The 47,456-nt window shown below is 65.6% G+C and carries 32 protein-coding genes and 1 pseudogene; 21 read left to right on the forward strand and 12 right to left on the reverse strand.

The features are described 5' to 3' along the window. Nucleotides 1–358 (reverse strand): annotated as a pseudogene (locus tag VGH68_RS16050) (hypothetical protein); the annotation flags it as partial. A 307-nt stretch (nt 359–665) separates the two neighbouring features. Beyond that, nucleotides 666–1,910: a tyrosine-type recombinase/integrase gene (locus tag VGH68_RS16055; RefSeq protein WP_331604635.1), complete on the reverse strand. Its 1,245-nt coding sequence runs from the start codon at nt 1,908–1,910 to the stop codon at nt 666–668. Nucleotides 1,911–2,426: 516 nt separating this feature from the next. Between VGH68_RS16055 and katG the strand changes: the two genes are divergently transcribed. The 5 genes from katG (at nt 2,427) to phaZ (ending at nt 9,922) form a co-directional block, all read left to right on the forward strand. Continuing rightward, the gene (gene katG, locus VGH68_RS16060; protein ID WP_331604636.1) at nt 2,427–4,688 is read left to right on the forward strand and encodes a catalase/peroxidase HPI; all 2,262 of its coding nucleotides are present in this window, start codon (nt 2,427–2,429) and stop codon (nt 4,686–4,688) included. A gap of 397 nt (nt 4,689–5,085) precedes the next feature. Beyond that, entirely contained in the window at nt 5,086–6,729 is a 1,644-nt protein-coding gene (locus VGH68_RS16065; protein ID WP_331604637.1) for a fatty acid--CoA ligase, read from the forward strand. Between the two features lie 31 nt (nt 6,730–6,760). Further along, entirely contained in the window at nt 6,761–7,225 is a 465-nt protein-coding gene (locus VGH68_RS16070; protein ID WP_331604638.1) for a MaoC family dehydratase, read from the forward strand. Nucleotides 7,226–7,296: 71 nt separating this feature from the next. After that, the gene (locus tag VGH68_RS16075; protein ID WP_414696952.1) at nt 7,297–9,045 is read left to right on the forward strand and encodes an alpha/beta fold hydrolase; all 1,749 of its coding nucleotides are present in this window, start codon (nt 7,297–7,299) and stop codon (nt 9,043–9,045) included. A gap of 43 nt (nt 9,046–9,088) precedes the next feature. Further along, nucleotides 9,089–9,922: a poly(3-hydroxyalkanoate) depolymerase gene (phaZ, locus tag VGH68_RS16080; RefSeq protein ID WP_331604639.1), complete on the forward strand. Its 834-nt coding sequence runs from the start codon at nt 9,089–9,091 to the stop codon at nt 9,920–9,922. A 58-nt stretch (nt 9,923–9,980) separates the two neighbouring features. Here the strand turns inward: phaZ and VGH68_RS16085 are convergent, their stop codons facing one another. Beyond that, nucleotides 9,981–12,716, reverse strand: a complete 2,736-nt coding sequence (locus VGH68_RS16085; protein ID WP_331604640.1) for a LuxR C-terminal-related transcriptional regulator — start codon at nt 12,714–12,716, stop codon at nt 9,981–9,983. Nucleotides 12,717–13,078: 362 nt separating this feature from the next. Here VGH68_RS16085 and VGH68_RS16090 point away from each other — a divergent pair, with 362 nt between their 5' ends. The 10 genes from VGH68_RS16090 (at nt 13,079) to VGH68_RS16135 (ending at nt 24,947) form a co-directional block, all read left to right on the forward strand. Then, nucleotides 13,079–14,884 (forward strand): acyl-CoA dehydrogenase C-terminal domain-containing protein, encoded by a 1,806-nt coding sequence (locus tag VGH68_RS16090; RefSeq protein ID WP_331604641.1) that lies wholly within the window; start codon nt 13,079–13,081, stop codon nt 14,882–14,884. A gap of 254 nt (nt 14,885–15,138) precedes the next feature. Beyond that, nucleotides 15,139–15,609, forward strand: coding sequence for a universal stress protein (locus VGH68_RS16095; RefSeq protein WP_331604642.1), 471 nt, complete (start codon nt 15,139–15,141; stop codon nt 15,607–15,609). Nucleotides 15,610–15,966: 357 nt separating this feature from the next. Further along, a complete protein-coding gene (gene chrA, locus VGH68_RS16100) occupies nt 15,967–17,208 on the forward strand; it encodes a chromate efflux transporter (protein WP_331604643.1) in 1,242 nt (413 codons plus the stop codon). Nucleotides 17,209–17,409: 201 nt separating this feature from the next. After that, a complete protein-coding gene (locus VGH68_RS16105) occupies nt 17,410–18,819 on the forward strand; it encodes an MFS transporter (RefSeq protein WP_331604644.1) in 1,410 nt (469 codons plus the stop codon). A 10-nt stretch (nt 18,820–18,829) separates the two neighbouring features. Further along, nucleotides 18,830–19,408: a GAF domain-containing protein gene (locus VGH68_RS16110; protein WP_331604645.1), complete on the forward strand. Its 579-nt coding sequence runs from the start codon at nt 18,830–18,832 to the stop codon at nt 19,406–19,408. Between the two features lie 65 nt (nt 19,409–19,473). Next, entirely contained in the window at nt 19,474–20,748 is a 1,275-nt protein-coding gene (locus VGH68_RS16115; RefSeq protein WP_331604646.1) for an NAD(P)/FAD-dependent oxidoreductase, read from the forward strand. Between the two features lie 84 nt (nt 20,749–20,832). Next, nucleotides 20,833–21,735, forward strand: coding sequence for a dihydrodipicolinate synthase family protein (locus VGH68_RS16120; protein ID WP_331604647.1), 903 nt, complete (start codon nt 20,833–20,835; stop codon nt 21,733–21,735). Nucleotides 21,736–21,833: 98 nt separating this feature from the next. Continuing rightward, on the forward strand, nt 21,834–22,832 hold the full coding sequence (locus tag VGH68_RS16125; protein ID WP_331604648.1) for a 4-hydroxyproline epimerase: 999 nt from the start codon (nt 21,834–21,836) through the stop codon (nt 22,830–22,832). Nucleotides 22,833–22,899: 67 nt separating this feature from the next. Next, entirely contained in the window at nt 22,900–24,135 is a 1,236-nt protein-coding gene (locus VGH68_RS16130; protein ID WP_331604649.1) for an amidohydrolase family protein, read from the forward strand. A gap of 134 nt (nt 24,136–24,269) precedes the next feature. Then, nucleotides 24,270–24,947 carry a GntR family transcriptional regulator gene (locus VGH68_RS16135; RefSeq protein ID WP_331604650.1) on the forward strand — a complete coding sequence of 226 codons (678 nt, stop codon included), beginning with the start codon at nt 24,270–24,272 and terminating at the stop codon, nt 24,945–24,947. 81 nt (nt 24,948–25,028) lie between these two features. Here the strand turns inward: VGH68_RS16135 and VGH68_RS16140 are convergent, their stop codons facing one another. Continuing rightward, nucleotides 25,029–25,472, reverse strand: coding sequence for an aconitase X swivel domain-containing protein (locus VGH68_RS16140; RefSeq protein WP_331604651.1), 444 nt, complete (start codon nt 25,470–25,472; stop codon nt 25,029–25,031). A 10-nt stretch (nt 25,473–25,482) separates the two neighbouring features. Further along, nucleotides 25,483–26,748: an aconitase X catalytic domain-containing protein gene (locus VGH68_RS16145; RefSeq protein WP_331604652.1), complete on the reverse strand. Its 1,266-nt coding sequence runs from the start codon at nt 26,746–26,748 to the stop codon at nt 25,483–25,485. A 404-nt stretch (nt 26,749–27,152) separates the two neighbouring features. On the opposite strand from VGH68_RS16145, the gene VGH68_RS16150 reads away from it, so the two are divergent. Further along, on the forward strand, nt 27,153–28,319 hold the full coding sequence (locus tag VGH68_RS16150) for an AAA family ATPase (protein ID WP_331604653.1): 1,167 nt from the start codon (nt 27,153–27,155) through the stop codon (nt 28,317–28,319). A 443-nt stretch (nt 28,320–28,762) separates the two neighbouring features. Then, nucleotides 28,763–31,921: an acetoacetate--CoA ligase gene (locus VGH68_RS16155; RefSeq protein WP_331604654.1), complete on the forward strand. Its 3,159-nt coding sequence runs from the start codon at nt 28,763–28,765 to the stop codon at nt 31,919–31,921. 378 nt (nt 31,922–32,299) lie between these two features. Here the strand turns inward: VGH68_RS16155 and VGH68_RS16160 are convergent, their stop codons facing one another. Then, nucleotides 32,300–33,319 carry an alcohol dehydrogenase gene (locus VGH68_RS16160; protein WP_331604655.1) on the reverse strand — a complete coding sequence of 340 codons (1,020 nt, stop codon included), beginning with the start codon at nt 33,317–33,319 and terminating at the stop codon, nt 32,300–32,302. A 318-nt stretch (nt 33,320–33,637) separates the two neighbouring features. Then, entirely contained in the window at nt 33,638–34,075 is a 438-nt protein-coding gene (locus VGH68_RS16165; RefSeq protein WP_331604656.1) for a hypothetical protein, read from the reverse strand. A 295-nt stretch (nt 34,076–34,370) separates the two neighbouring features. On the opposite strand from VGH68_RS16165, the gene VGH68_RS16170 reads away from it, so the two are divergent. Then, on the forward strand, nt 34,371–35,723 hold the full coding sequence (locus VGH68_RS16170; protein ID WP_331604657.1) for an MFS transporter: 1,353 nt from the start codon (nt 34,371–34,373) through the stop codon (nt 35,721–35,723). On the opposite strand, the gene VGH68_RS16175 is transcribed toward VGH68_RS16170, so the two are convergent. Further along, entirely contained in the window at nt 35,720–38,254 is a 2,535-nt protein-coding gene (locus VGH68_RS16175; RefSeq protein WP_331604658.1) for a penicillin-binding protein 1A, read from the reverse strand. The two genes, VGH68_RS16170 and VGH68_RS16175, sit on opposite strands and share 4 nt — an antisense overlap. A gap of 204 nt (nt 38,255–38,458) precedes the next feature. On the opposite strand from VGH68_RS16175, the gene fabV reads away from it, so the two are divergent. Continuing rightward, nucleotides 38,459–39,655, forward strand: coding sequence for an enoyl-ACP reductase FabV (fabV, locus tag VGH68_RS16180; protein ID WP_331604660.1), 1,197 nt, complete (start codon nt 38,459–38,461; stop codon nt 39,653–39,655). 65 nt (nt 39,656–39,720) lie between these two features. Here the strand turns inward: fabV and VGH68_RS16185 are convergent, their stop codons facing one another. Both VGH68_RS16185 and VGH68_RS16190 read right to left on the reverse strand, forming a co-directional pair. Further along, complete coding sequence (locus VGH68_RS16185) at nt 39,721–40,083, reverse strand: hypothetical protein (RefSeq protein ID WP_331604661.1); 363 nt, start codon at nt 40,081–40,083, stop codon at nt 39,721–39,723. A gap of 211 nt (nt 40,084–40,294) precedes the next feature. After that, a complete protein-coding gene (locus tag VGH68_RS16190; RefSeq protein WP_331604662.1) occupies nt 40,295–40,918 on the reverse strand; it encodes a glutathione S-transferase in 624 nt (207 codons plus the stop codon). 190 nt (nt 40,919–41,108) lie between these two features. Here VGH68_RS16190 and tam point away from each other — a divergent pair, with 190 nt between their 5' ends. Further along, nucleotides 41,109–41,933 (forward strand): trans-aconitate 2-methyltransferase, encoded by an 825-nt coding sequence (gene tam, locus VGH68_RS16195; protein ID WP_331604663.1) that lies wholly within the window; start codon nt 41,109–41,111, stop codon nt 41,931–41,933. A 280-nt stretch (nt 41,934–42,213) separates the two neighbouring features. Continuing rightward, nucleotides 42,214–42,579 (forward strand): hypothetical protein, encoded by a 366-nt coding sequence (locus VGH68_RS16200; protein WP_331604664.1) that lies wholly within the window; start codon nt 42,214–42,216, stop codon nt 42,577–42,579. An 87-nt stretch (nt 42,580–42,666) separates the two neighbouring features. Here VGH68_RS16200 and VGH68_RS16205 read toward each other — a convergent pair whose 3' ends face one another. Beyond that, a complete protein-coding gene (locus VGH68_RS16205) occupies nt 42,667–44,034 on the reverse strand; it encodes an MFS transporter (protein ID WP_331604665.1) in 1,368 nt (455 codons plus the stop codon). A 220-nt stretch (nt 44,035–44,254) separates the two neighbouring features. After that, the coding region (locus VGH68_RS16210; RefSeq protein WP_331604666.1) for a molybdopterin dinucleotide binding domain-containing protein at nt 44,255–47,456 on the reverse strand (3,202 nt) is incomplete at its 5' end.

Consider the following 47,456-nt stretch of genomic DNA (forward strand, 5'->3'; position numbering starts at 1 on the left):
TGGCCATCACGCGATGCAATTCCTCGCGGCGATGCAACACGTCCGCGCGGTGGTCGCCATGCGCATAGAACTGACGATGCCGGACGCCATCGGGACCGTTGACCCAGACATACGTATCGCCACCGACGATCACCACATCGCGGTCGACCACGTTGGCGACATAGACATCGGTCGGCAACGGTTCATACGCGGGCTCGACGATCATCGGCGCAGGAGGCGGCGGCGTCAGCGCGCTCGCGATCACTTCATTCACCTTGTTCGGGTCGATGACGAGCTGGCCTTGCTCGTTGGTTGCGCAGCCGGCGAGAAAGGCCGCGCACGCGGCCGATGCCAGTAGCGCGTGGGTTATGGTTTTCAACTTCGGATCCCCGATCTGTATTGATTATTTGTCGAACGACGATTTCTTAACGACCGGTATTTTCCGTTCTTGATATGGGGATCGCCGATTCAGGGGTTTTTACAGTTACAGGGTATTACGAGACACCGATCGTTTGAATGACGAGTGAACGTTGATTTATGCCGTCCGGATCGATTGGCGATGAAAACGGTCAGCGTGACGCACGCGGCCGCAGGCGTCTGGCCACGCGCTCACCCGTTGCTTTATGCCTGATTCTATGGAGAAAACGACCATAAAATACGCGGCAAATCCTGCCTCGATACCGCGTTTAATTACCGTCCGGATTGCCGTCTTCCGGCTTCGCTTCGCCCCAGTTCATCCGATGCCGGTTAACGGTCTCCGCATGCCGCGAATCGTCTTCGGTGTGCAGATAAAGACTGGTGGTATTCAGCGATACATGGCCGAGGTTGTCGCGGATCGTGCGTAGATCGACGCCGCCGTCGGCCTGATGCGAGCCGGCGGTATGCCGCAGCCAGTGCGCGGACGCGCGCTCGAGCTCATCGGCGCGATCGGCGAATTCCGGACCGCGGGCGCGCAGCCACGTCGCCGCGCCGGCAAAGATACCCTTGATCGCGTCGTGGATCGCCGAGCGCGACAGGCAGCGGTTGCGCCCGGTGAACGGTATGACGAGCGGCGTTTCTTCCGCACGGGTCGGCAGCGCGGCAAGGCCGTTGAGCGTGCGATAGCTGCGCAGCTCCTCGATCAGTTCGATCGACACCGGCACGATCCGCTCCTTGTCGCCCTTGCCGAGCGTCTCAAGCCACCACTGGTCTTGGCCGTCGGTGCCGAGCCGTCTGAAGAACTGGCCCATCTGGCCGCCGGCAACCTCCGAAATCCGCATGCCCTGCAGATAGAACAGCGTGGTCAGCCAGCGGCAACGCGCGTAATACGCGCGCTGCGCGCCGGTGTCGCGGGGCAGTTGCTCGACGAACAGCTTCACTTCGTCCCACAGCGACGTCGACAGATAACGGGTGACGCGCGGCGCCGAGCGTTTCGCCCGTTGCCGCAGCAGCGCCATCGGATTGCCGCGCAGATAACCGGCGTTCACGAGCCACGTGAACATCGCGTTCAGAATGATCAGCGCCTGACGCTGGCTCGCGGCAGAAAGCGGCCCGTTGAACGGACGCCAGCGCTCGTCGCCGCGCGGATATTTACCGCCGGTCGCCGATACCCAGCGCGCGGCCGGCTGCGGATCGGCGATAAACGCCTTGAACAGCAGCAGATCCTCGTGCGTGAGCGACGACAGCGGCTTGCCGAGCTGCACGACCGCCCATAGCAGAAGCCGCTCGGCTTCCTTGCGGTAATTGTCGAAGGTGGTCCTGGTGTCCGCGTAATTCGACAACCACGCGCGCACCGCATCGAGATCGTTACGCGCGGACAGTTGCGAGTTCTCGGCGGCACCGCGATTGGTGCCGTCGCGGCCATCGAGCGTGGCCGGCACGACCAGCGCTTCGACGGGCTGGACAGTGGCGAGTTGAGCGTAAGAGGCGGCTTGCGGTGCGGCTTTGGACACGGTTCGGAACTCTCCTTCAAACGCCTCGAGGCTGGCGCGGAACACTATCACACGGTCGGCTTCGTCTGGCGCAAAACGATCGTGCGCGCATCGCCGGCATTATGATGGCGACACCCGCTCGGGCCGCCACGCGATGATCGCACGACGTGCAACACGGTGCGGCTGCACGACGGTATAGCAGCGAGCTATGACCGGCATTGCCGTAATCGAATTCTATTGAACTTTGCGCTCGCCTATATTGGAATGGCCTGTGCGCGCCAATTAAAGCAATGCGTGCATCAAGCGATGCATCAAGCGGTGCATCAACCAGCATATCAACCTGCCGGCTACACCGGCGGCCTTCCTCCCTCGACCCCTGATCCATGCAAGATGAATGACGACAACCGTAGTAACGGTAGATGAGCGCACTGCCGCGTTGGCCCGGCCAGCGGGCAGGTCTTTAGACCGTCAAGTTGCCATGGAAGGCTGACACCATGGCAAGCGCATAACGAAGACATCCTCCCAAGGAGAGAACGCATGTCAAATGAAGCAAAGTGCCCGTTCATTCATTCCGCCGGCGGCGGGACAACCAATCGTGACTGGTGGCCGAAAGCGCTGCGTCTGGATCTGCTGAGCCAGCATTCGAACCGCTCGAATCCGCTGGACGAGGAATTCAACTATGCGGAGGCATTCAAAAGCCTCGATTTCGCCGAGCTCAAGAAAGACCTCGCCGCGCTGATGACCGATTCACAGCCGTGGTGGCCCGCCGACTTCGGTCACTACGGGCCGCTCTTTATCCGCATGGCATGGCACAGCGCCGGCACCTATCGCATCGGCGACGGCCGTGGCGGCGCAGGGCGAGGCCAGCAGCGTTTCGCGCCGCTCAATAGCTGGCCCGATAACGTCAGCCTCGACAAGGCGCGGCGTCTGCTGTGGCCGATCAAGCAGAAATATGGCCAGAAGATTTCGTGGGCCGACCTGCTGGTGCTGACCGGCAACGTCGCACTGGAAACGATGGGCTTCAGGACCTTCGGTTTCGGCGGCGGCCGTGAGGACACCTGGGAGCCGGATCAGGACGTCTACTGGGGCAACGAAAAAACCTGGCTCGGCGGTGACGTGCGCTATGGCAAGGGCGCGGCAGGCAAGCAGGACGACGAAGGCGTGCTGGTCGCCGACGCGGAACTGCACGGCACCGAACTGAGCCGCACCGACACCGGCCGCAACCTCGAAAGTCCACTCGGCGCGGTACAGATGGGTCTGATCTACGTGAACCCGGAAGGCCCGGACGGCAACCCCGATCCGCTTGCCGCGGCGCTCGACATCCGCGAAACCTTCGCGCGCATGGCGATGAACGACGAGGAAACCGTCGCGCTGATCGCCGGCGGTCACACCTTTGGCAAGACCCACGGCGCGGGCCCGGCCGACAACGTCGGACCGGAACCCGAGGGCGCCGGCCTCGAGAACCAGGGGCTCGGCTGGAGCAACAGCTTCGGCACCGGTCGCGGTGGCGACACGATCACGAGCGGTCTGGAAGTCACGTGGACCGGCACGCCGACGCAGTGGGATATGAGCTTCTTCGAGAGCCTGTTCGGCCACGAATGGGAACTGACGAAGAGCCCCGCGGGCGCGAACCAGTGGGTCGCGAAAGATGCGCAAGCGACTTACCCGCACGCGCACGATCCGTCGAAGAAGGTGATGCCGGCGATGCTCACGACCGATCTGTCGCTGCGCTTCGACCCGGCCTACGAAAAGATTTCGCGCCGCTTTCTGGAAAACCCGGACCAATTCGCCGATGCGTTCGCGCGCGCCTGGTACAAGCTCACGCACCGCGACATGGGACCGCGTGCCCGTTACCTCGGCCCGGAAGTGCCGGCCGAACAACTGCCGTGGCAAGACCCGGTCCCCGCCGTCGATCATCCGCTCGTCGACGCTCAGGACATCGCCGCGCTCAAGCAGAAGATCCTCGCGTCGGGCCTGTCCGTGCCGCAACTGGTGACGACCGCGTGGGCGTCGGCATCGACCTTTCGTGGCTCGGACAAGCGCGGCGGCGCCAATGGTGCGCGCATCCGTCTCGCGCCGCAGAAGGACTGGGACGCGAACCAGCCGGTGGAGCTCGCGAAGGTGCTGCAGGTGCTGGAAGGCATCCAGAGCGAGTTCAACGGCGCGCAGTCGGGCGGCAAGAAGATTTCACTGGCCGATCTGATCGTGCTGGCCGGCGGTGCTGCGATCGAGCAGGCCGCGGCAGCCGCGGATCAGCAGGTGACGGTGCCGTTCGCGCCCGGTCGCACGGATGCTTCGCAGGAGCAGACCGAGGTCGAATCGGTCGCGATGCTCGAGCCGGCTGCCGATGGTTTCCGCAACTACCTGAAGGCTGGCTTGCAGGTGCCGGCGGAAGTGCTGCTGATCGACAAGGCACAACTGCTGACTCTGACGGTGCCCGAAATGACGGTGCTGCTCGGCGGGCTGCGCGTGCTGAACGTTCACAGCGGCAACGACGCGCATGGCGTGCTGACGGACAGGCCGGGAACGCTGACCAACGACTTCTTTCGCAACCTGCTCGACATGGGCACCGAATGGAAGCCGCTGTCGGCCGCCGCCGACGTGTTCGAAGGGCGCGCCGCGAAAACCGGCCAACGCAAGTGGACCGGCACGCGGGTCGATCTGGTGTTCGGCTCGAATTCCCAGCTGCGCTCGCTATGCGAAGTGTATGCAAGCAATGACGGGAAGCAGAAATTCGTGCGCGACTTCGTCGCCGCATGGGGCAAGGTGATGAACCTCGACCGCTTCGATCTCGCTTGAACCGTCGCAGCACGCAGCGGGCGGCGACGGTGCTTCGCACCGCTGCTTTTTTTTCACCGCACTTTACGACGTGGGGGCGGTGTGCGTAATGAAACCGAAGCGTAACGCGTAGTTCTTGACATAGTTGTTCTGCATGTGGGGCGATTGCCGCGAAACCGGTAATCGCCCCTTTTTTATCTCCGCCCGGCCCCGCGTCGCTGCGCCGCGCGCCGCGGCCCATCCTGAAACCCGCCCGCATCGCGGCATCCCCTGTTCAGGGGATGTTGCGTCGCGCCGAACCTGCCGATGATGGCGTCACTCGCGATACCAGAGCGCGACATGCTTCGACGAAGCCGTGTCAGCCGCGTTGTCAGCACCGCCGCCAGCACGATCCCTTGACCGACCCCAGGAGACCCAGATGCAGCACATCGACCACGATCCGACGCCATCCCCGTATGCGTACCCGCTGTTGATCAAGCAGTTGCTGCATACGCCGTTCGTGCAGGCCCTGGAGCAGGAAATCGTCTACCGCGGCGACGTGCGCCTCACCTATGCGACGCTGCGCGAGCGCATCGCGCGGCTCGCGAACGGGCTGGAACGGCTCGGCGTGCGGCATGGCACGACCGTCGCCGTAATGGATTGGGACAGTCATCGCTATCTGGAGTCGTACTTCGCGGTGCCGATGATGGGAGCCGTGTTGCAGACGGTCAACGTGCGGCTGTCGAACGCCGAGATCGCCTATACGATCAACCACGCCGGCGCGCAGGTGCTGTTCGTGCACAGCGACTTTCTGCCGGTGGTCGAAGCGATCAGGGATCAGCTCCATACGGTTCAGACCTTCGTGTGGATCGACGAACCAGGCAGTCAAGCGTACGAGCACACTATCCCGTTCGCGACCGAATACGAGGCGATGCTCGGCGAAAGCGCCGCCAGCTACGACTTCCCCGACTTCGACGAGAACACCCGCGCGACCACGTTCTACACGACCGGCACTACCGGTCTGCCGAAGGGCGTGTACTTCTCGCATCGCCAACTGGTGCTGCACACGATCACGTTGGCGGGCGCGTTGTCGAGCCCGGTGTCGGGACAGCGCTTTCATCGCGGCGACGTGTATATGCCGCTCACGCCGATGTTTCACGTACACGCATGGGGCATCCCGTATGTCGCGACGCTGCTCGGGGTAAAGCAGGTCTATCCGGGCCGCTACGAGCCCGAGCGGCTCGTGCAACTGATCCGCGACGAACGCGTGAGCTTTTCGCATTGCGTCAGCACGATCCTGCACATGCTGCTGTCGTGCGACGCCGCGAAGCACGCGGACCTCAGCCAGTGGAAAGTGATCATCGGCGGCGGCGCGTTGCCGCACGGTCTGGCGCGCGCGGCGCTCGATCGCGGCATCGACGTGTTTTCCGGCTACGGGATGTCGGAGACCTGCCCGATCCTGAGCCTCGCGCAGATTCCGCCGCATGCGCAGCCGCTCGATCTCGACGACGAAGTGCGCTGGCGCTGCAAGACCGGCTTTCCGGTGCCGCTCGTCGATCTGCGCATCGTCGACGAGAACATGCAGGAGGCCGCGCACGACGGCAAGGCCTACGGCGAGATCGTCGTGCGCGCACCGTGGCTCACGCAGGGCTATCTGAAGAATCCCGACGCGTCCGTGCAGCTGTGGGCGGGCGGCTACCTGCATACCCAGGACATCGCGAATATCGACGCGCACGGCAACGTGCAGATCACCGACCGCATCAAGGACGTGATCAAGTCGGGCGGCGAGTGGATTTCGTCGCTCGAAATCGAGAGCCTGATTTCGCTGCATCCGTGTGTCGCGGAAGTCGCGGTGATCGGCATCAAGGACGAAAAATGGGGAGAGCGTCCTGTCGCGCTGGTGGTCGCCAAAGCGGACACCGATGTCAGCGAGGACGAGCTCAGGCAGCACGTGATGGCTTTCAGCAGGACAGGGCAGATCTCGAAGTACGCGGTGCCGCAGATCGTCCGTTTCGTCGACGCGCTGCAGAAGACCAGCGTCGGCAAGACCAACAAGAAGTGGTTGCGCGAGCAGTTCGCCTGACCGGTCCCCAAGCCTCCACGGAGCAAGCACGATGAGCATCAACGAATACAGCATTGCGACGATCGATCAGTTCATCGGTCGCGAACTGGGCGTGTCGGACTGGGTCGTCGTCGATCAGCAGCGCATCGACGTATTCGCGGCCTGCACCGGCGACCGCCAATGGATTCATACGGACATCGAGCGCGCGAGCCGTGAGAGCCCGTTCGGCGGCACGATCGCGCACGGGTATCTGACGCTGTCGCTGCTGGCCGCGCTGTCGATCGAGATCGGCCTGATTCCCGCGGACGCATCGGCCGGGCTGAACTACGGGCTCGACAAGGTGCGCTTCATGACGCCGGTCAAGGCGGGCGCGCGCGTGCGCAATCGCGCGACGCTGGTGTCGGTGGAAAAGACGGGCGGCGGCCGGTTCATCCTGAAGACGATGAACGAGTTGCAGATCGACGGCGAGGACAAGCCCGCGCTGATCGCCGAGACATTGGCGATGCTGGTCGCGTGAACGCGTGCAACGAGTAACCGCAACCATCAGCGCAACGGCGCAACCGATACAGCAGTTCGAGGAGCGGCAACATGGCGGCAAACAAGCAAAGCATGAGCACGATCGCGAATACCGGCAGCACCGACAACGGCGGTGCACATCACAGCCCGCAACCGGACGAGACAGCGGCGGCATCCGCGCACGGCATGCCCGGGCCGAACCCGTTCGTCGGGCTGCGCGCACGCGACCTTGTCGCGACCGTGCAGCAGATCGGCGCGCAGGCGCTGCGTCAGCCCGCGTTGGTCGTCGAACAGGAGGCGGCGCTCGCGCGCGATATGCTCGCGGTGCTCAGCGGCAGTTCGGAATGCAAGCCGCCGCAGGGCGACAAGCGTTTCAATGACCCGGCGTGGCAGGACAATTCGTTCTATCGCACGGCGATGCAAGGCTATCTCGCGTGGCGCGACGCGCTGACCGGCTTTGTCGAGCGTTCCGCGCTCGATGCGAAGACGCGCGAGCGCGCGCAGTTCGTGATGTCGCTCTACACCGATGCGATGTCGCCGACGAATACGCTGCCCGGCAACCCGACGGCGTTGAAGAAGGCCATCGATTCGGGCGGCGCGAGCCTGCTCGGCGGGATGCGCAATCTCGTCATGGACCTGCTGCGCAACCGGGGCATGCCGGCCCAGGTCGACAAGAACGCATTCAAGGTCGGTGAGAACGTCGGCACGTCGCCCGGCGCGGTCGTGTTTCGCAACGAAGTGCTCGAACTGATCCAATACGCGCCGGCCACGGAACACGTTCATGCCCGGGCGCAACTGATCGTGCCGCCGCAGATCAACAAGTTCTACGTGTTCGACCTGTCCGGCGGCAAGAGCATCGTCGAGTACCTGGTGAACAACGAGTTTCAGGTATTCGTGGTGAGCTGGCGCAATCCGGGCACCGGGCACAGCCACTGGAATCTCGATACCTATGTCGCCGCGCTGATCGAAGCGATCGCGGCGGTGCGCGACATCACCGGCTGTGACGACGTCAACCTGCACGGCGCGTGCTCGGGCGCGATGACGATTGCGGCGTTGCTCGGCCATCTGGCGAGCCGGGGCGACAAAAGCGTGCACGCGGCGACGCTGATGGTCGCCGTGCTCGACAACACGGTCGACTCGCAGATTGGTCTGTTTGCGACGCCCGAGGCGATCGCGGCCGCGAAGCACAGCAGCACGGCCAAGGGGGTGCTCGCCGGCGAAGAGATGGGGCGCGTGTTCGCGTGGATGCGGCCCAACGACCTCGTGTGGAATTACTGGGTCAACAACTATCTGCTCGGCAACCCGCCGCCCGCGTTCGACGTCCTCTACTGGAACAACGATGCGACGCGCCTGCCCGCCGGCCTGCATGGCCAGCTGCTCGATATCTTCGCCGGCAATCTGTTCGGCAAGCCGCGCGCGCTGACCGTGCTGGGCACGCCGATCGACCTGTCGGAGGTGACCTGCGACAAGTACGTGGTCGGCGGCCTGACCGACCACATCACGCCGTGGAAAGGCGTGTACAACACCGCCCGCCGGTTCGGCGGCGATACCCGCTTCGTGCTGAGTTCGAGCGGCCATATCCAGAGCCTCGTCAATCCGCCGGGCAATCCGAAGGCGAAGTTCTTCGTCAACCCGCAACTGCCGGCCCAAGCCGATGCGTGGCTCGCCAATGCGCGCGAGCAACGCGATTCGTGGTGGGGCAACTGGCGCGCGTGGCTCGCCGGGCGCTCCGGCGAACGGCGCGCCGCGCCGGCTGGCGTCGGTAGCGAGCGACATCCGGCCGGCGCGAAGGCGCCCGGCACCTACGTGCTCGAAGCCTGAGTTTCTTCACCGCAGTTCAATTGGATCACCCGGAAAACAACTGATGCCAATCAACCCCCAGTCCGCTTGCCGTCTGCGAATCCAGACGATCGATCTGGACGGCCAGACCCTGCGCGTGGCCACGTCGCGCGGCAGCGACGCATCGCCGCCGCTGGTCGTCTTCAACGGCATCGGCGCGAACCTCGAACTGCTCGAGCCGTTCGTCGCCGCGCTCGATGACGTCAGCGTGGTCATCTTCGATGTGCCGGGCGTCGGCGAATCGCCCGCGCCGGTGCTGCCGTATCGCTTTTCGACGCTGTGTGCACTGACCGACAGGCTGCTGTCGCGGCTCGGCATCGACGGGCCGGTCGACGTACTCGGCCTCTCGTGGGGCGGCGCGCTGGCGCAGCAGTTCGCGCGTCTGTATCCGCGGCGCTGCCGACGGCTGATCCTCGCGGCGACCTCGCCCGGCGTGCTGATGGTGCCGGCGAAACTGTCGGTGCTCGCGAAGATGATCGGCCCGCGCCGCTACCTCGATCCGCTTTATCTGCAACACGTCGGGGCCGACCTCTACGGCGGTGCGTACCGGCGCGATCCGGCGTTGCTGGAGGAGCATGGCCGGCACATCCAGCCGCCGCGTGGCCGCGGCTATCTGTATCAACTACTGGCCGCGACCGGCTGGACGAGCTTGCCGTGGCTTGGCGCCTTGCGTCAGACGACGCTCGTCATGCACGGCGACGACGACCCGATCGTGCCGCTCGGCAACGCGAAGATTCTCGCCACCCGCATCCGCAATGCGACGCTGTATGTGATCGACGACGGTCATCTGTTTCTGATCGCGCGTGCGCAGGAAGTGGCGCCTGTGGTGCGCAGCTTCCTGCGCGATCAGCCGGCTTGAGTCGGTTCGCAAGCGGCGCTGACAAAGCGCGGCCGGCCGCGCGGCTGGCGCCGTCGCGCTAGCCTGGCGCCACCAGTCCGAGCACTTGCGCGCGCGCCACGGCCTGCGCGCGCTTGTCGACTTCCAGTTTGACGAAGATGTTCTTCACATGGGTCTTGACGGTTTCCGGCGCGATGCCGAGCGTACGCGCGATCTCCTTGTTGGATTGACCCTGCGCGATCAGTGCGACGATGCCGCGCTCGCGCGCGCTCAACGGCTCGCGTTCGGTGTCGCGCGCAGCCGTGGCGCCCGGTTCGTACATCGCTCGCCAGCCGTCCAGCAAACGATCGATATACGCGAGCACGTCTTTCGTCTGCGGGCTCGCGCGGGTGTGGTCGCGAACCGCTTGCAGCAACCGGCCGACTTCCGGCCCCTGATCGAGGATCGAGCGATAGATATCGCGGCTCGCGTTCAGCACCTCGCGACAGAGTTCGATCGCGCGCGCGTCGTCGTTCGCGCGCAGCCACACGAGCGCGAGCGTGGTGCGCAGGCGCAGCGCGAGATAGTCAGCGTGCCGGCTTTCGACGCTGCGCAGCGCCGGGTTCAACGCGCCGATCGCGTCCTCGGTGCGGTTCTGGGCCATCGCCAGCCACGCGACCGCGGTCGCGCGGAACGTCTCGATCTCGGGCGACGCCGGCTTCGCGGCGACGGCGCGCGCTTGCACCAGCCGGTCCAGTTGCTCGACGCAGGCCGCCGCTTCGGTGATGCGGTCTTCGCGCAGATAGAGCCGCGCGCGCTCGACCAGCACGCCCGCGCTCAAGCGGTCCCAGCGGCGCCCATAGCCGAGGCTCTGCGCCTGATCGAGCAGCGCGTGCGCATGACCCGTGTCGGCACGTGCGATCGCGATGCGCACCAGCACGCGGTACGCGAACAACGTGCTGTCGAGCAGCACGGCGAAATCGATCACCGGCATCAGATCGACCAGCAACGCCTCGGCCTCGTCGAGCCGTCCCTGCTCGTACCAGATGTGCGCGATCATCGGCGCGCAGAGCGCCACGGCAATGGACTTCGGACCGCAATGGCGTTCGGCGAGCTGGACCGACTCGGTGAAATAGCGTTCGGCGAGCACGAAGTGCATCTGCTGCAACTCCGCGTGACCGAGCATGCATAGCCGGTAGACCGACGCGAAGACGTTGCGCCGGTCTTCCTCGACCGAATACGGAATCCACGGTGTCGCGTACAGCGCGCCGAGGTTGCCGGCTTTCCAATGGCCGAAGCGCACGATATTGGACGCGATGTTGGTGGTCCAGATATCGGTCGACCGATGTTCGAGACACGCTTGCGCGAGCGTCAGCGCGCGCGGCGCATCGTCCTGAAGCCCCGCGACCACCGCGCGGATCGTCTGACATTCCCAGCGGATATTGCCGGCCACATCGGGCGCCGCCACGCCGGCGTCGCGCTCGATTTCGTCGAGCATCGCGAGTGCTTCGTCAAAGCGCATCGCGAGCGCCATCCCCCAGGCGATCGCGAGCGTGATCCTGGGTTGCCCGCGCATCAGCTCAGCCGGGAACTGCCGTTGCCAGCCGAGCAGTGTCAGCAGATCGCCCCCGGTGACGAGCGCCATCGCGCAACGGCCCATCAGCGAGATCGCGTGCGCGGTGTCGCCCGCGGCGATCGCATGTCTGACGGCATCCGTCCATTGCTGCTCGCCCGCGTACCACTGGCAGGCACGGCGATGCAGCTCCACCAGTTCGTCGCGATGGCGCGTTTCCAGCCGCCGGCGCAGGTACTCGCCCATCAGAGGGTGATAGCGGAACCAGACGCCTTCGAGATCGAGCGGTTCGAGCAGCAGCTGCCGCGCGGCGATGGTCTCCAGCATCGCGCGTGCGCCAGCGACGCCGGTGACGGCCTCGCATAGCGGCGCGCTCAGCCGCTCGAGTATCGACGTGCGCGACATGAAGCCGACCATCGCGGCCGGCAGATGTTCGAGCATGTCTTCGAGATACGCGGCGAACGGCAGGCAGGCGCCCGTCGGCGCGTGTGCGTCGAGCGCGGCGCGGCCGTCGTCGCGGCTGAGCAGCGATGCCGAAATACGCAGCGCCGCGGCCCACCCTTCGGTGCGCGCGAACAGCGATTTGACGCTCGCCGCGCGCAACCCGCCCGGACACTCGTGTTCGACGAAGCTGCGGGTTTCGTCCAGGTCGAAACGCAGCGCTGCCGCATCGACTTCGAGCAGATCGTTCTTCGCGCGCAAACGCGCGAGCGGCAGCGGCGGATCGGTGCGCGTGCAGATCACCACATGCACGTTCGACGACGCATGCTCGATGAAGTACGACATCGCGTCGTGGATCGCGCTCAGGCTGATCAGATGATAGTCGTCGATAAACAGATAGACGTCGTCGTCGGCTTCGACGAGCTCGTTGATCAGCGTCGCCACGACCACCTGCGCGGGCACTAGCGACGCCTCGCTGGTCAGGCTCAGCGCGGCCGCGCCGGCGCTGGGGCACGCATGGCGCACGGCCTGCGTCAGATGATGGAAAAAGCGCGCGGGTTCGTCGTCGCCGCTATCGAGCGACAGCCACGCGATGAACGCGCCGCTCGCGTTCAGCCGCCGGTCGATCCACGTGAGCGCGAGCGACGTCTTGCCGAAGCCGGCCGGCGCCTTGATCACGGTGAGCCGCCTGCTTTCCGCCTTCGCGGCAAGCGCGACGAGCCGTGGCCGATCGATCAGGCCAGCGGGCAGGCGTGGCCGCAGCGCCTTGGTGACGGGAAAGAGCGGGGGGTGGGTGGCGGGCACCGCGTCTGATTCGGGCATCGGCGGGTCCTCGGGTTGGGATGTCGGCTTGCGCTCGATGCGATCGCGGTCCCCCGTAAGGGGGATTCTGCGCGGTGCGGCGCTGGGACACCATGGCGATCAGCGTGACGATCGACGGGCTCGAGAAATGATACGCCCAACGCGCTCGCGGGAGCACGGCGTGCCCGCCGCGCCGTGCGTCGCGTGCAGATGCAGCGCGCGGCTCGCCAGTGGATCCCCGCATGCGCCACCGAGTAAGTAATCAACCGATCGAAGTGCTGGCCCCTGTCGAACGCGTCGTCGACGCCAACGTGCGCGTTCGCGTGCAAGCCGACGGCAGCGCCGAACCCGACAAACTTCAACCGAATGGAAGCAGGAACCCGATGAGCACTTACATTGCACCGCTGCGCGACATGCGCTTCGTGATGACGGAACTGGCTGGCCTCGATGCGCTATCGGCGCTGCCGGGCTTCGAGGACGCGACGCCCGAGCTCGCCGAGGCCGTACTGGACGAAGCGGCGAAGTTTGCGAGCGAAGTACTGGCGCCGCTGAACCAGTCCGGCGACCAGCAGGGCGCGCGTCTGAGCGGCGATGGCGCGGGCGTGCTCGCGGCGGATGGCTTCGCCGCCGCCTATCGTGCGTTCAGCGAAGGCGGCTGGAGCGGCCTGAGCGGCGACCCCGGGTTCGGCGGCCAGGGGCTGCCGGAGCTGCTGCATGCGGCGACCACCGAGATGTGGAACGCGTCGAACATGGCGTTCGCGCTGTGTCCGATGCTGACGGCGGGCGCGACCGAGGCGCTGCGGCAGCATGGCGCCGACGAACTGAAGTCGCGCTACCTGGCGAAGCTCGTCAGCGGGCAGTGGACCGGCACGATGAACCTTACCGAGCCGCAAGCGGGCTCCGACCTTGCCGCGGTGCGCACCAAGGCGATTGCCGAAGGCGACCACTATCGTCTGCACGGGCAGAAGATCTTCATCACGTGGGGCGACCACGATATGACGGACAACGTCATTCATCTGGTGCTCGCCCGGATGCCCGATGCGCCGGAAGGCGTGCATGGCATCTCGCTCTTCCTGGTGCCGAAGTTCCTGCTGAACGCCGACGGCTCGCCGGGACAACGCAACGATGTGCACTGCGTGTCGCTCGAACACAAGCTCGGCATTCACGCGAGCCCGACCTGCGTGATGAGCTTCGGCGAGCGCGACGGTGCGATCGGTTTTCTGGTGGGCCAGCCGAACAGGGGGCTCGCTCACATGTTCACGATGATGAACGAAGCGCGCCAGAAGGTCGGCATCCAGGGCCTCGCGATCGCGGAGCGCGCGTATCAGCAGGCACGCGATTACGCGAAGGAACGTGTCCAGGGACGGCTCGCCTCCGGCGCATCGGCGCAGGCGGTGGCGATCATCCATCACCCGGATGTGCGGCGCATGCTGCTGACGATGAAGTCGCAGGTCGAGGCGATGCGCGCGTTCGCGTATGTGATGGCCGCCGATATGGACCGCGCGCACCGCGATCCCGATGCGAGCGAGCGCGGATTTCGTCAGGCGCGAGTCGATCTGCTGATCCCTGTGTTGAAGGGATGGTGCACGGAACTGGGTGTCGACATTGCATCGCTTGGCGTGCAGGTGCACGGCGGCATGGGCTACATCGAGGAAACCGGCGCCTGCCAGTTTCTGCGCGACGCGCGGATTGCGCCGATCTACGAGGGCACCACCGGCGTCCAGGCCGCGGACCTCGTCGGGCGCAAGCTCGTGTCGGACCGCGGCGCGGCGATGACGGCGCTGCTCGCCGAGCTGCGCGAGCTCGCAGCGGCGCTGCAGCAGAACACGGATGAGCAGCTGGCGCCGATCGGCGCGGCGCTCGCGACGGCGGTTCAAGCGCTGGACGACGCGACCGGCTGGATGGTGGACGCGATCGCGGGCCAGCGGGAGGCCGCGCTCGCGAGTTCGGTCGACTATCTGATGCTCACCGGCTACGTATGCGGTGGCTGGCAGCTCGGACGGGCCGCACTGGTCGCGTCGAAAAGGGCGCAGGCGCAGGACGACGTGGAGTTTCACGGCGCCAAACTCGCCACCGCGCGCTTTTATGCGGACAAGGTGCTGCCGCGCGCGAATGCGCTGCTGCAGATGATCCGCAGCGGTGCGTCGGGTGCGGCGAGTGGGGCGGGGCTGAGCATCGAGCAGTTTTGATCGGGGCGGGGACGGCGGCTGTCGCGGCGGGGCGCTGCTGCGTGGTCTGGATTGGCTGCGCACGCTGGCTTTCACGTCCACGCGCAGCATGGCGCCGGGTCATCCGCGCATGGCCGGTCCGACAGCGAACATCGATTTCTGATCCTATGCTTTAAGCGATGCAATCCACCCGCTCGATCCTTTGCGCACCGGCAAGCCGGCTGGCGCGGCGGATCGACGAACCGGTCATGAACCCACGTTAGCGGAGAATCGCCGTGTACCAGAATATTCTCGTTGCGTTCGACGGCAGCAGTTCGTCGAAGCTCGCGCTGAAAGAAGCGGTGAGCCTCGCCGCGTTGACGAAGGGCGTCGTGCATCCGCTCTACGTGCTCGACAAGACGCCGCTCTTTTCGTACGCGAGCCACTACGATCCGCTGGTGCTCGTCGAGGCGCTGCGCAAGGAAGGCGAGGCGTTGATGGACCAGGCCGGGCAGGCATGCGCGACGGCCGGCGTCCCGTGTCACCCGGAACTGGTCGAGTCGAACGATCCGTCCGATGACGTCGCGAACGTGATACTGCGACATGCGCAACAGATCGATACCGATCTGCTCGTGATGGGCACGCATGGACGCCGCGGCGTCGAGCGTCTGGTCATCGGCAGCGTGGCGGAGCGGGCGTTGCGCTTCTCGCGGTGTCCGGTGTTGCTGATTCGCGAGGAAGGCAAGCCCGAGTCGGCGCGCTTGTAGCCGCGCGCAAACCCGCCGGCGTCGCAGCGCGCACGCTCTGACGCAGGTCGAGCGCATCGAGCGCAAAGCGCTCACCGGTACGGGAACTTGCCCAACGGTCATACGCACTCGTCGTTGCCATCCTATGCGGCGTGTCGGGTTCAGCGATGAAGGTCTCAGCGCGCGGCACACCGTCCGGTTGGTGCTCGCCGGACCGCGCCAAATGCCACGCATCACGTGTGTCTCGGCCCATAGGGGAAAGCGTGCGCGCCTCTATACTGTGCGTCCTGTGCGTCCTCAATGAATTCATCCATCAACGGCCAACCTTAGCCGGCCGCCCGTCACAGGACGGCGTCGGCTTCCTCCACCCGCACCTCCATGGACACCGACCTTTCATCGCCGCGGCCCTCCTGGCTGGCGCGCGTGTTCGAAGTTCTCACCGTGTTTCTGAAGCTGGGGCTGACGAGCTTCGGTGGCCCGATCGCGCACATCGGATACTTTCGGCGCGAGTTCGTCGAGCGCCGCCGCTGGCTCGATGACGAAGCGTTCACCGATCTGATCGGACTGTGCCAGTTTCTGCCCGGACCCGCGAGCAGCCAGGCGGGCTTTTCGATCGGTCTGCTGCGCGCGGGGTGGGCCGGAGGCCTTGCCGCATGGTGCGGCTTCACGCTGCCGTCGATCGCCGTGATGCTGGCGTTTGCCGCCATCGCGCCGGATCTCGGTGGACCGGCTGGCGCGGGCGTGATCCATGGGCTGAAGCTCGTCGCGGTGGCCGTCGTCGCGCAGGCCGTCTGGGATATGGCCAGGCGTCTTTGCCCCGACCGCCGCCGCGCGGCAATCGCGCTCTTTTGCATCGCGTTGCTGAGCCTGCTCGCCACCGCGTTCGCGCAACTGATCGCGATCGGTGCCGGCGCGGTGCTTGGCGTTGCGCTATGCCGGCCCGATGTGGCCGCCGCGCCGCGCCGCCTGCCGTCGCATCAGGGCCATTTCCGCGTATCGCGCACGATCGGCGTCGCCGCACTGGTGGTCTTTTGCGCGCTGCTTTTCGCGCTGCCGCTGTGGGTCACCACCGCAGGCTCGCAAACCCTGCGCGTGTTCGACGCGTTCTATCGATCCGGCGCGCTGGTATTCGGCGGCGGACACGTGGTGCTGCCGCTGCTGCAGCGGGCGACCGTCGCGACCGGCTGGGTTGCGCCCAATGACTTTCTGGCCGGCTACGGCGCGGCCCAGGCGGTACCCGGGCCGCTCTTCACATTCGCCGCGTTTCTCGGCTGGATGATGAGCGCGCCGCCTCGCCATTGGAGCGGCGCGCTGCTCGCGACACTGGGCATCTTTCTGCCCGGCCTGTTGCTGCTCGTCGCGGCGCTGCCGTGGTGGCAGGCGCTGCGCGCGCGACCGCCGATGTCGGCGGCGCTGGCGGGCATCAATGCGGCGGTGGTCGGGCTGCTGGCCAGCGCGCTGTATTCGCCGGTGTGGACCAGCGCGGTGCTGTCGCCCGCCGATTTCGCGATTGTCTGCATCGGCTTCGTGCTGTTGACCCGGTGGAAGGTGCCGCCGCTGGCGGTCGTCGTACTCTGCGTCGCGAGCAGCGTCGCGCTCGCCTTGCTGGGTCACGGCTGAGCGGGCTCTGCACGCCAGGGAGCACCATCATTTAGCGGAACCGACCCACGCGCGACGTGAGGCCGCAACGCGGTGCCGCCTCCCCGCAAGGTTTACCCGCGCTTGACACTGTATTTTGGATCCAGGATATTGATACACGAAATCGATACGCCTTTTCCGAAACAGGGCTGGTCCCGCTGGTCTCTTTTCTGGGAGTTCCACATGTCACCGATTGCCGCGCGGCTCGAGCGTCTTCCGTTCAGCCGCTTTCACTTCAAGCTGCTGCTGATGGGCGGTCTGGGCTTCATGTTCGAAGCCATCGACGCGGCGATCATCGCGTTCATCCTGCCCGTCGTTCGCACCAAGTGGCATCTGACCAGCTTCGAGACGGGGCTGCTCGGCAGCAGCACCTACGTCGGCTTCCTGGTCGGCGCGCTGCTCGCGGGGCTGCTGGGAGACCGCTTCGGCCGGCGCGTCGTGATGATGTGGTCATTGACGTTTTTCTGCGTGCTGACGTTCATCAACGCATTCGTCAACGATTGGCATACGTTCGCGCTGCTGCGCGCGATCGCCGGTATCGGGATGGGCGCCGAGGGCGCGATCATCGCGCCATTCCTCGTCGAGTTCGTCAGCAACCGCTATCGCGGCGCGTTTACCGGCGCGCTGGCCGGATTTTTCTCGTTCGGCTTCGTCGCCGCCGCGCTGCTCGGCTACTTCGTCATTCCGCTGAATCCGGAGGGCTGGCGCATCGCGCTGATCATCGTTTCGCTGCCGGTCGTCGTGCTGCTGTGGTGGCGGCGGTCGCTGCACGAGTCGCCGCGCTGGCTGGAACTGCACGGCCGCCACGACGAAGCAGAGGCGGTCGTCGCCGACATCGAGCGGCAGATCGAGCGCACCGGCGTGACGCTCGCGCCGGTCAGCCCGGTCGCGGGCAGCACGCTCAGCTTCGAGCAGTCCGGTTCGTTCTTTGGCAATCTGAAGCTGCTGTGGAAGCCGCCGCTCGCCCGAACGACGCTGATGACCTGGTGCCTGTGGCTGTCCGTCACGTTCTGCTCGTATGCGTTCTTCGTGTGGATTCCCGGTCTGCTGGTGCAGCATGGGATGACCATCACGAAGAGCTTTTCGGTGTCGATCATCATCTACCTCGCGCAGATCCCCGGCTACTACTCGGCCGCGTACTTTTGCGAAAAGCTCGGCCGCAAGACGACGATCGTCTCGTATATGGGGATGGCGTGCGTCGCGGGCATCTGGTTGGCCAACGCGGGCAGCGACACGGCGATCGTGTTCGCGTCGACCTTCATGTCGTTCGCGATGAACGGCGTGAACGCCGGCGAGTATGCGTATACGCCCGAAGTGTTCCCGACGCACCTGCGCGCGACGGGGATGGGCGCGGCCTCCGCGTTCGGGCGCATCGGCGCGATCTGTTCGCCGATGCTGGTCGGCTATATCTATCCGCTGTGGGGCTTCGCCGGCGTGTTCGGGATGACGACCGGGATTCTGCTGATTGGCGCATTCGCGGTGATTTTCCTCGGCGTGTCGACGCACGGCCGGACCCTCGAAGAAATCGCCGAGACCGAATACGGCGCGATGCGCGCCGAACCGGGCAGCGGCGGACTTCGCACGGCCAAATGAGGAGCGCCTCGTGACAGATGCAAACAGCGCGACCGCCGCACGGACCCTGCATGCGATCGCCCGGGTCGCCCGGCTGCAGCAGGCAGGCCCTGCTACCGAGGCTGGCGGCGACGGTCGCCCGGAGGCGGTCTGGGATGAATTCGAACGCTCGCTCACCGAGGTATTCGGGCAACGGCTCTTTACCGTGCTCGCATACGACGACAGCTCGAGCCGGCTTGGCCGCCTGCATAGCAACCGCGTCGACATCAATCCAATCGGCGGCCTCAAGCGCGTCACGCCAAGCCGCTGGTCGGCGCAGGTGTTGCAGCGTGGGGAAGTGTTTATCGGCTCGACCCGCGAAGACATCAAGGCCGTGTTCTCGGAGTACCAGGTGCTGTGGTCGATCGGCTGCGAGAGCGTGCTGAATATTCCGGTGCGCAAGAACGGCGTGACGCTCGGCACGATGAACCTGCTCGGCGACGCGGGTCTCTATGACCATGCCGACCTCGAGGTGGCGTCGATCTTCGCGCAACTGGCGGTCGCGCCACTCGAAGATCAGGTGCAAAGGATCCGCGGCCTCGCGGATCCGGATGTGATGGAACAGGTGTAGGAGCCGGGGAGGGGTGGCCGCACACCGCGCCCCGTCCGTTTTTTCAAAGCAACTCGAACCCATTGATGACCCAGTACGCCCGGAACGCCAGCACAAGCGCCGATGTCGTCGTGATCGGCGGCGGCATAATCGGTCTCGCCTGCGCATGGTCGGCGCTGCGAGACGGCGCGCGCGTCACCGTGATCGATCGCGATTTCGCAGGCGACCGTGCGTCGCACGGCAATGCGGGCGGCATCGCGGTGACGGAGAGCACCCCGATCGCGGTGAACGGGCTGTACACGAAAGCGTTGAAGTGGCTGTTCGATCCGCTGGGGCCGCTATCGCTCGACTGGAAACATCTGCCGGCCGCATGGCCGTGGTTTATCGCGTTTCAGCGCGCGGCGAACGAGGCGCGTTTTCGCGACATTGCGCTGGCGCTCGCGAGCCTGAACCAGCGCGTGTACGACGACATCGTGCCGATGTTCGAGGACATCGGTGCGATGGACAGCTTCTACCGGCGCGGCGCACTGACGGTCTACGAGACCGACGAAGCGTTTGCGGCCGACCAGCACGAGTGGGCGTTCAAGCGCGAACTGGGCGTGCGCTGGCACGCGCTGTCCGCCGCCGAGATTCGCGCGTACGAACCGTCGCTTGCGCCGGTGTTCCGGCACGGCGTGTTCCTCGACGACTGGTCGCATATCGGCGACCCGAAGGGGCTCGTCAAGCAGTTGCGGGCACGGGTCGAACAGCTTGGCGCGACGCTGGTCGAGGGCACCGTGACCGCGCTCGATCCGGCCGACGCGCTCGCGCCCGCCGCGGTCCTCGGCAACGGCGAACGGGTCAAGGGCCGCCGCGTGGTCGTGGCGACCGGCGCATGGTCCGCGTCGCTGGCCGCCTCCATTGGCGATCGTGTGCTGCTGGAAAGCGAGCGGGGTTACAACACGACGCTGCCGTCGCACGGCATCGGGCTGTCGCGCGAAGTCATTTTCGCCGAGCGCAAGTTCGTCGCGACGCCGCTCGACATCGGTTTGCGCATCGGCGGCGCCGCCGAATTCGCGGGCCTGCACGCGCCGCCGAACTATCGGCGCAGCGATGCGTTGCTCGCGCTCGGCAAGCGCTTCTTGCCTGATATCAACGACGCGGGCGCGGTGAAGTGGATGGGGCATCGCCCGGCCACCCCCGATTCGCTGCCGGTGATTGGCCGCTCGCCGCGCGCGCCGGCCGTGATTTACGCGTTCGGCCACGGTCATCTGGGCCTGACGCAGTCGGCAACGACCGGCGCGCTGGTCGCCGATCTGCTGGCCGGCCGAACCCCCGGCATCGATCTCGAACCGTATTCGATCAGTCGCTTCCGAACTTGACGAGGCCGCCGCGGCCTCGATTGATCCGCGCGGGATATCCCGCCTCTCATTGTGCGTTTTTATCTGTTCTGAAAAGGAGTCGCCATGAAAGTCAACTGGCAAGGTGTTTTCCCCGCTGTGACCACGAAGCTCACGCAGGATGGTTCGCTCGATCATGAAGCGATCAAATCCGGTTTGAACCGGCTGATCGACAGCGGCGTCGGCGGCGTCGTGATGATGGGCATGGTCGGCGAAAGCGCGCAGCTCACGCAGGAAGAAAAGCGCACCGTGATCCGCCTGGCGGTGGAAACCGTCGACGGCCGCGTGCCGGTGATCGCGGGTCTGGCCGAGACCAATACGGCGAGCGCGGTGCAGTATGCAAAGGATGCGCAAGCGCTCGGCGTGCAGGGGCTGATGGTGTTTCCGGGACTCACGTATAAGTCGGACCCGCGCGAAACGGTCGCGTACTACAGGACCATCGCGCAGGCCTCGAGCCTGTCGATCCTGCTCTATAACAATCCGCGCGGTTACGGGGTGGACCTGACGCCGGATGTCGTCGCGCAACTGCTGAAGGAGCCGACGATCGAGGCGCTGAAGGAAGAGTCCTACGACACCACGCGCGTGACCGATCTGATCAAGCGTTTCGGCGACCGGCTCGCGGTGGTTTGCGGCGTCGACGATCTGGTGCTCGAGTCGGCCGCGCTGGGCGCGAAATGCTGGGTGTCGGGCATGGCCAACGCGGTGCCGCGCGAATCGGTCGAACTGCTGAATCTGGCGGTCGCCGGCAACTATGAACAGGCCCGCAAGCTGTATCGCGCGCTGATCGATCTGTTCCACCTCGATACGCACGTGAAGCTCGTGCAGTACATCAAGCTGGCCGAGCACGTGACGGCCGGCTATGCGGAAACCGTGAAGGCGCCGCGTCTCGCGCTCGAAGGCGAAGAGCGCGCGAAAGTGCTGGCGATCGTCGAGAAGACGCTGGCGGATCTGCGCGCGCTGTCGAAGTAAGCGGGACAGCCCGATCAACCGCGGACGCCTTCGAACTGCTCGACGGCGTGCGCGTCCCCAGGCTATCTTGTGCAGCAAGTTCTCGACGGACCAGCACGATGAAATCGACCTTCTTTTGTATCGACGGACACACCTGCGGTAATCCGGTGCGGGTCGTCGCCGGCGGCGCGCCCCGGCTCGACGGCGCGAACATGATCGAGCGGCGCGCGCATTTCGAGCGCGAATTCGACTGGATTCGCACCGCGTTGATGTTCGAGCCGCGCGGGCACGAAGTGATGTCGGGCAGCATTCTTTATCCGCCGACGCGGCCCGACTGCGATATCGCGATCCTCTTCATCGAGGTGAGCGGCTGCCTGCCGATGTGCGGCCACGGCACGATCGGCACCGTGACGAGCGCGATCGAACATGGCCTCGTGCGGCCGCTCGAGCCCGGCGTGCTGCGCCTCGATACGCCGGCGGGCGTGGTGGTCGCGCGCTACCGGATGGACGGCGACAACGTCGATTCGGTGCGCCTGATCAACGTGCCGTCGTTTGTTCATTCGACGGATCTGACGGTCGAGGTGGACGGGCTGGGCGAAATCCGCTTCGACGTCGCGTATGGCGGCAACTTCTACGCGATCATCGAGCCGCAGGCGAACTACGCTGGCCTGCATACGCTCAAGCCGTCGGACATTCAGCGCCTCAGTCCGATCCTGCGACAGAAGGCCAACGACAAGTACTCGTTCGTTCATCCGGAAAAGGCCGAAATCCGCGGGCTCAGCCACGTGATGTGGACCGGCGAGCCGACGGTGCAAGGCGCAAGCGCGCGCAATGCGGTCTTCTACGGCGACAAGGCGATCGACCGCTCGCCGTGCGGCACCGGCACGTCGGCGCGCATCGCGCACCTGGTGGCCAAAGGCCAGCTCGGGATCGGCGAGCGCTTCGTGCACGAAAGCATCATCGGCACGCTGTTCAACGGCGTCGCGGAGCAAGCGGCCAAGGTCGGCGACTTCGACGCGATCGTCCCGAGCATCGAAGGATGGGCTCGCGTCACCGGCCATAACACGATCTTCGTCGACGATCGCGATCCGCTTGCCAAAGGTTTTTTGCTGACCTGATCGATCAAGTGATCCACCGTGGCCGCGCGGGTGCGCGAGCCGCGCAACAACTCGCTGGGGAATTCGAATGCTGATCCTGAAAAACGCGCGCGTGCTGGACGTCGATCACGAACACGACACCGCGCCGTATTCCATTGTCATCGACGGCGACGTGATCAAGGACGTCACCCGCGAACCGGTGTCGATCGAAGGCGCGCAGGTGATCGACGTGGGCGGCAAAACCGTGATGCCCGGCCTGATCGATTGCCATGCGCACGTGATTGCGTCGGTTGCCCACCTCGGTAATAACGGACGTTTGCCGAATACTTTCGCGGTACTGCGGGCGGTGCCGATTCTCGCCGGCATGCTCAATCGCGGTTTCACGACCGTGCGCGACGCGGGCGGCGCCGACTATGCGCTGTCGCGCGCGATCGAGGAAGGTGTGATCGCCGGGCCGCGTCTGTTCGTCGCCGGCAAGGCGCTGTCGCAAACCGGCGGTCATGGCGACTTCCGCGAGCGCTTCGACAATTCCGACCCCGATCCGTGCGGCTGCCATCGAAACCTGGGTGCGATCGGCCGTATCGTCGACGGCGTGGACGAGGTGCGCAAGGCGGTTCGCGAGGAGATGCGCGCGGGCGCGCACCACATCAAGATCATGGCGTCGGGTGGCGTCGCATCGCCGACCGATCCGATCGGCAATCTGCAGTTCTCGGTCGACGAGGTCAAGGCCGTCGTCGAGGAAGCGGCGTCGCATCAAACCTACGTGATGGCGCATGCGTACACGGCTAAAGCAATCACGCGGGTGGTCAAGCTGGGCGTGCGCACGATCGAGCACGGCAATCTGATCGACGACGAAGCCGCCGCGGTGATGGCCGGGCAGGGCGCGTTCGCGGTGCCCACGCTGGTCACCTACGACGCGATGAGCAAGGTCGGCGCGAAGTCGGGCATCGCCGAAAGCGCGCTCGCGAAGAACGAGAGCGTGCGCTTGCAAGGCCTGAAGGCGCTCGAACTGCTGCAACGCGCGGGCGTGAAGATGGGACTGGGCACCGACCTGCTCGGCGATATGCACGAGTTTCAGAGCGACGAGCTGACGATTCGCGCCGGCGTTCTCGGCGCGTTCGAAACGCTGTGCCAGGCGACCGCGGTGGGCGCGGAAATCGTCGGCCAACAGGGCCGTCTCGGCGTCGTCGCCGCTGGCGCTTACGCGGACCTGCTGGTCGTCGACGGCGATCCGCTAAAGGACATCAGCGTGCTGACCGGCCAGGGCGAGCGCATCGCCGGCATCATGAAAAACGGCGCATGGGTGCGCGAAGCGTTGCTGTGACGCTGCGTTGCGTATTGGATTTTGGATCCGAAAGCCGACGCCGTGATAGCATCGCCGTTGTATCCTGAATCCCGCCAATGAAGCCGACCATGCCTCCGGTATCCGCCCGACGTCCCGCCAGGAATACCTCCGCGATGAATCAGATCGTCGCCGACGAAAACACCCGAAAAATCGTGCGTCCCACCACGGTCGAGCTGGTCACGACCGCGGTGCGCCAACGGATTCTGAGCGGTGAGCTGGCGCCGGGCGAGGTGTTGCGTCAGGAGGCGTTGGCCGAAGAACTCGGCGTGAGCCGCGTGCCGGTGCGTGAGGCGATCACACGTCTGACCGCCGAGGGGCTTTTGACCAGCGTGCCCCACAAGGGCGCCTATGTGGCCGAGTTGTCGATCGACGAAGTGAAGGAAACGTTCGACATTCGGCTGCGTCTGGAACCGTGGATCTTTTCGGAAGCGATTCCGCGCATCACCGAGGCCGAGATCGGCAAGGCCGAGCGGCTCGTCAATGAAATGGACGATGCCGGTTCGGGCGTGTGGGGGCAATTGAACTGGCGTTTGCACGAAACGCTTTATCTGCCGTCGCAACGCGATATCACGCTGCAGATGCTGCGGGTGCTGCATGATCGCAGCGACCGCTATTTCCGCTTCCAGGCGGTGCAGGTGCCGATTCGCGAACAGTCCCACGACGAACACATGGCGCTTGTTCAAGCGTGCCGCAACCGCGACGCGAAGCTCGGCGCGAAGCTGCTCGAACAGCATGTTAAAACGGCCGCGCAGCAGATCGTGTCGGTCGTGCAGGCGGTCGTGTCGCGCTGATCGACGCGCGGCAATCCGCACCGCTGCCGGAAGCACCTTCAGTCCGTCCGTTCCATTCACAGATCTCTGATTCTCAAACGCTCAGACGCTGAACCAAATGCTGGCGGCCCGCGCCGCGTCCGCCGCATCGACCGTCAATATCGACGTACACAGCGCGACACGGGCGAACGCGTGCTCCTCCATCGTGATCACCGGCACAGCGAGCGAATAGAGTTCATTGGCCGCGATCGCGCCGATCGCGATGATCAGATCGCGCTCACCCAGGATGATCCCGGCGGGTCCCGTGCCGTTGCGCAACGCTTCGGCCAGCACGCTGCTGCTGGAGCTGGATCCGCGTGCGCGCGGCATCACGAGTATCCGGCCTTGCAGGCTTTGCCCATGGTTCGGATGGGTGCGGTCGATGATCGTGCCGCCCGCGGCGTCATAGCCGCCCCAAAAACTCAGCGGCGCCAGCGCGAGCGGGATGCCCCGCGCGTTCCCGGGCACCAGCACCTCGCCTGCGAGCGCAACGGTCGATCGGTTCATGGCCGTCGCGCTACTGGATCTGGCGGACTGATTCATCGATGCAGACTCTCCCTTCGAACGCCGAACGAACGCATTCGCTCATGCTGCCGAACGCGACCGATACGCCGATATTGCTCGGCGCGTAGTGCGCCCACTTTCCGGAATTGGTCATCACCAGTCCGCTGATCCGTTTCATCACCGGCGTGATGTAGGTGCAGGTATCGACGACGATTTGCACGCCACGCGCGCTGAGCCGTTGCGCGAGCCCTTCATCTTCCATCTGCCATAGCACGAACCGGCTCGTATTGACATAGAAGTCGCAGCGCAGCGGGCCCGTATAGGCATCGAACAGCGCGTCGAGCTTGCGGAATTCATCGACTGAAAAATGCGGTGTGCCGAGACTGATCGCCGCGAGCGTCGAGTCGGCACGCGTGTGGTTCCACTGACGGTGGACGGCGAGCAGATCGGCCTCGCTCACCGCGATCGTGCGTTCCGGTCTGCCGCGTTGTAGCGCGTCGTCGAGTGTCGCGGCTTCCGGCGTGATACCGACCGCGTGAAAGAGCGCCACCGCGCCGCTCGATGCGGCCGCGGCGCCCAGACTTTTCAGTTCGTCTTCGGTGGTATCGGCAGGCAGGCCGGTGATCGCGGCGATCGTGGCGCCCGCCGTCTGACCGAGAATAAAGCCGAGCGCCGCGAAGTACGCGTCGCGACGCGCGGAGGCACTGAAGTTGGGGGCTTCGACGACGACGCGGGCAGCGCGATTTTCGGTGACGTGCAGACCGGCGTACGGCACACGCGCGGTGATCGCCGCGGCCAGATCGAGGAAATCGCCGTAACGGCTCGTTCTCGCGCCCAGCACCGAGTTCGCGAAGACGATCGCATTCGATTCGGCCCACGCGATCTGGTCGCCCGCTCGAGGACGGTGTTTGAGCTGATAGGGCGCGCAGGTGAAGGTCGCTTCGCAGCCGAGTTCCAGATGCGCGTCCATCAGCCGCTTCGCCGCGCGCGCGGTGTCGGCGTTGCCGCGAAACAGTTCCGGGTGGATCAGGTCGAGCGAGCCGACGTTGAGCGTGGTCGGCACGGCCACGCGCGTGCCCGCTGCGACGAAGCGCTCGACGAAGTCGAGACTGACATCGCCGTGATACAGACATCCATCGATATGCGCGCAACAGATATCGACGAGGCGGCGCGCGTTCATCACATGCGCGGTGGCGACCACGATGCGCATCGCGAGCGCCGCGCCCGCGCCGGATGCGCCGTTCAATGTCGCCTCGTCATGCTCCGTCAACTCAAGCATCGTCGCCTCGTTGTGCACGTTATGCATCGACATATTCGTCGTTTTGCCGGGTCTTGCCGGGTCTTGCCGTTGGCGATCTTAGCGCATCTGGCTGCGCAGGCTAAACGCGCAGGCTAAACGAAACCCGGATGACAGGCGACGCGTGAGCACATCGGATGTCGAATCGTTGCATCGCGCGCGCCGACGCGCCTGATTGTCGCATCGCGAAGGGTGCACGCGCGCTTCGGGCCGACCGACTCGTCAAATTCGAGCGCAAAAATGGGCGCTATGAAGGGGGCTGCATGATGGGTTGCGGCGAGCGTCCGCATCGCGGCAGCGGAGGCCGGCAGCGGCAGATCAGACCACTTGCAGGGGTGACTTTGGTATCGTGTGCGACCTGATTCGTGATCCTACGAGAGCCTGACATGCTGACCACACTCGCCATTGCCGGATATCGTTCACTGCGCGAATTGATCGTGCCGCTCACGACGCTCACCGTCGTGACCGGACCGAATGGCAGCGGTAAATCGAATTTGTACCGCGGCCTGCGCTTGCTCGCGGACACCGCGCGTGGCGAGTTGATCCCATCGCTGGCTCGCGAAGGCGGGCTGCAGTCGACGCTATGGGCCGGTCCCGAGCGCTTTTCGCGCGGCATGCTCGCGGGAGAGCAAGCGGTGCAGGGAACGAGGCGTTCGACTCCGGTGAACCTGCGGCTCGGTTTCGCCGGCGATGCATTGGGCTATGCGATCGACCTGGGCCTGCCACCGATTGATACGACGTCGCAGTTCCAGCTCGATCCGGTCATCAAACGCGAGTGCATCTGGAGTGGTCCCGTGCTGCGCCGGTCCGCCTTGCTCGCGGACCGGCAGGGCGCAGCGCTGCGCACGCGCGATGAAGCAGGGGAGTGGACATCCGTCGCTCAACCGATCGCGAGCTTCGACAGTATGTTGACCGAGTTCGCCGATCCCAGAACGGCTCCCGAGATGATCGCGGTGCGCGAGCAGATCCGCTCGTGGCGCTTCTACGATCACTTTCGGACCGACACCGGTGCGCCTTCGCGGCAACCGCAGATCGGCACCCATACGCCCGTGCTGTCCAACGACGGCGCCGATCTCGCGGCCGCGCTGCAAACCATCCAGGAAATCGGTGATCCCGTCGCGCTCGATACGGCGATCGAAGATGCGTTTCCCGGCGGCCGGATTGCGGTGACGAATCACGATGGCCACTTCGAAGTCACGATGCGGCAGCATGGACTGCTGCGCCCGCTGAAGGCGCGTGAGCTATCCGATGGCACGCTGCGCTATTTGCTGCTGGCCGCCGCGCTGCTGACGCCGCGGCCGCCCGCGTTGCTCGTGCTCAACGAGCCCGAGACCAGCCTGCATCCTGATTTGCTGCCCGCGCTGGGACGGCTGATCGCCGACGCATCGACACGTTCGCAGGTCATCGTCGTTTCACATGCGATGCGGCTCATCGCGGCGCTCGAGCGTGAAGCCGCGAGCCAGTCGATCGTGCTCGACAAGCAACTCGGCGCGACCCACATCACCGGCGCCGACGAACTCGATATCCCCGCATGGAAGTGGTCCGCGCAGTGAGCCGCAAGGCTCGCTGAGCGCGCGCGTCGGAATGCGGATAGCCCGCGTGCGGTGACGTCGATCCGATGGGTGCTGGCACGGCTTTTGACGCGCGGGTGCGTGACCGCGTCTCAGAGCGAAAGCCTGGAATAACAGCCGGGGCGCATGCGTTTTACGCGGAACGACCCCGAACAGGTACCGCCGCCCAGTCACGAAAACGCACATCCATTAAGCAGTGTCCCGCCGCCGCGATGCTCGCCGCATCGCGCGAATGGGGCGCTGTTTGCCTGTCGGGCCGAACGCCTCTCGACGACCCTCCGGAGCCAGCGAGGGCCTTCATGAAGCCCCTTTTTTAATGGTGCGTTTGCGCACATAACGCGCGAGAGTCGTTAAATAGGATGGGTCAGACAGTGACATTTGACATTCTTCGGATCGGCATTTTCCGCACCTCCATGGAGGGATAGATGGATCGCCTTGAACTGTCTGGCACGCCGCTGTGCGCTGCTGCGCCGTTGCAACGGACACCTGTTTACACCAACACCGGCGAGTGCGCCGCCAGCTCGCAAATGACGGCGTTCACGAACGCCTTGCAGGCGCACACGCGCCAGATCCTCGACAACTATCAAACGCTGCATGACTTCTCGGTCCAGGAGTACCGAACGTTCTGGCAAGTTTTCATGCGGTGGTCACAAGGGCTCGACTGGTCCGGCAGCATCGAACCCGTTTGCGTCGGCGACGAATGCGAGCACGCGCAGTTTTTTCCGGAGGTCGAACTGAACTATGCGGACAACCTGCTGAGTCTGGCGGTCGCGAGTGCCGACGCACCTGCGCTCACAGCCTGTCACGCGGATGGCCGGCGAGTGCGTCTGACTCGCGGCGAGTTGCGCGAGCGCGTCGCGGGTCTCGCCGATGCGCTCGCCCAATGGGGCCTGCGCGACGGGGACCGCGTGGTCTGCGTGATGCGCAACGATGCTCAGGCGGTCGTTACGGCGCTCGCGGTGACCGCGCTCGGCGCGACGCTGTCGACGGTTGCCCCCGAGATGGGCAGCGAGACGATTCTCGATCGCTTTGCGCCGCTCGCGCCGCGACTGCTGTTCGCGCACACCGCGGCGCAGCATGCCGACACGGGCGTGGCGGTCGCGCAAAAGATCGCCGAGCTGGCCGCTGCGTTGCCGTCGCTCGAAGGCGTCGTGTGTCTGGACGATGGAGCGCTGCCTGACAGCGTCAAACAACGCATTTATTCGCTGGACGAAGTGCTCCTGCACGGTGACCCGGAGCGCTTCGAATGGCGGCGCTTTCCGTTCAACCATCCGCTGGTCGTGATGTTTTCGTCGGGCACCACCGGCAAGCCGAAGTGCATCGTGCACGGTGCCGGCGGCAGTCTGCTCGAACACCTGAAGGAGCATCGGCTGCACCATGACCTGCGGCCCGGTGACCGGATGTACTTTCACACCAGTTGCGCATGGATGATGTGGAACTGGCAGTTGTCGGCGCTTGCATCCGGCGTCGAAATCGTCACCTACGATGGGCCGATCTCCACCGTCGATACGCTATGGCGCCTCGTGGCCGACGAGCGCGTCACCGTATTCGGCACGAGTCCCGCCTATCTGCGGATGAGCGAAGATGCGGGCCTCGTGCCCGGGCAGCAGTTCGACCTCGGCGCACTGCGCGCGATCCTGTCGACCGGTGCGGTGCTGTTCGACGCTCAGTTCCACTGGGTGCGCAATAGCGTCAAGCCGTTGCCGCTACAGTCGATCTCCGGCGGCACGGATATCCTGGGCTGCTTTGTGCTGGGCAATCCGAACCTGCCGGTCTTCGCAGGGGAGGCCCAGTGCAAGAGTCTTGCGCTCGACGTGCAGGCCCGCGCGCACGGCGTGCGCACCACCGGGATCGGCGAGCTGGTTTGCGCGAATCCGTTTCCGTCACGCCCGCTCGGGCTGTTCGGGGACACGGACGGCAGCGCGTTTCACGCCGCGTACTTCGCGAGCAATCCGGGTGTGTGGACGCACGGCGATCTGATCGAGTTCTCGCCGCAAGGCAGCGCGCGCTTGCACGGCCGCACGGACGGTGTGCTGAACGTGCGCGGCATCAACGTGGGGCCCGGCGAAATCTACCGGGTGCTGAACGACATCCGCGAAATCCGTGAGGCGATGGTGGTTCAGGCGCCGGCGCGCAATACGCTGGACGCGCATGGACAGGCGACCACGCAGGAACCGCGCACCGTGCTGCTGCTGGTACTGCAGCAGGGCATCCAGTTCAACGCCGCGCTGGTCGCGCGGGTGCGCCGCGAACTTGCCCGTCGCGCATCGCCAGCGCATGTGCCGGACCGGATCATCGCGGTCGATGCGTTGCCGGTCACGCACAACGGCAAGTTTTCGGAAGCAGCCGCACGCAACGCGATCAGCGGCTTGCCGGTCAGCAACACCGCGGCGCTGCGCAACCCCGAATGTCTCGACGCGATTCGGCATCATCCGGCGCTGAATCTGGCAACGCGTGAATTGGCGCCGGTGGGGGAGTCTCGCGAGAGTCTGGAGAGGCACTTGCAGACGCAGTGGGAGAAGTTGCTGGAGTTCGCGCCCATCGGTCGGGACGATAACTTTTTCGAGTTGGGCGGCAACTCGCTGCTGGCCGCGAGACTGCTGGCCGGCGTGTATCAGTCGACCGGGCGCAAGATACCGCTCGCAACGCTGCTGACCGCGCCGACGATCGCGCGCCTTGCCGCGGCGATCGACGACGGCGAAGCGCCGTGCTCATCGCCGACGCTCGTGCCGATGCGCGCGGGCACGGGCTCACCGCTGTTCTTTATTCATGGGGTGAGCGGCACGGTGATGGAATGCTGGACGCTGATCGGCGCGATGCAGAGTCCGCGTCCGGTGATGGGGCTGCAGGCGCAGGGGCTCGACGGCGAGTTGCCGGCGCAGGCGCGTGTCCATGACATCGCGGCCAGCTATATCGGGCAAATGCGCAGCGTGCAGCCGACGGGCCCGTACGCGGTGGCGGGGTATTCGTTCGGCGGATTGATTGCGGTCGAGATTGCGCAACAGCTGTCGGGCGCCGGCGAGGAGGTGGATTTTCTGTGTCTGATCGATACCTATGCGAACGAGCGCTGCCTGCCGTGGCGTGCGTGGTTGCGCCACAACTGCGGTTTCGTGGCCTGGCAGTGGCGCAAGCTGCGCGCGGTGCCCAGTTCGCAACTTGCCGGCTACCTGAAAGGCAAATTCGCGAACGCGGCCGATCTCGTACGGATGCGAAGCGGGCACCTGGCGCACCATCCCGACAGTCATAACATGGTGATGCCGCCTGCGCTCAGAGCGGTGCGCGAGACGTTGCGGGTCGCGATGACGATGTATCGCCCGCAGCCTTATCGCGCCGGCCCGATCGTCTATGTGCACGGGACGATCGCGCAGACGTACCGCAGCAATCAGCTGGTTCTGTGGGCGCATCTGGCTCGCGCCGGACTGGAGGTGGTCGAGCTCGCGTGCGACCACGTCGATATGATTGCGGAGCCGAATGTGCAGGCGGTGGCGGCGGCGCTGGACCGGGGGTTGAGCGGAGCTAGCAGCAAGTCGCGGGCGGAGGCTGCCGGGGCGTCGTATGCGGGCAGGCCCTCGACCGCCGCGTGATAGGGCGTGCTGACTGAGGGCGCGGACTGTGCCGGAATGTTCGCGCGCACACAGGCGCGTTTGAGTGGCTTGAGGCGGCCGTGGTTTCGCCGGGCGCGCAACGTACAGCGCTGGAGCGGCTTCGCCGGCGGCGCCCGGCGAGAAGCCGCCTTGAAGCGGCACCGCGCGACGAGCCGGGAGCGGCCAGTTTTCGGCAACGATGAAGCCGTTGTATGACGCTGCGACATCGCGCGCTGTGACCGAGACCCGGTCTTTTAAGAACACGACATTATAGTACTAATGTCGTGTTGTAGAGTCGGCAAGATCGGTTCAAGGGCGCCGATGTCTTCCTTATCGCACACGATGGGCGGTCGATGTCGCGCCGCCCCGTTTGCGCCGTCAGGCGCCCGGCTTCAGCACAACCCGGAAGCGCGCCTTGCCGCTCATCATCCGCTCGTACGCCTCGGCCGCGCGCGACAACGGATATTCCTCGATCATCGGCTTCACGCCCGCCAGCGCGCTGAACGCGAGCGTTTCGGTCGAATCCGCCGCGGTGCCCGACGGCCAACCCTGCACCGAATGGCGACCCATGATGAACTGCGTAATGGGTACTTCCACGGGTTCTTCGGACACCCCTACCATGATCAGCTTGCCGTTCAGGCCAAGACCGCCGAGCGCCGCGCTCATCGCCTTGCCGCTGGTGGCCGTGGCCAGGATCACGCGCGCGCCGCCGAGCGCCTGCAACGCTTCAGCGACGTTCTGCGACGAGCTGTCGATGTAATGGTGCGCGCCCAGCTGTTTCGCGAGCGGCGCCTTGTCCTCGCCCCGCGCGATCGCCACCGTCACGAAGCCCAGCTTGCGCGCGTACTGCACACCGAGGTGGCCGAGCCCGCCGATGCCGAGGATAGCCACCACTTCACCGCCGCGCGCGCCGCTGTTGCGCAGCGCGTTAAAGGTGGTGATGCCCGCGCATAGCAGCGGCGCGGCGTCGACGTCAGACAGGTCCTCGGCCATCCGCGCGAGCGCTTCCTGCGGCGCCACCATGTACTCCGCGTAGCCACCGTCGTAACTGATGCCGGGAATCTGGCCGTTCTTGCACAACACGAAGTCGCCATGCCGGCAATGCTCGCAATGGCCGCAATGGCCGCCGTGCCAACCCACTCCGATGCGCTGGCCAACCTGCCAGTCGTCCACCCGCGCGCCGAGCTTTTCGATCACGCCCGCGATCTCGTGGCCGGGCACGCGCGGAAACTGCAGACCCGGCCAAACGCCTTCCTTCGTGAGCGAGTCGCTATGGCAGATCCCGCAGGCCTGGACCTTCACGAGCACGTGTCCTTCAGGCGGTTCCGGAACTTCGCGTTCGACCAGTTCCAGCGGAGCGCCGGGTTTCGCTACTTGCACTGCCTGCATCTTTCGCATCGCTTACTCCTCGGGAGGGAAGAAACCGTGCGGTATCAGTGGGCATGCCACACGGTGACGAGAACGGCAAAGCAATCGGCACTCCCCGCGCTGATTGACAGCGGGGACTGCTCGCGACAACCCGAGCATTGTAGGACGCCCAAACGATCATGCGCGCCGCTGCCCGCGATATCGCGCCGCGACGTCCCGCGAGCACCCGTGGACAAGCCATCCGCCTGCTTCATACGTGCACCCGCGATATGCGCGGAACCGCACAGAACGACCCATTCCAGGCAACCTGCTCTGATTTGGCCACGGGCCGATCGGATCAGACCGGTCTTAGCGCGCTGCCTCGAACTTCGGGTGACACTCGAAATGGACCGACGATTCATGCTCGGTCATCACGCTCACGCCACTGACGGTCTCCGTCGTCACGCTGCTTTGCATCCCGCGCCGTTCGCAGTAGTCGCGCGCCTCGTTCATCGCGAGCTGATGCGCGCGGGCCCACGCCATACGGCCGCCTGTTGCGCTCGCCGCGACCGTGTAGCTCCCCGGCTTGCTGCTCGCCACCACGTCGGTGCTGGACGCGCATGCGGCGAGGCTCGCGCATGCAACCACCGCGACGACGAGCTCGCGCACGCGCTGAGCCAAGCGAGCCGAAACCGGCACTTTCTTCTTCGCGCCTTCAACGCTGCGCGCGTGCGCGACAGATTCGCCGCGCCCCTCACCCGCGCTCGCGAGTACGCCGGAAACCCTGCCCGAGTCCTGTCTGAACATAGTGCGATACCTGCATCTTTAACCGATTACAAGCATCGAATTATCCGTAATAGGTGATCGGAAATCAGGCGCCTCAAACCGAAAACACTGTTGTGCGCCACCTAACAATGGCCGGCATCGACGGCAAGCGAAACATCTTCCGAAATCGCCAGCGAGGGGCTAGTCTGTAGCGATGCGTTTGCGGCGCGCTGGCGCAGGTACAGGTACAGGCACAGTCACAAGCACATGCGCACGCATTCGCACGACCCCCACACACAGCGGCATGCAATAGCCGCAAAACCGCAGGAGACAATCGATGGATCTCGAGGCACGCACCCTCCGCCGCGTCACGATTCGGCTCGTACCGTTCCTGATTCTTTGCTACTTCATCGCGTATCTGGATCGCGTGAATGTCGGCTTCGCGGCGTTGCAGATGAACAAGGCGCTCGATCTGTCCGCGAGCGCATTCGGCTTCGGCGCCGGCGTGTTTTTCATCGCCTATTTCTTCTTTGAAGTGCCGTCGAATCTGCTGCTCGAACGCTTCGGCGCACGGCGCTGGATCGCGCGGATCATGTTCACCTGGGGCATCCTCGCGGGCGCGATGGCGTTTATTCCGAATATCGCGCGCTTCACCGGCATGTCGCCCGCGCACGTGTTCTACGGACTGCGCATCCTGCTCGGCGTGGCCGAGGCCGGCTTCTTCCCGGGCATCATCTTTCTGCTCACGTTGTGGTTCCCGGCTGCGTACCGGGGTCGCGTGGTCGGCTATTTCATGGCGGCGATTCCGCTGTCGACGGTGATCGGCGGCCCGATTTCGGGCGCGCTGCTGTCGCTCGACGGTCATGGCGGACTCGGCGGCTGGCAGTGGCTATATCTGATCGAGGCGCTGCCCGCGTTGTTGCTGTCGATCGCGGTGCTGTTCTATCTGACCGACAAGCCGGCCGACGCGACATGGCTCGCCGACGACGAGCGCAACTGGCTGATCGCGCGCCAGAAGCAGGAGCGCGAGCATCGCGAGGCGGTGCACAACTTCAGCGTGAAAGAGGCGCTGATCAACCGGCGCGTGCTGGCGATCGCGCTGATCTATTTCGGCGCGAATGCAACCAATTACGGGCTGAGCTTTTTTCTGCCGCAGATCATCAAGGCCTTTGGCCTGTCCAATCTGCAAACCGGCTTCGTGACCTCGCTGCCGTATGTGGTCGGCCTGATCGGGATGATCGTGTGGGGACGCCATTCGGATCGCAAGCTGGAACGCCGCTGGCATGTGGCGATCGCGCTGCTGGTGGCCGCCGCCGGTATCGCGGCCGCGGCCGGCCTCGACAATCCGGTGCAGAAGATGATTGCGCTGTCGATCGCCGGGTTCGGCATCTTCGGCTGCCTGCCGGTGATCTGGACGTTGCCGGCCGCGTTCCTGTCAGGCGCGGCGGCCGCCGGCGGCATCGCCGCGATCAATTCGCTCGGCAATCTGGCGGGCTTTTTCGGACCGTTCGCGATGGGATGGATCAAGGACAGCACCGGCGGCTTCGGCGCGGGGCTGCTGTGTCTCGCGGGCGCGGGGCTCGTCGGCGTGGCCGCGGTGTTGCTGCTGCATCACGACACGTCGCTGGAGACGGTGCACGGCAATCCGCACGCGCAGCCGCCGGGCGACGCCGGGGTGGCGAGATCCTAGTTCGCGCCACCGCCGTTGCCGGAAGCGTCGCTACCCTGCCCGCCCGCATCAGGCGGCGCGGCATCATCCGGCGTCGGGGTCGGCGCGATTGCCGGCGCACCGCCGCCGCGTGCTTCGCCATCGACCGTATCGTCCACTGACGGCATCGGCGCCGGACCCGGTGCCGTCAACAGCGGCGGCAGCTCACGCGGCCCGGGTGCCGCCGCGGACGCACCAGCCGCCTGCGCCGACGCGGACTGCGCGGCGGCCGCATGCGCCGTCGTTTCAGCCGCCGGTTCAGCGCTCGCCACGGCCGCGCGCCGCGCCGGCGGATGCGCGATCACCTGCTTGTGCGGCCTGTCCGGGGTACGCGAAAACAGATGCCCGAGCCAGTCGCTCAACCTCGCGGTGCGCTCGGCGAACCAGCTCGGCGGCTGGTCCGTATCGAACTTCAGATGCGTATCGACGAGGCGTGAACGCTGCGCGCGCTGGAAGAAATCGCCGACGATCGGCAGCGCACTATGTGCGCCCTGTCCCCAGTAATCGCTGCGCAGCGTCACGCGGCTGTCGTTGAAGCCGACCCACGCGCCCGCCACCAGTTGCGGCTGAATCAGGATGAACCAGCCGTCCGCATTGCCCTGGGTCGTGCCGGTCTTGCCGGCGACATCGCCGCGCACACCGAAGCGCGTGCGGATGCTCGCGCCGGTGCCACGGCTGATCACGTCGCGCATCACATCGACGAGCGTGCGCGCGGCAGCGGCGGGCAACTCGCGGGTCGGCGAGGCCGGCGCGAACTGCGCGAGCACCTTGCCGTTGCGATCCTCGATGCGCGTGACCATCAGCGGCTCGACGTAGTTGCCGAGATTCGCGATCGTGCCGTACGCGGACACCATCTCCTTCAACGTGACCGGGCTCGTGCCCAGCGCGAGCGACGGCACCGGATCGAGCTGGCTGTCGCGTACGCCCATCGCGCGCGCGAGCCGCGCGACCCTGTTCGGGCCGACTGACTGCATCACCTGCGCGGTGATGCGGTTGCGCGAATACGCAAGCGCGTCGCGCAGGCTGATCTCGCGTCCGCTCGGTGCGTCCTCGTCGCCCGGCTTCCAGATTTCGCCGCCCGCCAACTGGATTTCGACCGGGTTGTCGGGCAGCTTGTCGTCCGGTTTCGCGCCCGCCTCGAACGCCGCCGCGTAGACGAACGGCTTGAACGTCGAGCCGGGCTGACGGCGCGCCTGCTGCACGTGATCGAACGGATCCTCGCTGAAGTCGCGGCTGCCGACCCATGCCTTGATCTCGCCGGTGCGCGGGTCCATCGCGAGAAAGTCGGCCTGCACGCGCGTTTTCGTGTCGCAGACGCGCTGCAATAGCTTGCGATCGGCGGACAGCTTCGTGATCGCATCGTCGTCGGACAGGCCGGTGTCTTTGGCCGCGCGGAATTCCGGCGTTTCGCGCAGGAACGTGCGCATCAGGTCCTTGTCCGCCGAGCAGCCGGAGCGCGTGCCCCAGACCGAATTCGCGATGGCCTGCAACTGGTTGCCCTGCAGCGTGACAGCTTGGGTCGCCATCGTCTGCAGACGCGAATCGATCGTCGTGCGCACGACGAGGCCGTCCGCGTAGATGTTGTAGTCGTTACGATCGGCCCACGCGACCAGCCACTTGCGCAACTGCTGCGTGAAGTGCGGCGCGGGTCCGGCCGGCTCGACCTGGCGCTCGAAGTCCAGACGCAGCGGTTTGCGGCTCAGCGTGTCGAAGCTGGCCGGCGTGAGCTTGCCGTACTTGACCATCTGCGCGAGCACCGTATTACGCCGCTGCAACGCGCGCTCGGGATTCAACACCGGGTTGTAATAGCTGTTGCCCTTCAGCATGCCGGTCAGCGTCGCCGCTTCGAGCACGTTCAGATCGGACGCCGACTTGTCGAAATAGGTGCGCGCGGCCATCTCGATGCCGTACGCGTTGTACAGGAACGGCACCGTGTTCAGGTAGGTTTCGAGGATCTCGTCTTTGGTATAGAACGCCTCGATTTTCAGCGCGGTGATCGCCTCCTTCAGCTTGCGTGTCAACGTCGGCGCGCGGCCGATTTCATCGGGATACAGATTGCGCGCGAGCTGCTGGGTGATCGTCGAGCCGCCCTGGCGGTCGCCGGAAAAGGTATGCAGCGCGGCCGACGCGGTGCGCCGCCAGTCGAGGCCGAAATGCTGGTAGAAGCGGTGATCTTCGGTCGCGATCAACGCGTTCACGACGTTCGGCGAGATCTCTTTGAGCTTCACCCATTCGCGGTTCGACGGCTTGAACTCGGCGAGCAGCTTGCCGTCGGCGGACAGGATCTGCGCGGGCTGCTCGATCTTCGCCTTGCGGATGTCGCCGATGCTCGGCGTGAACGGAATCAGCAGCAGCACGTAGAGCACGAACAACGCCGGCAGCGCGGCGAGCCCCCACGCGAAGGTGCGGCGAGTCGGGTGGCGCAGATGCCACGAGGCTTGCGCGATCAGCGGGTTCGCGACGGTCAGCCCTTGGTCGAGGGCCGCGAGGAAAAAGGTGATGAGGCGCTTCACGCTTGCGTTGTGGTCGGCTGGGAAAGGCGCAATCGTACCAAGATGCGGGAAGCTCACCGATTTTTGCGAAGTGGCGATGGGCGGTCGACGGTCGGGCCCAGCTGTCGCGCTCACCCCCGCGTTGCCGGCCCCTCTTCCCCGCCGATGCCCCGGCCCCGTTGGCGGGGCCACTATAATGTCGGCAATTCCGACAAGAGGTGCTTCATGATCATCAAACCGCGTGTGCGTGGCTTCATCTGCGTATCGACCCATCCGACCGGCTGCGAAGCCAACGTCAACGAACAGATCCAGTATGTGAAGGCACGCGGCCCGATCGCCAACGGCCCGAAGAAGGTTCTCGTGATCGGTGCATCGACCGGTTACGGGCTCGCCGCCCGCATCAGCGCGGCGTTCGGCTCGGGCGCGGCCACCCTCGGCGTATTCTTCGAACGCGCCGGCAGCGAAACCAAATCGGGCACGGCTGGCTGGTACAACACCGCCGCATTCGAAAAATTCGCGACCGCCGAAGGCCTGTACGCGACGAGCATCAACGGCGACGCGTTCTCCGACGAAGTGAAGGCGCGCACGATCGACATCATCAAGCGCGATCTCGGCCAGGTCGATCTTGTCGTCTATAGCCTCGCGGCGCCGAAGCGCCGGCATCCGAAGACGGGCGAAGTGTTTAGTTCGGTGTTGAAGCCGATCGGTCACGCGGTGAATCTGCGCGGCATCGACACCGACAAGGAAGTGATCAAGGAAACCGTGCTCGAACCGGCCACGCCGCAAGAAATCGCGGACACGGTCGCGGTGATGGGCGGCGAGGACTGGCAGATGTGGATCGACACGCTCGCCGACGCGGGCGTGCTCGCGGACGGTGCGAAGACCACCGCGTTCACCTATCTCGGCGAGAAAATCACCCACGACATCTACTGGAACGGGTCGATCGGCGCGGCCAAGAAGGATCTCGACCAGAAGGTGCTCGGCATTCGCGCCAAACTCGCGGCGAAAGGCGGCGATGCGCGCGTCGCCGTGCTGAAGGCAGTCGTCACGCAGGCCAGCTCGGCGATTCCGATGATGCCGCTTTATCTGTCGCTGCTCTTCAAGGTGATGAAGGAGAAAGGCACCCACGAGGGCTGCATCGAACAGGTCTACGGTCTGTACAAGGACAGCCTCTATGGTGCTCAGCCGCATCTGGACGACGAAGGCCGTCTGCGTGCCGACTACAAGGAGCTCGATGCGCAGGTGCAAGGCCGCGTGCAGGAATTGTGGAGTCAGGTGACCAACGACAACCTCTACGAGCTCACCGATTTCGCCGGCTACAAGACCGATTTTTTGCGTCTGTTCGGCTTCGACATGAAGGGGATCGATTACGAAGCGGACGTCGATCCGGACGTGCAGATTCCGAACCTCGTGCAGGTGTGAGGGTTGTTGTTCGAATAGAGGCGGGCTCAGTTCACTGACCCGCCTCTATCCATTTGATCGCCGCGCTACTCGCTCTTGCCTTCACTGCACGGAAACGCCCCCTGCAACGCGCGCAGAATCGCGAGCCCGATCGGGAAATCGTCGGAAATCCCGGGATGATTCGCGAAGAACGCGTCGAGCATCGGATAGACCGTCTGATTGCCGATCGCGAGCGTGGGCGGCGGGCAGAACAGCGGCGGCCGTTTCTGCGCGATAAGGTCGCCGTTGACCCAGCCGAACGCGTTGATCGTGCCGGTGATGTACGCCGCGTAAATCGAATTGTTGTCCGCGTGCGCCCATGTCTTGTATTGCGCAGCGGTCATTTCGGCGCTCGCGTTCAGTGTGAAGCACGCCATCAGCAGCGCCAGTGCGATTTTCGTTACTCGCATCGTCGAACCTTCAAGGTCACAAAGGCGGCCATTGTAGGGGACACGGAGTGCGTTGCGCACAAGCACCTTGCGCAACGAATCTGTCAGGATCGGCGGCGGATCATGTAAGCGTCACGGCCCACTGTCGGGCAGGCTGCAAATCCAGCTTCCACCGGTAATGCGCGCCGGCCCGACTTGCGCGTGCGTCACTTGCGCGGTCGAGCCGGCTCAATCACGGCGTGCCGTTACGGCAATATTCGCGATAGCCGCCGCGCTGCGCGAGCCGCCCCCTATACGCGGCCAGCGCCGGAAGATCGTCGTGCTGTTGCGGCGTTTCGAGCCAGCGGTGAGCCGACAGCGCGATTGGAATATCCGCGAGCGAGAACGCCTGCCCCGCGATAAACGCGCCGGTGCGGGCGAGCTGCTGCTCGATGATCGCCATATGCTTCGCCCAGTCCGCGCACGACAGCGCGATCTGCCGCGCATCCTGATGCGCGGGCGAATGCCGCACCAGCGCCATGAACGCATAGCTCCACGAGCGGTTCAACTCGCTCGCCTGCCAGTCGATCCATTGATCGCAGCGCGCGCGCTCGAGCGCATCCGCCGGATACAGCCACTCGCCGCCGTAGCGGTTCGCCAGATAGCGGATGATCGAATTCGATTCCCACAGCACGAACTCGCCGTCGCGAATCACCGGCACCATTGCATTCGGATTGAGCGCGCGGAACTCGGCGACGTCGGTCGAACGGAAGCCCGAGCCCCAGTCTTCCTGTTCGAACGAAAGGCCGAGTTCCGCGCAGGTCCACAGCACCTTGCGCACGTTGATCGAGGTGGTCTTGCCGAGTATCTGCAGCATGGACGGGCCGATGAGTGAGGTGATCGATCGAGGTACGTCGCGCTCTTCGGTGAGCGGCACGTCGCGCGCTGCGGACGTGGCCGCGCGATATCGGTTTTAGAAAAACGCGGCAAGCGGAATCACAAATTGATTTTACTCTGGCCTTCGAGCCCCCAGAATGGGCGCACCGAACCCACGAAGGAGCACAAGCATGACGGAGAAAGCCATCACCGGCCCGGCTCACGACTCGACCCGGCCCCAGGCCGACTGGCAGGCGAAACAGTACATGCTGTTCGAAAACGAGCGCACGCGCCCGGTGCGCGATCTGCTCGCGGCAGTGCCCACCGACCGTGTGCGGCGCGCGGTCGACATCGGCTGTGGACCCGGCAATTCGACCGAGGTGCTCGCCGCGCGTCTGCCGGGCGCGACGGTCAGCGGCATCGACAGTTCCGCCGACATGATCGCGGCGGCCCGCCGGCGTCTACCGACAGTGAGCTTCGAGCTCGGCGACATCTCGACATGGAATACGCACGAGCGCTACGACGTGATCCTCGCGAATGCGGTGCTGCAATGGGTGCCGGACCACGAGCGGGTGATGCCGGCGTTGCTGGAAAAACTTGCCGGCGGCGGCAGCCTCGCGGTGCAGATGCCCGACAATCTCGAGGAACCGGCGCACCGGCTGTTGCGCGAGGTCGCGGGCGACGGCCCGTGGGCGCCGCGGCTCGACGGTGTCGAGCGCACGGTGCGCCACGGTGCAGAGTGGTACTACGCGCTGCTCAGGCCGCTGTGCGAGCGCGTCGACGTGTGGCGCACCACCTACCACCATCCGCTCGCCGGCGGCGCCGACGCGGTGGTCGAGTGGTTCAAGGGCAGCGCGCTGCGGCCGTTTCTGGCCGCGCTCGACGACAGGGAACGCACCACGTTCCTGCAGCGTTACCGCGACGAAATCGCCAACGCTTACCCCGCGCTCACCGATGGCACCGTGCTGCTGCCATTTCCGCGGCTATTTATCGTCGCGACGCGCGCGGCCGGCTGACGCGCCGGGCATCCCGGCACCGCTGCCGGGCGTCGCGCGCCGTCCACGGTGCGCGCGAAAAGCGTCCGGCAGCTGCGGCGCGTGGCCGGCCCCTGGTGTGAACCGCTGTTCCGCCCACCTGCCCTGCTCGTCGCTGCCAAAACCCGCGCCGAAACGCGCGGCGCGCCAGGGTTGGTTGGGAATTGCCGCGCGGGAATATCGCGTGCTAATGTTTGTTGAAAGCCGAGGACGGCGCCATGCCGGCCTCACCGGGAAGCCATTTACCGCAGCGAGCGTCGCCATGAGTGATGTACGCCAACATCTGAGTCCCCGCGACCGTCTGGAGCTGTTGTGCTGGCTCACATGCGGAAGCCTCGGCGCTTACTATCTGAACGAAGACTGGCCGGACGCGGCATTCCACGTGCAGGCCGCGCACAAGTGGCTCGACCGCCGCGCGCGCGAGGCCGACTGGCTATGCATCGCGAAGCTGTCGGCCACCGCGGTGGAAATCGCCAGGCGCCACGCGCAATTCGTCGACACGGACTGGGCGCGCGACGCGGTCGAAGAAATTCTCGATACCGACGACCTGGATCCGCAGGCCCGGCTGCTGCGGCAGGTGCTGGCCGATTGCCAGAGCGCGCTGGCGGACAAGCGCCTCGCGGACTGATTTTTCATCGATCGCGGCGATCGCGGGAAAATCCGGGGGCCCGTTTGTCGGCCCCTTTGCGTTACGACGAACGCCGCGCGCAACCCTTCACTCTGTCGCATGCGCGTGCATCACCCCGCCCTGCATCGACCATGCCATCCACGGACGGCGCAGCGCGAGGATCGCGACAAACGCGCAGGCGGACAGCGCGCCAAACGTCGCGAAGCCCATCTGATAGCTGCCGGTGCTCTCCTTCGCGATACCCATCACGACTGGCAGATAAAACCCGCCGATACCACCGGCCGCGCCGACGATCCCCGACATCAAACCGGTGCGCCCTGCCCAGCGATGCGGCACCAGCTGGAACGTCGCGCCATTGCCGAGGCCGAACGCGACGTACAGGCACAGCAGCAGCGCGATACCGCCCGCGAGCGCCGGCATCGCGGCGGCGAACACGAAGTCGCACACGGAGATGATCGCGAGCAGCACGGTGAGCGCGCGCACGCCCGACACGCGGTCCGCGATCAGCCCGCCAAGCGGACGCAACATCGCGCCGGTCGCGGCCAGCAACGCCATCAATAGGCCCGCATCGATCTTCGATAGCTGATAGAGGTTCGTGAGCAACAGCGATACATACGACGACATGCCGACGAAACCGCCGAAAGTGATGCTATAGACGAGCATGATCACCCACGTATCGCGCTCGGCGAGCACCGCGCGATAATGTTTGGGCAGCACCGCGATCGCGAGCAGCGCGCCGGCCACCGGCAGCAACAGCACGCCGGTCCTGCCCGCGCCGAACAGCCCCGCCTCGACGAGCAGCACGAGCACGATCAAACCGGCGAGCGACACCGCAAAGCCGCCAAACGCGCGCAGCACGCTGCCCGTTTTTACGCCGGCGTCGTTGGCCCAGAAGTACAGCGTGATCGCCGCGATCGCGAGCAGCGGCAACGCGCCGCCGGCGGCCATCTGCCAGCCATAGCGCGTCGCCAGTTGCGGGAACAGGAAGCCGTCGAGCACCGCGCCGATGTTGCCCGCCGCGGCAAGACCCAGCACCAGCCCCTGCACCTTCGGCGGATAGTTGCTGCCGGCCATCGGTAACGCGACCGCGAAGCTTGCGCCGCCGACGCCGAGGAACACGCCGAGCACGAGCAGCATCTGATACGACGGCGCCGAGTGCATCGCCGGCAGCACGATCGTCGGCAGCGCCGACAGCAGCACGCCCATCAGCGCAATGCGCTTGCCATGCGCGGACTGATACAGATTGCCGAGCGTCACCCGCAAAATCGCCGCCGACAACACCGGCACCGCGACCAGCAAACCCTGCTGCGCGGGCGTCATCGCGATGCTCCGGCTGATGAACGGCGCAAGCGGCCCATACAGCACCCACACGGTGAAGCCCGTGTCGAAATAGAGAAAACAGGCGACCAGCGCGCGCCAGTCGCCGCTTCGAAGGCAGTGCATCAGGTTTTTCATCAAAGGTCCTTAGGAGACGGATTGCCCGACCCTCCGGCGCTTGCATCGGATGCAGCCGCGCCGGCGTGTCGTCCAGGTTGCGAAAGCGGAGCGGCGCACCGGCGTGGTGCCGTCCGCGTGTTTCTCGTGCTGCGTTGCTTGTGCTGCCTTGCTTGTGCTGCGTTTCCCGTGCTGCGCTTGCTGAAACCTTGCTCACGTTCGCCGCGGCGACACATGGCGCTCAATACACATCGCGCGCATAGCGCTTTTCGCGCGTCATCCGGCTCACGTAGTCGAGCGCGTCGTCGTCGCTCATGCCGCCGTGCGTTGCGACCACCTGCTTGAGCGCCGCGTCGACGTCGCGCGCCATCCGGTTGGCGTCGCCACATACATAGAAATGCGCGCCCTCCTCCAGCCAGGCCCACAGTTGCGCGCCGTGTTCGCGCATGCGGTCCTGCACATAAATCTTGTCGGCCTGGTCGCGCGAGAACGCGACATCGAGCCGCGTCAGCAGCCCACTCGCGCGCATCGCTTCGAGTTCGTCGCGATAGTAGAAATCGGTGGCCGCGTGCTGCTCGCCGAACAACAGCCAGTTGCGTCCGCGCTCGCCACGCGCGCGGCGCTCGTGCAGAAAGCCGCGAAACGGTGCGATGCCGGTACCGGGGCCGACCATAATCATCGGCGTGTCGCCGTGATGCGGCGGGCGGAAATGCGCGGACTTCTGCACGAAGACCGGCACGTCGATATCCCCGGCGCGATCGGCGAGAAACGTCGACGACACGCCTTTGCGATGCCGCCGCCCGTTGCTGTAGCGCACCGCCGACACCGTCAGATGCACTTCGCCCGGGTGCGCTTTCGGGCTCGACGCGATCGAATACAGGCGCGGCTGCAGACGCTTCAACATGCCGGTCAACTCAGCCGCCGTGAGCTTCACCGGAAATTCGTGCAGTACGTCGGCCAGTTGCTGGCCCCATAGCCATTGCTTCAGATCCGCCTTGCGCGCGGGTGCGAGCAGATCGCGCAGCGCGCCACGGCCGCTGCGCGCGGCGACGAATGCGAGGGCTTCCACGCTCGGCCGTGCGATCTCGTAGTGCTTGCCGAGGGCATCGGCGAGCCGCAGATCGCCGATGCCCGCGACATGGACCGGCGCATCCGCGTGCAGGCCGCTCAGCGAAATCAGTTCGTCGACGAGTTCGGGGCAGTTGGTCGGCCACACGCCGAGCGCGTCACCCGCTTCGTATTCGAGGTTCGCGTCGCCGGTATCCAGCGACACGCAGCGCGTGTCTTTCGCCGCGCCCTGGCGGTTCAGCCGCAGATTGCCGACGAGCCGCGACGCGGCCGGCCGCGTCTTGCTGGGCACCGTGCCCACCACCGCGTTGATCATTCCGCCCGGCGGCACCGCATAGAGCGCCGCGTCCGCTTCCTTGATGCGCACGATCACGCGTTCGAGCCACGCATCGGCGGCCGGCTGATAGTCGCTATCGCAATCGACACGCTCCATCAGGCGCAGTGCCCCCTGCGCGCCGAGCCGGTCGTCGAGACGGCGGCCATGGCCGCAGAACTGGTCGTAGTTGCGGTCGCCGAGCGCGAGCACCGCGAAGTGCACGCCATCGAGACGCGGCGCGTGCGGCGCGTTCAGTTGCGTCCAGAAGTCCTGCGCGTTGTCGGGCGGATCGCCATCGCCGAAGGTGCTCGTCATCAGCAACACGTATTGCGCCTTCGCGAGCGCCGCGAGCGGATAGTCGGCCATGCACGCGGTGCGGATTTCGAAGCCCGATTCCATCAGACGGGTCGCGTAGCGCTCGGTCAGCGATTCGGTGTTGCCGGTTTGCGACGCCCACAGCAGCGTGACTTTCGGGCGCGCGCGGACGATGCGCACGCCCGCTTCGCGCGGCTCTTGCAGGTCCATGAGGTCCGGCGAGGCCGCTGGTGACGCGGGCACGTTCGTCGCAGCGCGGCTGTAGAGCCCCGCGAGCAAGCCGTCGACATACAAGCGCGTGGCCGGATCGAATGGCGCGCTCGGCGGCAGCACCGGCACGCCGTCGATGCCCGGCGCGTCGAGCGAACGCAGTGCGCTGACGAACCCGCCCAGGTACGCACGCTCGGCATCGCTGAGTGACGGCGCGGGCTCCGGTGGCAGTTGCAACAGGCTGTTGAGTGCTTCGATACGACGCATAGGTTGATCCTTGGCGGTCGGTGCGCGCGCAACTGCGTGGATATCGGCGTCGATATCCGCGCCGATGACCGGCTGAGCGGCTGCCTGAGCGCCGGCATCGATGGCGGCATCAGCGTGCTCACCGTCGCGCGCTGCCGCACCGCGTGCGGCCGTCACTGGACTCAGCGCCACCGCGCAGAATTTCAGCTCTGGCTGCTGCGAAACGGGATCGACCGCATCGTTGGTCACGGCGTTGATGCACAGGTCGTCGCCGAACACGTCGTTCCAGTGCATCGGCGCGAAGCAGCTTCCCGCACTGACGCGATCGGTCACGACAGCGGGCAGAATCGCGCGCCCTCGACGCGAACGGATCTCGACCGGTTGCCTCGCGCGGATGCCGAGCGCGGCCGCATCTTCCGGATGAATTTCGACGAACGGCCCCGGGTTCAGCTTGTTGAGCATCGCGACCTTGCCGGTCTTGGTCATCGTGTGCCATTGATGCTGCACGCGGCCGGTGTTCAATACGACCGGGAATTCGGCATCGGGCAATTCCGCCGCGGGGGCATAGGCGCGCGCGAAAAACTTCGCGTGACCGCTCGCGGTCGGAAAAGCCAGGCGAGGACGGCTGCCATCGTCGCGTTGCCGCAACGTCTGGCTCACGCCGTCGTTCAGGTAGCGCAGCGGATTGCGCCCGGCGCCATCGCCGCCATCGCCCGAATCGCCCGCGGCCAGCGGCCATTGCAGCGGCGTCTCCTTCAGGCGCCGATGACTCGCGCCGCGCAAGTCGTAGCCCGTGGCCGGGTTCGACGCGCGCGTGATCTCGGCGAACACTTCGTCGGCGCTCGCATAGCTGAACGCGGCGGCGAAGCCCATCTCGCACGCGATTCGCGCGATGATCTGCCAGTCGGGCAGCGCCGCGCCGGGCGGCTCGATCGCCTGCTGCATCAGCGTCAGGTTGCGCTCGGAGTTGACCATCACGCCTTCTGCTTCCGCCCATAGCGCGCCGGGCAGCAACACATCGGCGTAGCGATTCGTTTCGGTGTCGAGGAACGCGTCCTGCGCGATCACGAGTTCGGCGGCGCGCAGCCCCGCGATCGCGTTGTGCCGGTTCGGGACCGTCGCGACCGGATTCGTGCAGATGATCCAGCACGCCTTGATGTCGCCTGCGGCCATCCGCGCGAACATGTCGATCGTGCCGTTACCCGCATCCGCTTTCAGCGTGCCCGGTGCAATGCCCCACAGCTCTTCGATAAACGCGCGATCTTGCGCGACCAGCGCCGAACGCTGC

The sequence above is a fragment of the Paraburkholderia sp. genome (genome assembly GCF_036488505.1).
Taxonomy (GTDB): Bacteria; Pseudomonadota; Gammaproteobacteria; order Burkholderiales; family Burkholderiaceae; genus Paraburkholderia.

What these genes read in the sequence shown, in the direction of transcription:
- katG (WP_331604636.1), top strand. Translation starts at nt 2,427, where the DNA reads ATGTCAAATGAAGCAAAGTGCCCGTTCATTCATTCCGCCGGCGGCGGG.
- VGH68_RS16065 (WP_331604637.1), top strand. Translation starts at nt 5,086, where the DNA reads ATGCAGCACATCGACCACGATCCGACGCCATCCCCGTATGCGTACCCG.
- VGH68_RS16070 (WP_331604638.1), top strand. Translation starts at nt 6,761, where the DNA reads ATGAGCATCAACGAATACAGCATTGCGACGATCGATCAGTTCATCGGT.
- VGH68_RS16075 (WP_414696952.1), top strand. Translation starts at nt 7,297, where the DNA reads ATGGCGGCAAACAAGCAAAGCATGAGCACGATCGCGAATACCGGCAGC.
- phaZ (WP_331604639.1), top strand. Translation starts at nt 9,089, where the DNA reads ATGCCAATCAACCCCCAGTCCGCTTGCCGTCTGCGAATCCAGACGATC.
- VGH68_RS16085 (WP_331604640.1), bottom strand. Translation starts at nt 12,716, where the DNA reads ATGCCCGAATCAGACGCGGTGCCCGCCACCCACCCCCCGCTCTTTCCC.
- VGH68_RS16090 (WP_331604641.1), top strand. Translation starts at nt 13,079, where the DNA reads ATGAGCACTTACATTGCACCGCTGCGCGACATGCGCTTCGTGATGACG.
- chrA (WP_331604643.1), top strand. Translation starts at nt 15,967, where the DNA reads ATGGACACCGACCTTTCATCGCCGCGGCCCTCCTGGCTGGCGCGCGTG.
- VGH68_RS16105 (WP_331604644.1), top strand. Translation starts at nt 17,410, where the DNA reads ATGTCACCGATTGCCGCGCGGCTCGAGCGTCTTCCGTTCAGCCGCTTT.
- VGH68_RS16115 (WP_331604646.1), top strand. Translation starts at nt 19,474, where the DNA reads ATGACCCAGTACGCCCGGAACGCCAGCACAAGCGCCGATGTCGTCGTG.
- VGH68_RS16120 (WP_331604647.1), top strand. Translation starts at nt 20,833, where the DNA reads ATGAAAGTCAACTGGCAAGGTGTTTTCCCCGCTGTGACCACGAAGCTC.
- VGH68_RS16125 (WP_331604648.1), top strand. Translation starts at nt 21,834, where the DNA reads ATGAAATCGACCTTCTTTTGTATCGACGGACACACCTGCGGTAATCCG.
- VGH68_RS16130 (WP_331604649.1), top strand. Translation starts at nt 22,900, where the DNA reads ATGCTGATCCTGAAAAACGCGCGCGTGCTGGACGTCGATCACGAACAC.
- VGH68_RS16135 (WP_331604650.1), top strand. Translation starts at nt 24,270, where the DNA reads ATGAATCAGATCGTCGCCGACGAAAACACCCGAAAAATCGTGCGTCCC.
- VGH68_RS16140 (WP_331604651.1), bottom strand. Translation starts at nt 25,472, where the DNA reads ATGAACCGATCGACCGTTGCGCTCGCAGGCGAGGTGCTGGTGCCCGGG.
- VGH68_RS16145 (WP_331604652.1), bottom strand. Translation starts at nt 26,748, where the DNA reads ATGCTTGAGTTGACGGAGCATGACGAGGCGACATTGAACGGCGCATCC.
- VGH68_RS16150 (WP_331604653.1), top strand. Translation starts at nt 27,153, where the DNA reads ATGCTGACCACACTCGCCATTGCCGGATATCGTTCACTGCGCGAATTG.
- VGH68_RS16155 (WP_331604654.1), top strand. Translation starts at nt 28,763, where the DNA reads ATGGATCGCCTTGAACTGTCTGGCACGCCGCTGTGCGCTGCTGCGCCG.
- VGH68_RS16160 (WP_331604655.1), bottom strand. Translation starts at nt 33,319, where the DNA reads ATGCGAAAGATGCAGGCAGTGCAAGTAGCGAAACCCGGCGCTCCGCTG.
- VGH68_RS16165 (WP_331604656.1), bottom strand. Translation starts at nt 34,075, where the DNA reads ATGTTCAGACAGGACTCGGGCAGGGTTTCCGGCGTACTCGCGAGCGCG.
- VGH68_RS16170 (WP_331604657.1), top strand. Translation starts at nt 34,371, where the DNA reads ATGGATCTCGAGGCACGCACCCTCCGCCGCGTCACGATTCGGCTCGTA.
- fabV (WP_331604660.1), top strand. Translation starts at nt 38,459, where the DNA reads ATGATCATCAAACCGCGTGTGCGTGGCTTCATCTGCGTATCGACCCAT.
- VGH68_RS16185 (WP_331604661.1), bottom strand. Translation starts at nt 40,083, where the DNA reads ATGCGAGTAACGAAAATCGCACTGGCGCTGCTGATGGCGTGCTTCACA.
- VGH68_RS16190 (WP_331604662.1), bottom strand. Translation starts at nt 40,918, where the DNA reads ATGCTGCAGATACTCGGCAAGACCACCTCGATCAACGTGCGCAAGGTG.
- tam (WP_331604663.1), top strand. Translation starts at nt 41,109, where the DNA reads ATGACGGAGAAAGCCATCACCGGCCCGGCTCACGACTCGACCCGGCCC.
- VGH68_RS16200 (WP_331604664.1), top strand. Translation starts at nt 42,214, where the DNA reads ATGAGTGATGTACGCCAACATCTGAGTCCCCGCGACCGTCTGGAGCTG.
- VGH68_RS16205 (WP_331604665.1), bottom strand. Translation starts at nt 44,034, where the DNA reads ATGAAAAACCTGATGCACTGCCTTCGAAGCGGCGACTGGCGCGCGCTG.